57 protein-coding genes (1 of these 57 only partly in view) are annotated in these 55410 nt (G+C 66.7%); 26 read left to right on the top strand and 31 right to left on the bottom strand.

The genetic code is table 11. The annotated features are described in order from the left end of the window. The 6 genes from A5697_RS02450 to A5697_RS02420 form a co-directional block, all read left to right on the top strand. A protein-coding gene (locus A5697_RS02450) for an alpha/beta fold hydrolase (protein ID WP_231971952.1) crosses the window boundary here: on the top strand, positions 1–1602 show its 3' portion. 222 nt of this gene lie to the left of the window's left edge; the window shows 1602 of its 1824 coding nt (coding positions 223–1824); the start codon falls outside the window, past its left edge; it ends in the stop codon at positions 1600–1602. A 141-nt stretch (positions 1603–1743) separates the two neighbouring features. After that, the gene (locus A5697_RS02445; protein ID WP_068007704.1) at positions 1744–2886 is read left to right on the top strand and encodes a serine/threonine-protein kinase; all 1143 of its coding nucleotides are present in this window, start codon (positions 1744–1746) and stop codon (positions 2884–2886) included. A 457-nt stretch (positions 2887–3343) separates the two neighbouring features. Then, positions 3344–4564 (top strand): hypothetical protein, encoded by a 1221-nt coding sequence (locus A5697_RS28245; RefSeq protein ID WP_231971951.1) that lies wholly within the window; start codon positions 3344–3346, stop codon positions 4562–4564. Between the two features lie 42 nt (positions 4565–4606). After that, the gene (locus A5697_RS02430; RefSeq protein ID WP_156673082.1) at positions 4607–5011 is read left to right on the top strand and encodes a hypothetical protein; all 405 of its coding nucleotides are present in this window, start codon (positions 4607–4609) and stop codon (positions 5009–5011) included. A gap of 110 nt (positions 5012–5121) precedes the next feature. Beyond that, positions 5122–5469, top strand: coding sequence for a hypothetical protein (locus A5697_RS02425; RefSeq protein ID WP_068007701.1), 348 nt, complete (start codon positions 5122–5124; stop codon positions 5467–5469). A gap of 78 nt (positions 5470–5547) precedes the next feature. After that, positions 5548–6984, top strand: coding sequence for a serine/threonine-protein kinase (locus tag A5697_RS02420; protein ID WP_068007699.1), 1437 nt, complete (start codon positions 5548–5550; stop codon positions 6982–6984). A gap of 66 nt (positions 6985–7050) precedes the next feature. Here A5697_RS02420 and A5697_RS02415 read toward each other — a convergent pair whose 3' ends face one another. Beyond that, on the bottom strand, positions 7051–7854 hold the full coding sequence (locus A5697_RS02415) for a PD-(D/E)XK nuclease family protein (protein ID WP_068007696.1): 804 nt from the start codon (positions 7852–7854) through the stop codon (positions 7051–7053). Positions 7855–8172: 318 nt separating this feature from the next. Between A5697_RS02415 and A5697_RS02410 the strand changes: the two genes are divergently transcribed. Further along, on the top strand, positions 8173–8643 hold the full coding sequence (locus A5697_RS02410) for a hypothetical protein (protein ID WP_156673080.1): 471 nt from the start codon (positions 8173–8175) through the stop codon (positions 8641–8643). A gap of 190 nt (positions 8644–8833) precedes the next feature. On the opposite strand, the gene A5697_RS02405 is transcribed toward A5697_RS02410, so the two are convergent. Genes A5697_RS02405 through A5697_RS02395 form a run of 3 tightly spaced genes read right to left on the bottom strand, consistent with a single transcriptional unit; the run spans position 8834 to position 12243 of the window. Further along, the gene (locus tag A5697_RS02405) at positions 8834–9835 is read right to left on the bottom strand and encodes a tocopherol cyclase family protein (RefSeq protein ID WP_068007689.1); all 1002 of its coding nucleotides are present in this window, start codon (positions 9833–9835) and stop codon (positions 8834–8836) included. Then, on the bottom strand, positions 9832–10989 hold the full coding sequence (locus A5697_RS02400) for an alpha/beta hydrolase (RefSeq protein ID WP_068007688.1): 1158 nt from the start codon (positions 10987–10989) through the stop codon (positions 9832–9834). Before A5697_RS02400 ends, A5697_RS02405 begins: the two co-directional genes overlap by 4 nt. Beyond that, entirely contained in the window at positions 10990–12243 is a 1254-nt protein-coding gene (locus A5697_RS02395; protein ID WP_068007685.1) for a cytochrome P450, read from the bottom strand. 85 nt (positions 12244–12328) lie between these two features. Here A5697_RS02395 and A5697_RS02390 point away from each other — a divergent pair, with 85 nt between their 5' ends. Then, the gene (locus tag A5697_RS02390; RefSeq protein ID WP_068007682.1) at positions 12329–12781 is read left to right on the top strand and encodes a VOC family protein; all 453 of its coding nucleotides are present in this window, start codon (positions 12329–12331) and stop codon (positions 12779–12781) included. Positions 12782–12965: 184 nt separating this feature from the next. Here the strand turns inward: A5697_RS02390 and A5697_RS02385 are convergent, their stop codons facing one another. Continuing rightward, a complete protein-coding gene (locus A5697_RS02385; RefSeq protein ID WP_082953204.1) occupies positions 12966–14012 on the bottom strand; it encodes a restriction endonuclease in 1047 nt (348 codons plus the stop codon). 1236 nt (positions 14013–15248) lie between these two features. On the opposite strand from A5697_RS02385, the gene A5697_RS02380 reads away from it, so the two are divergent. Further along, entirely contained in the window at positions 15249–15680 is a 432-nt protein-coding gene (locus tag A5697_RS02380; protein ID WP_156673077.1) for a hypothetical protein, read from the top strand. A gap of 4 nt (positions 15681–15684) precedes the next feature. Here A5697_RS02380 and A5697_RS02375 read toward each other — a convergent pair whose 3' ends face one another. After that, positions 15685–18297 carry an N-6 DNA methylase gene (locus A5697_RS02375; protein WP_082953203.1) on the bottom strand — a complete coding sequence of 871 codons (2613 nt, stop codon included), beginning with the start codon at positions 18295–18297 and terminating at the stop codon, positions 15685–15687. A 248-nt stretch (positions 18298–18545) separates the two neighbouring features. Between A5697_RS02375 and A5697_RS02370 the strand changes: the two genes are divergently transcribed. Both A5697_RS02370 and A5697_RS02365 read left to right on the top strand, forming a co-directional pair. Next, complete coding sequence (locus A5697_RS02370; protein ID WP_156673075.1) at positions 18546–18824, top strand: hypothetical protein; 279 nt, start codon at positions 18546–18548, stop codon at positions 18822–18824. Between the two features lie 240 nt (positions 18825–19064). Continuing rightward, positions 19065–20024, top strand: coding sequence for an SMP-30/gluconolactonase/LRE family protein (locus A5697_RS02365; RefSeq protein WP_068007675.1), 960 nt, complete (start codon positions 19065–19067; stop codon positions 20022–20024). On the opposite strand, the gene A5697_RS02360 is transcribed toward A5697_RS02365, so the two are convergent. Continuing rightward, positions 20021–20869: an SDR family NAD(P)-dependent oxidoreductase gene (locus A5697_RS02360; RefSeq protein WP_068007672.1), complete on the bottom strand. Its 849-nt coding sequence runs from the start codon at positions 20867–20869 to the stop codon at positions 20021–20023. The two genes, A5697_RS02365 and A5697_RS02360, sit on opposite strands and share 4 nt — an antisense overlap. Positions 20870–20962: 93 nt before the next feature. Beyond that, a complete protein-coding gene (locus tag A5697_RS02355; RefSeq protein ID WP_231971950.1) occupies positions 20963–22231 on the bottom strand; it encodes a hypothetical protein in 1269 nt (422 codons plus the stop codon). Positions 22232–22445: 214 nt separating this feature from the next. Here A5697_RS02355 and A5697_RS02350 point away from each other — a divergent pair, with 214 nt between their 5' ends. Further along, positions 22446–23009, top strand: coding sequence for a TetR/AcrR family transcriptional regulator (locus A5697_RS02350; RefSeq protein WP_068007806.1), 564 nt, complete (start codon positions 22446–22448; stop codon positions 23007–23009). Here the strand turns inward: A5697_RS02350 and A5697_RS02345 are convergent. The 3 genes from A5697_RS02345 to A5697_RS02335 form a co-directional block, all read right to left on the bottom strand. Then, positions 23006–24175 carry an acyl-CoA dehydrogenase gene (locus tag A5697_RS02345; protein ID WP_068007669.1) on the bottom strand — a complete coding sequence of 390 codons (1170 nt, stop codon included), beginning with the start codon at positions 24173–24175 and terminating at the stop codon, positions 23006–23008. The two genes, A5697_RS02350 and A5697_RS02345, sit on opposite strands and share 4 nt — an antisense overlap. Before the next feature lie 60 nt (positions 24176–24235). After that, a complete protein-coding gene (locus tag A5697_RS02340; RefSeq protein WP_068007665.1) occupies positions 24236–24652 on the bottom strand; it encodes a DUF6636 domain-containing protein in 417 nt (138 codons plus the stop codon). Between the two features lie 69 nt (positions 24653–24721). After that, the gene (locus A5697_RS02335) at positions 24722–24931 is read right to left on the bottom strand and encodes a three-helix bundle dimerization domain-containing protein (protein WP_068007662.1); all 210 of its coding nucleotides are present in this window, start codon (positions 24929–24931) and stop codon (positions 24722–24724) included. Positions 24932–25048: 117 nt separating this feature from the next. Between A5697_RS02335 and A5697_RS02330 the strand changes: the two genes are divergently transcribed. Genes A5697_RS02330 through A5697_RS02320 form a run of 3 tightly spaced genes read left to right on the top strand, consistent with a single transcriptional unit; the run spans position 25049 to position 27091 of the window. Further along, positions 25049–25675, top strand: a complete 627-nt coding sequence (locus A5697_RS02330; RefSeq protein WP_068007659.1) for a TetR/AcrR family transcriptional regulator — start codon at positions 25049–25051, stop codon at positions 25673–25675. After that, complete coding sequence (locus A5697_RS02325) at positions 25672–26328, top strand: enoyl-CoA hydratase-related protein (RefSeq protein ID WP_068007657.1); 657 nt, start codon at positions 25672–25674, stop codon at positions 26326–26328. Before A5697_RS02330 ends, A5697_RS02325 begins: the two co-directional genes overlap by 4 nt. A gap of 16 nt (positions 26329–26344) precedes the next feature. Further along, complete coding sequence (locus A5697_RS02320) at positions 26345–27091, top strand: Rv3717 family N-acetylmuramoyl-L-alanine amidase (RefSeq protein ID WP_068007655.1); 747 nt, start codon at positions 26345–26347, stop codon at positions 27089–27091. A 10-nt stretch (positions 27092–27101) separates the two neighbouring features. On the opposite strand, the gene A5697_RS02315 is transcribed toward A5697_RS02320, so the two are convergent. Continuing rightward, the gene (locus A5697_RS02315; RefSeq protein WP_156673073.1) at positions 27102–27659 is read right to left on the bottom strand and encodes a nitroreductase family deazaflavin-dependent oxidoreductase; all 558 of its coding nucleotides are present in this window, start codon (positions 27657–27659) and stop codon (positions 27102–27104) included. An 86-nt stretch (positions 27660–27745) separates the two neighbouring features. Next, a complete protein-coding gene (locus A5697_RS02310) occupies positions 27746–28483 on the bottom strand; it encodes a cutinase family protein (RefSeq protein ID WP_068007650.1) in 738 nt (245 codons plus the stop codon). Positions 28484–29056: 573 nt separating this feature from the next. Between A5697_RS02310 and A5697_RS02305 the strand changes: the two genes are divergently transcribed. Then, positions 29057–30544, top strand: coding sequence for an NAD(P)/FAD-dependent oxidoreductase (locus A5697_RS02305; RefSeq protein ID WP_068007647.1), 1488 nt, complete (start codon positions 29057–29059; stop codon positions 30542–30544). 171 nt (positions 30545–30715) lie between these two features. Here the strand turns inward: A5697_RS02305 and A5697_RS02300 are convergent, their stop codons facing one another. From A5697_RS02300 to A5697_RS02270, 7 genes are all read right to left on the bottom strand, one after another. Next, positions 30716–31249: a fasciclin domain-containing protein gene (locus tag A5697_RS02300; RefSeq protein ID WP_231971956.1), complete on the bottom strand. Its 534-nt coding sequence runs from the start codon at positions 31247–31249 to the stop codon at positions 30716–30718. A 135-nt stretch (positions 31250–31384) separates the two neighbouring features. Then, positions 31385–33106 (bottom strand): cytochrome c biogenesis protein DipZ, encoded by a 1722-nt coding sequence (locus A5697_RS02295; protein ID WP_068007801.1) that lies wholly within the window; start codon positions 33104–33106, stop codon positions 31385–31387. 99 nt (positions 33107–33205) lie between these two features. Beyond that, positions 33206–33766: a fasciclin domain-containing protein gene (locus A5697_RS02290; RefSeq protein ID WP_369806039.1), complete on the bottom strand. Its 561-nt coding sequence runs from the start codon at positions 33764–33766 to the stop codon at positions 33206–33208. 204 nt (positions 33767–33970) lie between these two features. Continuing rightward, complete coding sequence (locus A5697_RS02285; protein ID WP_068007643.1) at positions 33971–34669, bottom strand: anti-sigma factor domain-containing protein; 699 nt, start codon at positions 34667–34669, stop codon at positions 33971–33973. Then, entirely contained in the window at positions 34666–35229 is a 564-nt protein-coding gene (locus tag A5697_RS02280) for a sigma-70 family RNA polymerase sigma factor (protein WP_067947343.1), read from the bottom strand. Before A5697_RS02280 ends, A5697_RS02285 begins: the two co-directional genes overlap by 4 nt. A 79-nt stretch (positions 35230–35308) precedes the next feature. Continuing rightward, the gene (locus A5697_RS02275; protein ID WP_231971949.1) at positions 35309–35611 is read right to left on the bottom strand and encodes a DUF202 domain-containing protein; all 303 of its coding nucleotides are present in this window, start codon (positions 35609–35611) and stop codon (positions 35309–35311) included. Beyond that, positions 35608–35979: a YidH family protein gene (locus A5697_RS02270; protein WP_068007640.1), complete on the bottom strand. Its 372-nt coding sequence runs from the start codon at positions 35977–35979 to the stop codon at positions 35608–35610. Before A5697_RS02270 ends, A5697_RS02275 begins: the two co-directional genes overlap by 4 nt. 6 nt (positions 35980–35985) lie before the next feature. Here A5697_RS02270 and A5697_RS02265 point away from each other — a divergent pair, with 6 nt between their 5' ends. Next, positions 35986–36684 carry a haloacid dehalogenase type II gene (locus tag A5697_RS02265; protein ID WP_068007638.1) on the top strand — a complete coding sequence of 233 codons (699 nt, stop codon included), beginning with the start codon at positions 35986–35988 and terminating at the stop codon, positions 36682–36684. On the opposite strand, the gene A5697_RS02260 is transcribed toward A5697_RS02265, so the two are convergent. The 4 genes from A5697_RS02260 to A5697_RS02245 all read right to left on the bottom strand — a co-directional run bounded on the left by A5697_RS02260 (position 36685) and on the right by A5697_RS02245 (position 39415). Continuing rightward, the gene (locus A5697_RS02260) at positions 36685–37083 is read right to left on the bottom strand and encodes a hypothetical protein (protein WP_369806038.1); all 399 of its coding nucleotides are present in this window, start codon (positions 37081–37083) and stop codon (positions 36685–36687) included. Positions 37084–37134: 51 nt separating this feature from the next. Continuing rightward, positions 37135–37674: an ester cyclase gene (locus A5697_RS02255; RefSeq protein WP_067947353.1), complete on the bottom strand. Its 540-nt coding sequence runs from the start codon at positions 37672–37674 to the stop codon at positions 37135–37137. A gap of 78 nt (positions 37675–37752) precedes the next feature. Further along, entirely contained in the window at positions 37753–39051 is a 1299-nt protein-coding gene (locus A5697_RS02250; protein WP_068007632.1) for a cytochrome P450, read from the bottom strand. A gap of 22 nt (positions 39052–39073) precedes the next feature. After that, the gene (locus A5697_RS02245) at positions 39074–39415 is read right to left on the bottom strand and encodes an MmpS family transport accessory protein (RefSeq protein WP_197500892.1); all 342 of its coding nucleotides are present in this window, start codon (positions 39413–39415) and stop codon (positions 39074–39076) included. Positions 39416–39516: 101 nt separating this feature from the next. Between A5697_RS02245 and A5697_RS02240 the strand changes: the two genes are divergently transcribed. Both A5697_RS02240 and A5697_RS02235 read left to right on the top strand, forming a co-directional pair. Further along, positions 39517–40602: a dihydrodipicolinate reductase gene (locus A5697_RS02240; protein WP_068007627.1), complete on the top strand. Its 1086-nt coding sequence runs from the start codon at positions 39517–39519 to the stop codon at positions 40600–40602. Positions 40603–40707: 105 nt separating this feature from the next. Beyond that, positions 40708–42480, top strand: coding sequence for an Hsp70 family protein (locus A5697_RS02235; RefSeq protein ID WP_068007624.1), 1773 nt, complete (start codon positions 40708–40710; stop codon positions 42478–42480). 1 nt (position 42481) lies between these two features. Here A5697_RS02235 and A5697_RS02230 read toward each other — a convergent pair whose 3' ends face one another. The 3 genes from A5697_RS02230 to A5697_RS02220 all read right to left on the bottom strand — a co-directional run bounded on the left by A5697_RS02230 (position 42482) and on the right by A5697_RS02220 (position 45027). Further along, positions 42482–42886, bottom strand: coding sequence for a hypothetical protein (locus tag A5697_RS02230; RefSeq protein WP_068007621.1), 405 nt, complete (start codon positions 42884–42886; stop codon positions 42482–42484). 73 nt (positions 42887–42959) lie between these two features. Then, positions 42960–44054, bottom strand: coding sequence for an SAM-dependent methyltransferase (locus A5697_RS02225; RefSeq protein ID WP_068007619.1), 1095 nt, complete (start codon positions 44052–44054; stop codon positions 42960–42962). Between the two features lie 16 nt (positions 44055–44070). Then, the gene (locus A5697_RS02220) at positions 44071–45027 is read right to left on the bottom strand and encodes an SDR family oxidoreductase (RefSeq protein WP_068007616.1); all 957 of its coding nucleotides are present in this window, start codon (positions 45025–45027) and stop codon (positions 44071–44073) included. Between the two features lie 86 nt (positions 45028–45113). Here A5697_RS02220 and lnt point away from each other — a divergent pair, with 86 nt between their 5' ends. Both lnt and A5697_RS02210 read left to right on the top strand, forming a co-directional pair. Beyond that, positions 45114–46559 (top strand): apolipoprotein N-acyltransferase, encoded by a 1446-nt coding sequence (gene lnt, locus A5697_RS02215; protein WP_068007796.1) that lies wholly within the window; start codon positions 45114–45116, stop codon positions 46557–46559. Beyond that, the gene (locus A5697_RS02210) at positions 46556–47128 is read left to right on the top strand and encodes a hypothetical protein (RefSeq protein WP_068007613.1); all 573 of its coding nucleotides are present in this window, start codon (positions 46556–46558) and stop codon (positions 47126–47128) included. Before lnt ends, A5697_RS02210 begins: the two co-directional genes overlap by 4 nt. A gap of 167 nt (positions 47129–47295) precedes the next feature. Here A5697_RS02210 and A5697_RS02205 read toward each other — a convergent pair whose 3' ends face one another. Continuing rightward, positions 47296–47919 (bottom strand): MBL fold metallo-hydrolase, encoded by a 624-nt coding sequence (locus A5697_RS02205; RefSeq protein WP_068007610.1) that lies wholly within the window; start codon positions 47917–47919, stop codon positions 47296–47298. Next, positions 47919–49004 carry an S-(hydroxymethyl)mycothiol dehydrogenase gene (locus A5697_RS02200; protein WP_067947373.1) on the bottom strand — a complete coding sequence of 362 codons (1086 nt, stop codon included), beginning with the start codon at positions 49002–49004 and terminating at the stop codon, positions 47919–47921. The genes A5697_RS02205 and A5697_RS02200 overlap by 1 nt, the downstream gene beginning before the upstream one ends. Positions 49005–49036: 32 nt before the next feature. On the opposite strand from A5697_RS02200, the gene A5697_RS02195 reads away from it, so the two are divergent. The 3 genes from A5697_RS02195 (at position 49037) to A5697_RS02185 (ending at position 51575) form a co-directional block, all read left to right on the top strand. Continuing rightward, on the top strand, positions 49037–50095 hold the full coding sequence (locus tag A5697_RS02195) for a class I SAM-dependent methyltransferase (protein WP_068007607.1): 1059 nt from the start codon (positions 49037–49039) through the stop codon (positions 50093–50095). Next, positions 50095–50922: a serine hydrolase gene (locus tag A5697_RS02190; protein WP_068007604.1), complete on the top strand. Its 828-nt coding sequence runs from the start codon at positions 50095–50097 to the stop codon at positions 50920–50922. The genes A5697_RS02195 and A5697_RS02190 overlap by 1 nt, the downstream gene beginning before the upstream one ends. 140 nt (positions 50923–51062) lie before the next feature. Further along, a complete protein-coding gene (locus A5697_RS02185; protein WP_055405156.1) occupies positions 51063–51575 on the top strand; it encodes a DUF3145 domain-containing protein in 513 nt (170 codons plus the stop codon). 66 nt (positions 51576–51641) lie between these two features. On the opposite strand, the gene A5697_RS02180 is transcribed toward A5697_RS02185, so the two are convergent. Both A5697_RS02180 and A5697_RS02175 read right to left on the bottom strand, forming a co-directional pair. Continuing rightward, on the bottom strand, positions 51642–52559 hold the full coding sequence (locus tag A5697_RS02180) for a diacylglycerol kinase (protein WP_068007601.1): 918 nt from the start codon (positions 52557–52559) through the stop codon (positions 51642–51644). Continuing rightward, the gene (locus A5697_RS02175; RefSeq protein WP_369806037.1) at positions 52556–54136 is read right to left on the bottom strand and encodes an FAD-binding oxidoreductase; all 1581 of its coding nucleotides are present in this window, start codon (positions 54134–54136) and stop codon (positions 52556–52558) included. The genes A5697_RS02180 and A5697_RS02175 overlap by 4 nt, the downstream gene beginning before the upstream one ends. 47 nt (positions 54137–54183) lie before the next feature. Between A5697_RS02175 and A5697_RS02170 the strand changes: the two genes are divergently transcribed. Together A5697_RS02170 and A5697_RS02165 are read left to right on the top strand one after the other, a co-directional pair. Further along, entirely contained in the window at positions 54184–54759 is a 576-nt protein-coding gene (locus A5697_RS02170; protein ID WP_068007596.1) for a TetR/AcrR family transcriptional regulator, read from the top strand. Beyond that, positions 54756–55410, top strand: a 655-nt coding sequence (locus A5697_RS02165) for an FAD-dependent oxidoreductase (RefSeq protein WP_156673070.1), incomplete at its 3' end; no start/stop codon positions are given. The genes A5697_RS02170 and A5697_RS02165, both read left to right, overlap by 4 nt.

The following is a 55410-nucleotide window of genomic DNA, read 5'->3' as shown; positions in this document are numbered from 1 at the left end:
GGCCGCACCGAAGGTGAGCCGGGTGTGTTCAGTTTCGAAGACTTCCTCGAAGACACCCGGGCGGTCACCGATTACGCGGCACGACGCACGTCTTTGCCCGTCGTCGTGCACGGCGCCAGCCAGGGCGGGGAGGTCGCATTCCACGCGCTCGACGCGTGCCCGGCCGTGGCGGCCGGAGTGTGCATGAACATTCTGTTGAACCACGAGACACCGATGAGCCTGCCGATCAGGCTCATCCGGTCGCGGGTCGCGCAATACGCGGCGGAGAAGGTCGGCGATCGGCTGCGCGTCCCGCTGCGGCGGTTCATCGACTTCAAGGCCGCTTACCAAGAAGACCCCGGACTGCTGGGCGTCAAGAAGAAGGACCCGCTGTACGTCTGGTCGTATGGGTTCAAGAGCTATCACTCGGTGTTCAACTATGTGCCGTCAAAACCGGCCGCCGCCAACACGAAACCCGTGTTGATCGCCTGCGGCGAGCACGACGAGATCGTCGGCGTCGAGCACTGCCGGGCCTGCTTCGAGCGGATCGGCGGCACCAAAGACTTTTTCGTGATGCCCGGTGGGGGCCACCAGCTGATGTTGTTCGACACCGGTGTCTACAGCCGCGTGATCGATTCGTGGATTCGGGAGCGGGTGCTCGGCAAGGCCGAAAAGTGGGAACCGCCCATCGAACCAGAAGAGCGGAGCTACTTCGAGTTCCTCGATCGGGAACGAGCCAACGACGCGGCGGGCGAACCGGAATACCACTATTCGATCATCGATCGCGTGCTGATGCGGATCAGCAACGGCACGATCGAGCGCGGCGTCCGCTACTTCTCCAACGCAGAGGTCAGCGAACAGTGGCGCTTCACCGCCGACCTTGTCGGCGAAATCGACTACGCGGCATGGGACTTCCTGAACGACTACCTTCCCACCACGGACGGCCAGCGCCCGACGATGGCCGTGGTCGGCTGCGGCGGCGGCGGGGCGATCGCGGGATTGCTCGAACGATATCCGGAGTTGGGCGACTGGGACATCGTCGGCATCGACGTCGACTACAAGTCGATCGACGCGGCCCGCAAGCGCCTCGCTGATAAGGCGACCTTCGTCGTCGGAGACGCGCGTAACCCGGAGGTGTTGGGGGCCAATCGATTCGACCTGGTCTACCTGCACGGGGTCCTCGACCACTGCACCGAGCACCGCGGCCTGATGGACAGCGTGTTCCGCGCGCTGAAGCCGGGCGGTCGGATGTTCTATGTCGCACCCGATCGCAACCTGTGCACCTGGCTGTGTTTCGTCACGATCGGGCCGCTGTTCGTGTTCGGCCTGCACAAGCCGAACCACGACTTTCGCCGATTCCCTCGCCCCGCCGAGCTGAACAGCATGCTGCAGGACGCCGGTTTCGAGCTGTTACCCAGGCGGGGCCGACCGGCCGCCCCCGCCATGGTCGGGGTCGAATACAAGACGGGGATGAATCCGTTCCCGGTCAAGAGGTCGGTGCGCGATCGCGCACTCGGCGAGGAAATCTTCGAGCACACCGAGCCCAGGTGGTGGTTGGGGAACGGCTTCGTCGGCGAATATGCGGGGGCGGTCCAAAAGCCGCCGCAGACAGCCGCTGTTTAACGCCTGTCGAGTAGGGGGTTTCGATTTCGGACTGGGTGGTTATTCGGAACCAGCAGGGAGTCAGCTTTCCGACAGGAGATCGACACGGACCTCCAAGGAACCCAGTCTCACCGCGGCCAGGGCAGTAATGGAGTGCCTCTGGTGCCGGGTGGGCTCCTTGGCGACGGTCGGTACGAACTGCGCGGCGTCCTGGGCCGCGGTGCGATGGCCGAAGTGCGTGAGGCATGGGACCGGAAGCTGAACCGGCCCGTCGCCGTCAAGCTGCTCTATCCCGGGGTGGCCGACCGGCCGGACAGCCGGTTGCGGTTCGACATGGAGGCGCGCGCGGCCGCGCGGCTGACCGGTCGGCACGTGGTGGTGGTCCACGATGTCGGCGAGCACCAGGGGTTGCCGTTCATCGTCATGGAGCGACTGCCGGGGGTGTCGCTGGCCGACCACATCGCGCGCGGGCCGCTGCCACCGGCGTTCGTGCACGTCGTTCTCGACGGTGTTCTCGACGCCCTTGCCGAGGCGCATAGCGCCGGCATCCTGCACCGCGACGTCAAGCCGGGCAATATCCTGTTCACCGCGGCCGGCGAGCCCAAGCTCGCCGATTTCGGCATTGCCAAGACGTCCGGCGCCGCCTACACCAGGGCCGGCGAAGTCGTCGGCAGCATGGCGTATCTGAGTCCGGAGCGGCTGACGTCCAAGCCGGGCACGGTGGCCGATGACCTGTACGCCGTCGGCGTGGTGGGCTACGAGGCGCTGACCGGGCGGCGGCCGTTCCCGCAGGAGGACCTGGGCGCTCTGGCACACGCGATCCTGAACACCTCGCCGCCGCCGCTGGCCGCGCTGCGCCCCGACGTGCCACCGGTCCTCGCGGCGGCGATCGAACGTGCGATGGCGCGCGACCCGGCATGGCGGTTCGACCAAGCCGGCGCGATGCGAGCCGCGCTGGCCGGCGCGGCCCCGTCAGCGATGCCCACCGGCACGCGGGTGATGGAGGCGCCTCCGCCCGCCGTGCTGACCTACACACCCGCGGCCGCGCCACTGGAGCCGGACACTCCCCGGCGCAAATGGTGGATCGCGGCCATCGCTGCCGCGTTCCTGTTGGCGCTCCTGCTGTTGGCCATCGATCCGCCGTTCTCATCGCCACCGCCGACGCCGACCACGACCACCACCACGCCGACGCCACCCCCGACGACCACCGCCACCACCACACCCAGCAGCACCCCGGAGCCGGCGCCACCGCCACCGGGTCCGCCGGGTCACGGGGGCCCTAAGCACAAAGGCCACGGCGGCTGATTTGAAAACATGCGTTGCGAAAAGAGTTGTGGAACGTTCTGACTCTTCATCCCACACCGGGCCACCCGCGACGTGTGGGTGGGTTGGTTTTCGCCGGGTGCCAAGGGCATCTGAGTGACTGGCAGGCGCGTGAGGTGCAACCTACGCTCGCATTTGTGCGGCAAACGATGCATGTGGACAGCGGTGCGGTCAGGGCTATGGCGGCCCGCTGGGGTGTATTGGTGGGCGGCCTAGACGCCACGACCGCGCCGACGGGGCTGGGTTTGTCGTGCCAGCCGAGCGCGGCTGCCGTCGACTGTGCACACGTTGAAGTCGGGGCGTTCACCGCGGGGCTGGCCGCGCAGGTGCGTGCACGCGCTATCGGCGTCGGTCAAGCCGATACGCGCTACGTCGCCAACGAAGCTGAATCTGCCACCGACTTTGCTGCGGTAGCTCCCTTGGTGACCAGCGTGTAGCCATGGCCGTTGGAGGGGCGCTTAATCTGTCGGCGCTGTTAGCCTGGCCCACCGACCATCTCATCGAGGCGGCCGCTCACTGGGAGGCCGTTAGCGAGCATAGCTATGGGGTGGTCCACCAGGTCTGGCGAGACGGCGCCTCGGTCGATTGGCGCGGCGAAGCCGCCGACACCTTACGTAGCGCGACGCATGCCGACCTACAAGCCACGAGCGCAGCAGTCGACCAGCTACAGGCGGCAACTCAGGTCGCTCGCAGCGGGGCGTCGGATCTGTATGCGGCCCGATCCCGAGTTCGCTACGCGGTAGATGACGCTCGTTCAGCGGGATTCGAAGTGGGCGAGGACCTTTCGGTCACCGACCGCATGGGTGGCGGGTCAGCCGCGGAGCGGGCCGCTCGGCACGCCGCAGCACAAGCCTTCGCCGGCGAAATCCGTCAAAGCGCCACGCAATTGGTTGGCGTGGATCAGCAAGTTGCCAGCAAAATTACCGCCGCCGTGGCCGGAATCCGCGACACGTTCCCACAACCTCGCGCCCCAATCGCCCCTCCGCCAGCCCGCAATGGCCATATCTACGCCGTCGATCGCGTGTGGAAACAAGACGGTGGCAACGGCGAACCGAATCCCGAGCCTGCCGGCAGCCCCAGCGGTGACGATATCCGTGGGGTACTCGACAGACTCCCGGTCGGGAACCAACCGTTCGTCAGAGAAGTGCGCTCAGCAGAGGACCTTCAGAATCTGTGGAAGTGGGCCAAACAGCACGGCGTGGAGATTCCGAATGGCTACGGTGACGCCAGCAAAGGAACCCGCTACCGGCTACCCGACGGCACGACGATAGGGCAACGTTGGAATGCGGAGTCCAACGGAAAACCTGCTTTAGACATCGACATACGCGATCAAGGCGGCTACACCAAAGTCCACATCAACCCGCGAGGGGGCGTACCGGAAATTCCGGCAGCTGCTGCTCCGCGGCCGGCAGGCCCGTCAGCGGTCGAGGAACCTGCTGTCACCCCGCAGACACCGGTCCGTGCGCCCGCCGAAGCGGCGCCGCCTGTTAAACCCGCCCCCGGCGCCCCGGAGGGCGCCGGAGCAATGCCCGGTTTCGGCGGGCTGCCGCCTAATTCGCCCGCTACAGGACCTCACCCCATCCATATCCCTCACACCTTGGACCACAAGTGGCCGTTGCTAGGCGAGATCCCCGAAGAATTCGAAGGCCCACGCGAATGACGGCCGAAGCCAGCGACTACCAGCTGCGACAATGGAGACAACATGACACAACCCGATGATCGCGGTCACGACGAGGCCGAGCGCAGCGCACAGGATCGTTTGCGTAGGCGGTTGTTGTTCGATGCCGTCGGAAACTGCCTACCCATGGCGCACGTCACATCGGTCATGAGACGCGAACAACTCGCCGACACTGTGGCTGCGGAGCAGGAAGTGGTGCTGCGCACGATTCGATCCCTGCTCGACGACGGTCTTATGAAGATCGGCGACATACTCGGCGCTTCCGATGAACGAGTGGTGTCCTGGGACCTCTCGATCGATGCCGCCATGGATCGTCTCCGCGATCTTTTCGTCGGCCACTACGACGAACCCGAGCTGTGGGATCTGGCGATCTGGCTCCAATTGACACCCGAAGGCGAACGATTGGCCGAGTCGCTGCCCCATGGGTAGTAGTTCGACCGTTGAGCGCAGCCTCCGCAGCCGGCGCCCCCGCGTCAGCCACCACGGCGGCTGACGTCGACATGGGATCGGTAGCCGCCCGCCCGTTGTGTGCTTGCGGCATGAACAAGAAGTGGATCGCCGGCGCGCTGCTGACCGCCGGCATCGGCGCGGGGCTGGCCGCGGGCGTCGCGCAGGCCGACCCGTACGGCCACGTCGGCGGGAACTGCCCGGCCGGGCACACCTGCGGCAAGTGGTGCCCGGGCGAGCGTGTCCCGGACAACTTCATCAGCTGGAACATGGGCGTGTGCCACCTCTATTACTACGACTACCGCGGCGTCGTCGACGCCGACACCGGCGCCGTCTACGGGTGGCCGAGTGGCCCGATCAACGCCACTCCGCGGGCGCCGGCGGGCCCGCCCAACTTCAACTGCGGCCTATTCTGGTGTCCGGTGCCGCCGCACGCGTGAGCCGCCGCACGTTAGGTCGGCGCCCAATGCGGGAACCCGAACGGCTGGACTCTTACGACCTCGCGGAAGGACTGCCCATTGACCTCGCGGCTCGGCACCCGGCTCGGTCCCTACGAGCTGCGATCGCTGATCGGCGCGGGGGCGACGGGCGAGGTCTATCGGGCGCACGACACGGTTAGGGACCGGACGGTCGCGGTCAAGCTGCTGCCTGCCGAGATGGCCGCGGAACCCGGCTTCCAGCAACGCTTTCGGCGGGAGTGCGGGATCGCGTCGCGGTTGCAGGAGCCCCACGTCATCAAGGTGCATGACTTCGGCTCGATCAACGGGGTTTCCTTCGTCGACATGCACCTGGTCGAGGGCGGCAGCCTGAAGGACCTGCTGCGCGAGCGGGGCCCGCTGGAACCGCCACGGGCCGCGTCGATCGTCGCGCAGGTGGCGCGGGCGCTGGACGCCGCGCACGCCGCCGGACTGGTGCACCTGGGTGTCCGGCCGGAACACGTGCTGCTGACCCCCGATCACTTCGCGAGCCTCGTCGACTTCGGCATCGGGCATGTTGACCCTTCGCGCGTGTACATGGCGCCCGAGCGGTTCACCACCGGCCGGGTGGGACCGCAGACCGACGTGTACTCGCTGGCCTGCCTGCTCTACGAGTGCCTCAGCGGGCATCCGCCGTTCGAGGCCACGGACCCGGCCGAGTTGGAGAGCGCGCACATGTTGTCACCGGCGCCGCGACCCAGCATCATGCGCCGCGGCGTCGGCCGGGCCTTCGACGACGTGATCGCCCGCGGCATGGCGAAACAGCGTGAGGCGCGGTTCGCTTCCGCCGGTGAACTGACCCGGGCGGCCAGCGAGGCGGTGAACGCGGCGTACGAGCCAGTCGCTGCCGGCGTTGGCGCTGGGCCCCTTGGCACCCGGCCGTTTGAGGCGGTCTATCCGAACCCGGACGACACCGGCTTCAGCCCGTATCCGCCCGTTGAGCCTTCGCCGCCGGTACAGCGTCGGCCTTTATTGGGTGGCCGGGCGCCGCTGGTAGGGATCGGGGCTGCGGTGGTCTTGGTGGTCGCCGGGCTGATCGTGGCGCTGGTATCGGCGTTGATGAGCGGTGGTTCGCCGCCGCCGCGGACCGCTCAGGCGCCATCGCCCGCTCCGTCGAGTGCCCCGCCGCCGAAGACGCCGACGCTCTCAGCCCCGGTAAAGGGCGCCGATGGGTTGGGGTTCGTCGGCGAGACGGCCCGCTGCGACCCGGGGAACCCACCCGCCGCCGTGCTGCGCACCGCCAAGTCGCTGGTCGTCGTGTGCCAAAACCTCAGCGGCAGTTACTACTACCGTGGTGAGCGCATCCGCGACGGCGCGCACATCGAACTGTCGAACGCCGAGCGGGTGGGGGATGGGTTCGACGTCACCAATCCGGTCGACGGCGTGGTCTACGAGGTGCGTCCGAACCGGCTGAGGATCATCAGCGGCAGCCACGTCGATTCGTCGGAACCCGTGCTGCAGTACGCCACCGCATCCTGATCACCACGGGCGGTCCCGGCTTTTCTAAATGTGATGTCCAACCTCAATTGATGAGATGGTTAACCGTCACCGCGCTGCTACCTTGTCTGCCCCACGGCGTTGTGGTGGGTTTGCGAGCATGCGTTGTAGCTTTTCCGCCAGGTCGATGTCGTTGATTCCTGGCCAAAGTTGCTCAGCCAGATCCAAGATGAGGTTGCAATCTTGACAGGCCGGCGCGCCATCGGGCGCATCGGTTAACTCGAAGATCTCCCTCGTCTTGGCCATCGCTTGTCGCAAAATGCTTTCGGCAAGGGGGACCTCGACAACATGGGCTCGAAAAGCCATAACGAAGCCGTCTTCCCGGCAGTTTCCGCAGTAGTTGATTGACTCACCCTTTGTAGCGGGCTCCATGTACACGAGCGCAAGGTGCGATATTGGCGCGAACCCGTGGTCTGTGGCTATCCGGGCATAGGCATTGAGTTGTACCTGGTAGCGCGGTACCAATTTCTTGCTCTGGGTGTCGGTGAAGCGTGCCGTCTTATAGTCGGCAATTACGTATGAACCGTTGGCGTGCTTGAAGATTGTGTCCGCAACGCCGGTCAGATGGATGCCGTAGTCGTGATCAACTGTGTTGAATTTGGACCAGTGCGGAGGCTCGTGGTAGGCGGCTATTGGGCCAAGCGGTGATAGCCAGCCGGGCGGTACACCATGCGCATCAAACCAACGGTGAACGATGTCCTTCGTGTAGGAATCGATCGAGCTGAAGATACCCGGGAAGATTTGGAAGGGGAGGTGATGATTGAGATGCAGCTTCAGCCAAAAGCATCGCTGGCAGAAATCGGCTGCCGCAACTTCCCCGAGCTGTCCGGCCGAGATACGGATGGTCTTCATCGTCCTACTCCTAGCGATGGCTAACCCAAGGACCGATTGCGCTGGTGCAGCTAGCCGCAATCCCCAGGGTCGGGCGCGCTCTCATCAGTCACCAGGGCACTTAGACCTCTGCACGGCAGGCCGAAGTGCCTGGATGTCGCGATGACCTACTGCCCGAAATGTGGTGTTGGTCGACGAAACGGGTCCGTCACCTGAGTTGCCGGCATAACCTCATCACGAAAAGGGGGCGCCGTGCCTACGCACACTCGATCGCGGATCAATGCCAAGTTTGTGAAGCAGTGGAGCGGTCACTACTGTCCCAGGGTCGTAGAGCGGAAGTTGCTGGGCGAAGTCCGGTTTAACGTCGCCGGGCGCGGCTACTACCGCCGCAACGAGTTTTTGCAGGCCGGTGCCTGGAAAAGTCCCCGGTCGAAGACCTACCTTGAACGCAACTCGGCCGAAGATATCGAGGAAATCACTCGCATTGCACTCGCTGCGCCGGAACGACTGGCATTTCGAATCCTTGACGTGCTCGAAGGAGTTGGTGTCCCGATGGCAAGCGCTCTCCTGACCGTGTCATATCCGCTCAGGTTCACTGTCATCGATTTTCGGTCGATCGAGACGCTATGGGAGCACGCCGAGATCGACTCCAAACGGATCGGCTACTGGGAGTATCTCGGGGTATGCCGTCGCATCGCGAGGCGGGTCCATACGGACCTTCGCACTCTCGACCAGGCGCTGTGGCAATGGAGTAAAGAGCGCGGCAGTCAGATAACGCTGGAAGCTGACAGCGACGACGATGCGAAATAACGTTTTCGGCCTGAAGGATGACGATCCATCAATCCCTTGGCCGCGTACCCTGCCTCGACAAGCGGCTGGCGTGGTGTGCGAAGACCTCAGCGGCGATTACCACAACCGCGGCGACGAATCGGCTGAGGATTATCAGCGGCAGCCACGTCGATTCGTCGGAACCCGTGCTGCAGTACGCCACGCGTCGTAATCACCCCGGCCGGGTGCCGGTCTCCAGGCCGGCCAACTCGCAGGTGCCGTCGAACACCACTCGGCCGTATTCCCGCACACTGCAATGCAATCGACCGGCGAGGTGCTCGAAGTCCGTGTCGATGTTGCGCCGCTCCGCTGGCAGCGGCACCGGTAAGACGTGCGGATCCGCGTGGGTGCCGTCGCCGTCCAGCTCGATGCGGTAGCGGGGAGTACGCGCTGACACGGTCCAGCGTCCGTCGCCGACGTGCGATCGCAAGGGCGCCGGTGGGGTGACCCGGATGACGCGGTCGCCGAGTCGCACGACCACTCCGGTGACGTCCCTGCGGATCGGGCCGAGCGCAAGAAGGCCACCCGAGAACGCCACCGAGACATCGGCGTCGCCGAAATCGTGTGCCTGACCCCACCACCAGCGCTCGGGGAAACCCGCGCCCCAGTTGCGTTCCGTGTAGAGCCGGGCATCACTGAACGACCACATGTCGCCGTCGAATTCGACCGTGCCGGTGGCTGTTCCGCCGAGCCGGTAGGGGTGCCAGTACTGGTTGAGAAACGGGACCGACGAGAAGACGCCGCCTCCGCCAAAGGCCTTGGGCCAGTTGAACGGATCGGCGAAATGCAGGTCGAGGTGGATGCCGTCGAGGTCGATCTGGAGCCGATCGAGGCTCGCCGCCAGACGGCAGTCGGGTGCGGTCCCGGCGTGCACCGAGAACGTGAACGATTCGGCGTGGGCACCGTCCATGGCCGCGGAGCACACGACGCCGCCGGGGTGCAGCGCGACCGCCACCGTCGCCCAGTCCCCGTCGGGATTCCGGTTCACGCTGCACAGCGCGACGACGACGCGACCCGAGGCGGCATCGGTGAGGCGCCAGAACCAGCCCTCCATTTCGGTCCCGTGCGACGGCACCGGGTCGCCGAAGGGCACGTCGGCGCCGGTGCGCCGGTAGGCATGGACCAGTGGCCTGGCGACGCTCGCCGCTATCCACCGCAGGTAGGCGCCGGTCATCGCTTGTCGGCCAGGCCCGATTGCACGATCGCGTCGTCGATGAAGCGCTGCACCGGCCGCGAGCGGAAGAATCCGGTGTGACCGCCTGGGTACCACTGGATTTCGGGTTTGCCCCAGTGCTCCCAGAGTCGGGTGACCTGGTCGCGCGGGTGCACCAGCCGGTCGGCGATGCCGGCGTAGATGAAGCGACCCTCTTTCGGCACGCGCGGGGTCAGGGCCAGCGGCGAGACCATCCGGCCGAGGGGCTTGGCCGAGTCCATCGTGCGGCGCAGTGCGGCGTGGCCGCTGAGGCCGGCGTGGCGGCCGACCAGGTCCACCAGGTCGACGGCCGGCACGCCCAGGATCGCGCACGTGAGGCCGTCGTCGAGGCTGGCGACCAGCGACGAGATCAGACCGCCGAGCGAGATGCCGTTGACCCCGATCGCGGCGTCGGGCTGTTGCGCGCGGATCCAGGCGATGAGGCGCCGGATGTCCCAGACGGCCTGGGCGGCGCCGTGGACGTCGTCGAGCACGTCCTCACTGGGGAACTTTCGGCCGCTTGCCCGGGGGCCGTGCATGGGGAGTACTGGCAGCACGATGTTGAGGTCGATATCGCGGTACAGGTGCCAGGCGTGAAACAGCATGGGGTCGAGCGCGGCCCGTCCCATCTCGGCGCCGTGGATGCAGATCAGCCAGGGCCGCGGCCGGCGGTGCCGGAACATCAGGGCGTATTCGCGGTTGTTGCGTGGGTAGCTGAGCCACCGTTCCCGGCCGGGTTCGCCGTCATGGGGCTCGTAGTCGCTGTCGAAGGACAGCCGCTCGTAGTTGCGTCCCATACTGCTCACGCGCTTGACCGTCACGTCGGTGGGCGGAGGGGGCGCGGCGAAGAAACCCTCGGGATTGTCAAGCCAGCCGTTGTCTTTATAGAACTCTTGTGCCGCAACGACTTCTGTGTCGATTCGTTCCAGTGTTTCAGCGTCGGGGGCTCGGCGCAGCAGACTGAAGCCGCTCAGCAGGATTTCGTCGCGGAATGCCTGCGCCGCGAGCGCGATGGTGGGCCGGGCCACCGGTGGCTCGTCGGGCTGACGATCCAGGTAGGTGCCCCAGGAGCGGGCGTAGAAGCCGCCGGTGCGGGTGAACGGCCCGAGTAGTTGCGTGATCGGGTTGGCGGGCATCTAGCTTCGCTTGGTTCCGGGGGTGAAGGTGACCGGCAGCCTGCCCAGCCCGGTCATGCTCGGGTTGCCGAGGTATTGGTGGACGTTGCCGACGTCGACTTGGTAGTCGGGGATGCGGTCGAGGACGGCCCTGACCATGGTTTCGGACATGAGGCGCGCGAGGTGGGAGCCGATGCAGCGGTGCGGACCGAGCCCGAAGGCGACGTGACGGTTGGGCGCGCGGTCCAGGATGATCTCGTCGGGATTTGGGAATTCCTTTTCGTCATGGTTGGCCGAGAGCCAGCTGATGACGACCTTATCGTTCTTTCTCAGGTGTTGCCCGTTGAGTTCGACGTCGTGAGTGACTGTGCGGCTAAGGGTTTGGTTGACCGAGAAGTAGCGCAGGAATTCGTCGGTGGCGGTGCGGTACAGCTCGGGGCGGTCGATGAGTTGTTGTCTGAGGGCCGGGTGGGTGCCCAGGTGTCGCAGCGTGAGCGCGGTTTGGGAGGTGGTGGTGTCGACGCCGCCGCCGATGAGGTTCCACAGGATGTTGAGCAGCTGTTCGTCGGTGAGGCGGTGGCCGTCGAATTCGAACTGGATGAGGAAGCTGGTGAGGTCGTCTTCGGGTTTGGTTCGTCTGCTGGCGGCGTACTCGAGGACTTCCTCCATCATCTTGGGGACTTTCCCGATGGCGTCGAGGTACTCCGGGCTGTCTTGCGGGACGGCCATGACCGAGTGGAAGAGGTTGGCGTAGAGGTGCCAGTTGTCGAGGGGCAGGCCCATCAGCTTCATGGTGAGGATGGCCGGGACCGGGCTGGCGTAGTCGAGGACGAGGTCCATCTGTCCGTCTTCGATCTTCTGGTCGAGGAACTCGTGGGCCTTTTGTTCCATGAACGGCTTGAGTTTTTGGACGGCGCCGGGGGAGAAGAACGGGGCCAGGGCGTGCCGTAGGGCCTGGTGGTAGGGGCCGTCGACCTCGCCGACGCCCAGGGCCGGCTGGCCTTCGGGGCGTGGCACGCCCATCTCACCTTGGTAGTCGACGCCGTCGTCGGCGTTCGGGTCGTACTTGTGGGCGAACGTGTAGCCGTCTCTGGCCGTGCGGCTCACCGCGTCGTAACTGCTGAGGAACCAGAAGCCGCCGTAGTTCTCGTTCCAGGCGACCGGGCATTTCTGTCTGAGCTCGGCGTTGATGGCGAGCTCGTTGAGGTTGAACGCGTCGGAGTGGTGGTCGAAGTCGACGATGGCGTCTTCGGCGACGTCGGGACGAGTTGTCATCTTGGAGGTCCTCCACCACGGCCGAGGTGCTTTTTGCACTATCTTTGCATTATTACGCCCGTGGGTTGCGTCGAGAAAGGCCGCGATGAGTAGTCACCGGACGACCTTCAACCATGTCGGACTGTGTGTCTCGGATCGCGAGCGGTCGCGGCGGTTCTACGAGAACGTGCTCGGGTTTCAGTTCTGGTGGGAGCTCGATCCGCCCGACGGGCCGACGTCCAAGCTGGTGCAGCTTCCCGAGCCGCTCGGGGTGCATGCGACCTATTTGGTGCGCGACGGGTTCGTGCTCGAGTTAATGGATTACTCGAAGCGCCAGGTGCACACCGGGTCGGAACGCGTGATGGATCAGATTGGGCTGACGCACATTTCGTTTTCGGTGTCCGATCTTGCTGGCGCGTTGGCTCGAGTGGCGGAGTTCGGGGGTGCGGTGGTTGACGCGACGGTGACGGAGGCGATGGCGATGATCCGCGATCCGGATGGGCAGTTGCTGGAGTTGCTTTCGGAGGGGTGGCTGGCGGTGTTGCCAGCGCGGCCGTAAAGCACGCTTCGAAGGCGTTCGCGCCAGGAAGCCTGCAAGTGCCTGGTTGCCAGCTCACCGCCCTGGTCTGTGAGTCGAGGCGCCAAATTGCTCTACCGCTTGGTCAAAGCTGGAGTTGCGGGCCCCACCAAAAAGCGCCCTCGGCGAGGTGACCATCGTTCGTCGACAGTGCTGCCGCAGAGCGTCAGCCCAACAGAATTCTCGCTGGTAAATGGCAGTCACCCGTCTCGTTCACATGCCGCTTCTTGGCGCGGAGAAGGTAGTCGAGTCTTACGCGGCCATCAAGAACCAGGTAGATGTCGTCGCCCGTGAATACTACGAAGGGGCTTCTGGTGGCGTACTCGTCAAGGGCGCCTGCGGTGAAGCCCGCAACGCTCACGAATATGCCCAACGCGTTGCGGCCCTTTCGCTCGACTTTGCCTTTGAAGATTTCGAGGTCGCCAGGCTCCGCTCGGGTTTTTCTCCAACGTGCTTCAACGATGTAGTCGTCGGTGTCGAAGCTCAGTGATCCGTCGATCTGCTCGTGCGCAAGGCTGTAACCCAGGCGTGGTTCCATATCGAACAACAGGAACAGGTCTGTCAGCAGTACCTCGAACTTCTTGCCCCGTCCGTGGGGGTCGTCGGAGGAGGTGTGCAGCGTCATATACCGGTCGTGCAGGGCGCGGAGGTCATCCGAGAACTGCTTGAGTTCAGCCTGATTCGCGGCATTAGATGCTTTCATTGCAGCTGACTTTGTCTTGGCCTCTGCCGATTCACGGTACGGGGCCGTGAGGGTTCGGAGCCGGCCAACCGCGTCGTGAGCTTGTTCCAGTCGCAGTTTACGATCGCTTGGCTCTTTGATGCGTTCGACGTCTGGGAATTGCGTCATAGCGGCAACGTCCAGCATGAGTTCAAGTGTCGTCGCGAAGTAGGTAGCGTCCTTCTCGACGAGGCGGTTAATCAAGGTATCTGCGGTCTCACGCTTTGTCGCGCCATTGAAGTCTAGACCCGCCAGCAGTTCGGGATGGCGATGCAGAGCGTCGCGCAGAAATGACTCGAAGGCGCGCTTATGCCAAGTGATCGTCGGCAGCGCGTCCCGGAGCGCTTGGTAAGCCAGTGGCGAGATTCGCTTCACGCCGACAATCGTCGCACCGAGGCCGATATTAACCCCGGATCTCCCGTTGGCGGTGTGCCGCAAGGTCGAGCCGTTCTGCCCGAACAGCAACGTCAGCTGAACGGAATGTTGGTTCACTAAGCGAGGGGCGTACTGCGGGCCAACAGTCCCAGCCGCGCACAGTCGTTAGGTCGGAAATTCCGCTCGCGGCCGCCACATGTAGGCGGGCCTCTGAGTGACGGCGGGGCCACCGGCCTTCGACATAAAGCCGGATCTTGGCGCACGCGAACAGGGCCACGATGATGTCCGAACTACCGCACCTGTTGAGAACGATCACGCTGATGTGATGGCCGTGCTCGGCACGATGAGTGCGCCAAGCAAGCCAGGGGCGCGATCCAGGTGCTCGTGAATACGGTGTGAGGGCATGAGCAGACCTTGCTGAGGACCTTAAACAATCCGTCCGAACGCACGCGTTTCATCTTCGGAGGTCCGAACGATTTACAGGGGCTCTATCGCCAGCTCTCACCGAGCGCTAGTTACGCACTTGCGGTTAAATGTGTTCTCAGAGATCAACCACTATCTTCACGACCCTGAACGTGCGAGCCGCGGGTGCGATATTCTAATGCTTGCAGGTTCGATTCGAGGTAATTTCGTGCCAATGGCGACAAGTTTTCGGTTTTCAACAACCTACGGAATATAACGGCAGCATCTCTTGCAACGGTAGGAGCAGTTGGCAAGTCGCCGTCTGTGAGGGCTCTGGCGAAACGCACATAATTCCAGACGAATCTGGACGTTCGGACGCCGAGTTCGGCAGCGATTTGGTTTGCCGTGAGGCCGCGTTCCTTAGCTCTGACTACCTCACCAAGCCGTGACGAATCGCGGTGAAGATAACAAAGGAGTTCATCCCGAACTTGGCGGGTAGGCCTCGCTGGCTTGATGTTGGCCGTGCAATCACTACCATCTTGCGTGGCGTCGTTGCTCATCCGCTTCCTTCAGCGCAATGTCTATGTGCCCCGGTCAACGTATCAGCAGCCGGCAGTGCATCATCGAGGTTTTAGGCTTGACACCCTATGCAATCGCACACCCCGTGTAGGCCGCGACCATCTCAGTACTGCTGGTTCTCGTGGGTAGAGGTCCGATATTTCCTGCGCGCCTCGATTCTTTCAGTCGGGTCGGCTGCCATGCGACACCAAAACCTGGCAAGCTACCGCTGTGTCGTCTGTTGAGGAACTTGACCATGAGATCCGCAGGGTGAGGAGCGGGTTGGGCGACGTGGGAGTTCCGCTTCCGCTCCTCAACGGCATTCGGACCAGAGCGCAGCTGTCAGGTCGGCGTCAGACGGGGGAGTTCGCGAGCAATCGCAACCGGCGTTGGATGCTCAACCCTGCCGACCCTCAGTACGGCACTGAAGAAGATTGCAAGGTGATTCACCTACGCCTCCTCGGCATGATGTGCGAGTTCGTGAGCGCTCCTGTACCGGACGAGGAAACGCGCAACATTCTGGCGAAGTATATTGGCCATCGACCGGTCCCCGGAACCTACCGCGACGCTCTCACTCTAGAAAAGCTTGACTATGAGGCGTTCGCGACAGAGGCGTTGACACCTCAGCATGGGCAATCCGACTTCCATATCGGGCATGAGGACCCGACAGCCAGTCCGAAGCACGTTCCTGGAAATGTGAGCTGGCGCGGAAAGCGCAGCAACCTCATTCAGGGCGACATGACGTTGCGAGAGGCGCGGACCAAGCTCGTCGAGTTGATCGGTCGTTATTTCGATCTTGGCGAAGTGACCATACACCCAGAATGACGACCTACTCCGCTTCTTCCATCGACTCAAGATCGCCATACGCCGCGTCCCCCTCGATCTCAAGCGTTAGACGACGTGTTTCTTCGCGGAGTCGCGATCGCAATTGCACAGTACGCTCGGTCTCCCGCGCGATCCGTTCACGGAGCTCCGCGTCCCGAGGTATTGGCACTCGGATCTCGGACAGACGATTACCAAGTGTGTCGATTATGTCCTGAGTGAACCGTTTCGATCTGATCTGCCGTTTTGCAATAGGCGAGTTCAAAGCAGCGAATAGAAGCCAAGGGTCGATGGCCCCCGCATCGCTAACTCTGATCTTGAATAGGTGTGATTGGTAGAGAATCTTGGTGTCGAGATCACTAACTACGGCGCTTGTCCCTACTAGGTAGGTACCGTCCTTCACGACGAAGATGTCGCCAGCTCGAACATCGAATTTATGCGGATATTGCGCCTTCAGTGCCGCGTACAGCTCCTCGCTTACCCCGTGCTTTGGGTCAGCCTTGAGCTCCCAGTTGCTTATGTCGCTCGTCCTAATGAACGGAATAGGCCCAGTCCCATAGGCCATTTTCCCTACCTCGACGCCGGTCTGAATGTTGAGGACATCTGCGTCCATGAACTCTGCGAGCGCGGGGAGATCGTGCGTAGCTTCGAGTCGCATGATCTGCGCTGCAAGCTCGGGGTCGTAGTACTTCGGTATCAGGATTGTCCCGGCGAGTCGATCCGGCGGCAACGTGAACCCAAGATGGTCGTTCACCAGCTCACCATCATCGCGCCAAGCGCGGTATCGCTTGGCGATCGTCGGCACATCGTCGAGTAGCGTCCGTGTACCGTCCGCTGCAACCCGAACAGTTTCATTGCCGCGGGAGTCGTGGCCGCACCACTTGGCATCGGCCATGAAGATCGGCTCCGGGGGTGATTTGAGCGGCAACTTTTGAAGGACGACGGTAACGACCTTAGTGTGTGTGCCAACCTTGCCACTTGTCTTGAACAAAGGCTCAGGCATCGACGCGATCGCCAACACCCGCGCCTTCCCTTGAAGCCACTCAACGATATGCGAGTAGGACGAGCTTCCGAACAAACTTTCCGGCAAAACAATCCCTAGCCGTCCTCCCGGCTTCAGCAGCTGTAGACAACGCTCGACGAATAGAAGCTGCGGGGGCTGATCTTTTTGGAGATCCTTGCTCAGCACCTTCTTGCCAGTCGACACATCAGTTGTCCACCTGTAGCCCATCTCGTACTGAGACAGCGTCGATTCACCCGTGATGCGAATCTTCTTGCCGTACGGGGGATTTGTAAGGACGACGTCGAACTTGCCAAGCGGCACCTTGTCACGTACCTGGGTCGGCCACTCGTCTGGCTTCTGCAAGCTGCTGTCCACGCGGAAGACGCCACCACGACCATCTCCGATAATCGCCATATAAGCCTTAGTGCACTTCGCCAGGAAAGAGTCCTTGTCGAGCCCGCGGAAGGTACGAGTGGCAACGTCGCGCTTACGTCGTTCGAGCATCGCGGGACTCCAAGCCTTCGTGGCCCCCTCCTGCTCCAGCGCGGCCCAGACGTGCTCTAGCGCGACCGTCAGGAACCCGCCAGAACCGCAGGCCGGATCGATGATCATTTCGCCCGGCTGCGGATTCACCATGGCAACAACCGTGCGAACTACATTCCGCGGTGTGAAGAACTGGCCTTCCGCGCCCCGAAGCGCGGGACCTATGAAGACCTCGAAGGCGTCTCCGACAGCGTCGCGGTCAGCTTCCGAAAGGCCGTACGCCTGAAGCTCGCCAACGACGTAGGCGAGGCTTTTCGCGTCGAGGGTCAGTTTGTCATCCTCATCGAATACGTCTGGATATTCGTCTCGCACCTTCTCGAAGAGGCGAATCACACGCGCCCGCACCTCGCTCGGGTCCTCTAAATGGCCGAAGCGAAATTCCACGATGTCGTCCGGTGCAGTGTTGACTTCATCGAAGATCTTGCAGAACAACAGGTTGATTACCTGCTGCGCCAGTGCCTCGTCCCGCGTGATACCAGATGCGTTCCCGGCAAGATGATTCCGAATATCGCGAAACACCGATCGAAGATTGCTCGGCTTGGTGAGGTCGGCGCGTCTATAGAGGCCAATGTCCTCTATGCGCTGCCCAAAGCGGGGAATACTCGGAAGCTCTTGAAACGTACGTGTGCCGTCGGTGTTCAACAATTTACGCAAGTAGAGGTGATCCTCGCCGTTAAACCAGACGCCGATCTCCGCTTGGCACATGTCCAGGTACAACTTGAGCTGCTGTACGCCTTCCTTGCGATTCTGACGCTTACATTCGATAACCATGAAGAGTTCGTCGTCATGGTGTTGAGGGGTTTTGAAGACCGCGATGTCAATCGGGTAGCTGCGGCCACTCCCAGATGGGGTATGCCTCACCCTCCATTGAGGGCGGGTTCGCAAGTTTGCGACTGGGTAGTCGAAGTCCTCGACGAGCCGCCGGGCGAAGACCTGGACCGACTCGACCTCTTCGGGCGTCGCCCGGACAGGAGTCCGAGAAACGAAGTCGAGCAGGGTTCCTTTGGGGACCATCTCCACCCGAGGCACGTCGTCGTCGCCGTCCTCGGTCTCAACTTCATTGCGCTCGCTCATCACGCCCGACGGTAGTACCGCGTCCCGACAATCTTTGAGCGGCAGGCCGAGGGGAAGCGATTCAACAAGCCCCAGGATCGTAGGTTTGGTAGGCACGAGGCCGTCGCGGGTCTGGAATTACACGGTCGAGCCCCCTCGGCCCTCCCCGATTCCGATTGCCCCGGTCGTTTGGTCGGCACCCAGTACCCGCGGATGAGGAAGTCGCCCTGACCCGGAGCCGTCAGGTCCTCGTCGACGACGATCCCGATGTGCAGGCCTTTGCTGACCAGTTCCTGCTTGTCGCGGGACAGTCTCTCGACGATTCCCTGCAGGGGTTGCAGCGGCGGGCGGCCGCCCAGCTCGGTGATCACTGTGCGTTGTTCCCCGCCGGTGAAGATTACGGCCCCCCGCAGTCCTGCGACACCCCGTCGGACACTATGAAGGCGGGGCAGGTGCACGCCGACGAGACCGGAGGTGAGCACGGCGTATTGGCCTGTCCTCGGCTGGCGGCCGCCGGGGGCGATCCCATTGGCAATGCAAGTGATTAGCGTGGCGCCTCAACCATCGAATGCACGGGTCGAGCACATCCATGGCCTGGTCTGTGTGAACGCGATCGGAATTGCACGGCCGCCGAATCGCCCGCAAGCTGGTCGCGCACGTGCGTTGCCGCCTCCATCGCGGACTCCTGCGTCGCAAGTGTGCGGTCCCCATTCCAATGCGCACCGTTCCATGATGCGCCACCTCGGCTAGCCTGACACTGGTCTGCTGCAAACCCACGAGGGACATCGATGAGCGGAACGGGCGAAACCCCCATCGACGTAACCGGGTTGCACGCCGTCGGGCGCGGCGTCGATCGCCCGGAACACGTCGTGGTGACCGGCGGCGGTCGAGTGTTCGCCTCCGACAAGGCTTCAGCTGTCGCAGAACTGATCGACGAATACACGATTCGACACATCGGCCAGGCGGGCGGCGAGCCGAACGGGATCGCGCTCGACCGCAACGGCAACTTTCTAATCGCCAATTGGGGCCTGGGTATGTTGCAGGATCTCGACCCGGAAACAGGCGAGATCACCACGGTACTAAGCGGACAACTCGACGGATGCCCGCTGCGATGGTTGAACTTCGTTCTGGTGGATTCCGTTGGTGCTTTGTGGTGTTCGGTGAGCACGACGGGGGACGATCTGATGGACACCATCGCGCGAGGCACCGCTGATGGGTTCATCTTTCGGGTCGCACCGGACCGTCAAGCGGCGCGAGTGGCCGCCGACGGGGTGAGCTTCCCGAACTGCATGGCGCTGGATCGCAACGAGGACTACCTCTACGTGGTCCGCACGCTCACCGCCGACGTGGTGCGGTTTCCGATAGAAGGCGAGACGCTCGGCCCCCAGGAACAATTTGGTCCGCCGCTGGGCGGCCGACGCCCCGACGAGTACGGCCCCGACGCCGGCCGGTTTCTAGCCGACCCGGAGGTCAGTCGCCGGTGGGGGATGGCCGACGGATGCGCATTCGACGCCGAGGGAAACCTCTGGGTCACATTGGTTTTGGCCAACAAGATCGTCGCAATCAGCCCGGCCAGCGCGGCGACAACCGTGATCGAAGACCCGGACGGCGCGCTACTCCAAAGCCCGACCAGCATCGCCTGGGGCGGCCACGACATGCGCGATATCTACATCGGCTCGATCACGACCCCGTACGTGCTCAAAGGCAGAAGCTCGGTGCCGGGCTTGCCGCTCATCCATCAGCGCTAGCCGGCCGACGGCCCGGGTCTCATGAAGTCCGGCAGCGCTTCCTCGGGGTCGGCCGGGATCATCGACTCGCCCAGCCCCCACAGCTGCCGAATGGTGGCACCACCGTCGACTACGAGGGTCTGGCCGGTGATGCGGGCGGCCAGCTCGGAGGACAGGAACAACGCGGCGTTGGCGATGTCATGCGCGCGCGGCGCCGCCAGCGGGTTGATGCCGTTGACGTTGTACTCACCAGGCGGTTGGTCCTCGTTGCCGGACCCCACATTGCCCGGCGCGACCGCGTTGGCGCGAATGCCGTACCGGCCCAGCTCATCCGCGAAGGTCTTGACCAGCGAGATGACGCCGGCCTTGGCGGCGCCGTAGGCGGCATGGTAGGTCGCCGCCGCGATGCCGTCGACCGAGGCGACTGCGACCAACGATCCACCGCTGCCCTGGGCGATCATGTACCTCGCCACGGCTTGGAAGAGGTAGAAGACCTGATTCAAGTTGTAGTGTATTGCCGCATCCCACAACTGGGATGTGAAGCCCTCGACCTTCGACCAGGTCGCACCGCCGATGATGTCCACGCACACGTCGACACCGCCCAGCGCCGCGACGGCGTCATCGATCGCCCGACCGACCTGCACGGGATCGGTCATGTCGGCGACGATCGGGACGGCATGGCCGCCCCGGCTAACGATCTCGGCGGCAACTTGCTCCGCGCGCTGCTCGTCGATGTCGATGCAGGCCACCGAGGCGCCCGCCTCGGCCAGGGCCAACGACGTGAACCACCCGTGGCCCGCGCGCTCGGGGATGTAGCCGGCACCCGACACCACGGCGTGCTTGCCCGAGAGCCCTAAATCGATCACGCCGACCTCCTTCGCGGGCCAAGCGCCGGCGAGCGCCGACGGCCGTACTGGTGGAGTATCGAGGCGGCCTCGACCGCAGTCAACGACGGCTGCTCAGCACGCTCGCTGGTGTTCCTCGAGATCCGAGCTGCCGGCCTCAGAGCCGTCATCACCACGCCCCCGGAAAGGCCCGACGACCTGCCCGCCCAGGTAGACGACTCCGCGGCCGACGGCCACGAACACCCGGCCGGTCACGCCTCCGACAGCCCCGAGCGTGGCCAAGGCGGCATCCAAAACGCTCGGAATGTGGAAGTCCTCCCAGGTCTCCACCTGGTGCTGACGGGCCGCGGCGAAGCGGTCGAGCTCGTCGCGCAGGGCGCCGCGCTGCTTGGCCAGCTCGCGCACCGCCCAGAATCGGAAGCCATCGATGGCCGCGGTCTTGCCGAACCGGTCGAGGACTTCCTTCGCGCTCCGGTAGACGTCGAGGTCTTCACGCAGATGATGGTCGACGAGCTCGCGCGCCTCGTCGATCGCGCGCAGCAGCTGCTCGGGCTCCTTCGCCTCGATGCGCGCGAGGTTCAGCCGCTGCCACTGGTGCAGCGCTTCCTCGGCGATTACCAGCAGGCTCAGGGTGTCGCCAAGCCGGTTCTCGCTGATGGCATTTCGCAGCTTCCCGGCCCGCTGCTGAACACCCAGGGTGTGATCGAAGGACGCCAGGATGCGGCTGACGTGGTTGCGCAGCTGCTCGACGGTGACGTTGAGCGCCGGCCCCAGCGCGGCCACCGACTCCCAGTACGCGTCGGGCAGCGACCCGTACTTGTCCAACGAGTCGACCATCCGCGAGATCGTCAGGCTGGTGCCGAGCACGTCGCCGGCGCGCTGTGCGCGGGCGACTTCGAGCACCGATTCGACCTTGTCCTCGACCCGCCGGACGGCGTCTTCGACCTCGGCGACCGCGGACTTCAACGCCATCTGCACCGCGATCATCTGCGCCGAGAGCATCACCTCGGGGCCGAGCAGCTCAGGCCGCCACTGCAGCTGCGCGAGGAACTCGCCGGCGTCGACGCCCGTCGTCAGCCGGAAGACGCCGTCGCTGAGGGGAACGAGGTTGCCTTCCCTCAACGCCTCCACGGTGTCGCGGTGCAGCTGCACGTACTTGCCGGAGTCGGCCAGGAAGGAAGCCAGCCCGGCGATCGCCGCGTTCGCGAGCGAGGCGCTGTCGATGCCGGCGACGCGCATGGCGTGGCCGGCGGTCGCGCGCAGCCGCGTCAGATAGGACTCGACCGCGGCGGGGTCACCGCCCAGCAGCAGGGACTCGTCCTGGAACGACACCACGACATCGTCGTTATCGGTCGTCGCCGACAGATCGGACACCTCGGTCACGGCACCCCCTGGTCCTTCGGCCGGCCAACGGCGGGCCAAGAGTTAACAGGAATTTGTCGGCTAGCAAACCCGGACATTACACCCGCGTCGTAGCCGAACCTCCCGGTTAGCCGCGTGTTCGGGAGGAATTCACCGAGGACGAGGAGCGGTCGGCGCCGCGCGTACGGGCGCACCTCGCCCACCTGGGCCGCGTCCACCCGTAACCTTGCACGATGTGGCCGCACGCAAGCCCTCGCCCCCTCGCCTGACAGTCGAGGACTGGCTGCAGGCCGGCTACACGCTGCTCGCCGAGCAGGGGGTGCGCGCGCTGAAGATCGAGCGCCTCTGCCAGCAGGCGGGCGTCACCCGCGGCAGCTTCTACTGGCACTTCCAGGACATGGACAGCTACCGGGCCGCCCTGGTCGACTCGTGGAACACCTTCCTGGAAAAGGACCGGCAGTCGCTGGCCGAACTCGACGCCCTCCCCCCGCGAGAACGCCTGTCCGCCATGATGACCGCCCTGACCAGCCCGGGGCATTGGACGCTGGAACGCGCGATGCGCGAATGGGCCCGCACCGACCCGGCCGCCGCCGCCAACATCCGCACCGCCGACCGGCGCCTGCTGCGCTCCGTCACCAAGGCGTACAGCGACTACGGCTTCGGTCCCGAGGACGCCAAGCTGCGCGCCGAGCTGACGTTCGCCGCCGGCATCGGGCTGCTGCACCTGGCGGGATCGGCCCAGCAGGCGCAGCGGATCACCCAGCGGGAACGGTTCCTCGAGCTGATGCTCGCGGACTAGACCATCGCGATCGGGGAGATCTTGGCGCCAATCGCCAACGCCCCGGCCAACTCTCGGCTCACGTCGTAATCGAACACGACATGCCCGGCCGCGATGTCTACGTCGCGCTTGAAGCGCTGCAGCGGGTTGGACAGGAACTGCGCGCTCGCCCCGGAGGCGTCCAGCAAATCGGCAATCACAGCCCGGCTCTCGCGCACCGTGTGGGCCGCCGCCAGCCGCGCCTCGGCCCGCACCGCCCGATGCACCCGCTCACCGGCGGCCACCATGCGGTCGATGCCGCCGGCGGTCTCGTCGACGAGCGCCCGTAAAGCTCGCAACCGAACCCGCGCGCTCGCCAGCCGGATCTGGGCGGCCGGCTGATCCTTCTGCGCCACACCGCTGTACGCCAGGACGCGCTCGCCCAGCCGCTCGGCGAACAGCTCGGTCACCCGCTCGGCGGCGCCGAGCACCGGCATCGACGCCACCAGGGCGAGCGCGGGGACCATCGGCCATCGATACGTCGGCACTCCATGCGCCTTCGCCCCGGGCGCCGTTCCGCCGTAGATGTCGGCCACGGCGACCATGCGATTTTCCGGTACAAAGATGTCGGTGACGACGACGTCGTGGGAACCGGTGCCCCGCATCCCGGCGGTGTGCCAGGTGTCGACAACCTCGACCTGGTCGCCGGGCACCACCACCAGCGCCGGATCGATCCGGTCCGGCCGCTCGATGAGCGCCCCGACCATCACCCAGTCCGCGTCCATCGCGCCCGTGGCCCACGACCAGCGCCCCGTCAAGCGCACACCACCCTCGGCCGGGGTGCCGCGACCGGTGGGGGCCAGGGGAGCGGGCGCGAGCACCGGCCCCGAGGCGAACACCTCTTCCTGGACCCGCACGTCGAACAGCGACAGCATCCAGTTGTGCAGGGCATAAAAGCCGAGTGTCCAGGCGCTGGACGCGCACCCGTGCGCCATCCGTCGAATCGGTTCCAGCAGTTCGGGAAACGACGCCTGAATGCCACCGAACCGGGCCGGGAGCAACAGCCGGAACAGCTCTGTTTCCCGGAACTCGCTGACCGTCGCCGCGGGCAGCCGGCGCAGCCGCTCGGCCTCGTCGGCGCGCTCGGCGAGCCGGGCGATGAAGTCGTCGGTGATCCCGTACGTCGGGCGAGTGTCGACCGCGGACATGGCGCCGACCGTACCATACTATTTTGTACGGTCACGTAAGCGGTTCGAGCAGAACGGCACTCAGCCCAGATCGTAGGAATCCCGCGACACCCGGAAGTAATGCCCGGTGCTGGTGTCGGTGCATCTCATGCCCGACGGCTCGCTGTCGCAGGTGAGCGTCCCGGCTGACCTGGACTGGCCATAGTCGAGTGTCGGCTCGCCGGCGACGCGCAGGGTGTCGCCGTGACAGTGGATCGCCGCCGGTTGACCCGCGTTGAGGACGAAGCGATTGCCCCAGGCGAGGTGTTTGCCGCACTCCGGGGGTGGCGGTGGCTGGTAGTCGAAGTCGCTGATGTCGCACGCGACACCGGGACTGTCCAGGACGCAGTAGATGTTCCCGGACGGGGATTGAAAGTTCAGGGTGTCGGCACGTGCGATCGCGGGCGCGGCGGTGGCCGCCGCGACCATCGCGCCGAGGACGAGTGCCTGCCTGATCATTTGCTGAGCGTAGGCGCAGACCCGCCCGTTTGGGGCGGAAAGCCGAGAATCCTGCCGGTAGAGGCTTCCTTAGTTGGACCGCGCGCGCAGTTGCTCTCGCGTGTGCTTCTCCACGAACAACGGAACGAATTCGCGGACGCGGCTGTGCGTGAACCGGGCACGCTCTTCGCGGATGACGGCGTCGACGACCTCCGATGGGATCTGCGGGAACTCGTCGATCAGTTGCCGCTCGATGTCCGCGAACAGCATCTCTTCGTTGACCTGAGTGACCTTACCCATGGGCAGGGGGTTCCCGACCGGGCCTCGCCGTCAAACCGGTTCGCGTTAAGAGGTTGCTGCGATCGCGTGAACTGGCCGCGGCCAGTAACAGAGCGACTGCTCTGTTACTATGCCGGAATGCCGCGCCCCAGGGTTCACGACCAGGACCAGATCCTGGACGCCGTCGAGCGGTTGGCGGTGCGGTCCGGCCCGGCGTCGGTCACGATAAGAGCGGTCAGCGACGCGATCGGCGTCTCCAACGGCGCCCTGTACCACGCGTTCGGTTCGCGGGCGGGACTCGTCGGGCGCGCCTGGCTGCGGGCCGGACACCGATTCCTCAGCGCGCAAGGCGAATTGATCGACGCCACCCCCGAGGGGGATGGTGTTGCCGCCGTGGTGGCGGCGGCCGAAGCGCCGGCGGTGTTCGCCGAAAGCTACCCGGAGTCGTCGCAGCTGCTGCTCACGGTGCGCCGTGACGAGCTGCTGGGCCCGGAGACGCCGCCTGACATCGCGACGCAGCTGCGCGACCTGGACCGGCTGCTGGTGGAGTCGATGATCCGGCTGGCCCGGCGCCTGTGGGACCGCAAGGACACCGCGGCCGTCGACGTCATCACCACCTGCATCGTCGATCTGCCGACTGCGATCCTGTTGCGCCGCAACAGGATCAAAGACCCCGTGGCCCGGGAGCGGCTGCGCGCCGCGGTTCGCGCCGTGCTCGACGTCGGGGAGCCCCGGCGCAAATCCAGGGAAAGGGACACGACATGACACCGACATTCAGCTGGGACGACAAGATCGCGGTACTGCACCTCGGCGAGGACGAGAATCGGTTCTCCCCGGAGTTTCTCGACGCGATCAACGAGCGGCTCGACGAAATCCAGCAGGCCGGCGCCCAGGGACTGGTCACCACCGCCGGCGGCAAGTTCTACACCAACGGGCTGGATCTGGACTGGCTGGGTGCCCATGCCGAGCAGACGCAGGCGTACGTGGGGCGGGTGCAGGCCCTGCTGGCCCGCGTCCTCACCTTCCCGATGCCGACCGCCGCCGCGGTGACCGGACACGCCTTCGGCGCCGGCGCCATGCTCGCCATGGCCCACGACGTGCGGGTGATGCGCGCCGACCGAGGGTTCTTCTGCTTCCCCGAGGTCGACATCCGGATTCCGTTCACCGACGGCATGGCCGCGCTGATCCAGGCCAAGCTCACGCCGCGCGCCGCGGTGGCTTCGATGACGACGGGGCGGCGGTTCGGTGGGGAAGAGGCCGCCGAATTCGGCATCGTCGATGCGACCGCCGCCGACGGCGAGGTGACCGCGGCTGCGACCGACCTGCTGCGCCCGCTGGGCGGCAAGGACCCCGGCACGCTCGGCGCGATCAAGCAGACCATGTTCCGCGCCGCGGCCCGGGCGTTGACCGACGTGTGATTGTTACCATCGCGCGGTGAGTCTGGGATCCGTTTCGCGGCGCGACGTGCTGAGATCCGCGCCGGTGCTGCTCGGCGCCGGGCTGGTCACCGCCCCGCGCGCCGCCGCCGGTGTCTCCGGATCGGCCGTCTTCCTCGACCCCGGCCACAACGCCGTGAACGACGCGTCGATCAACCAGCAGGTGCCGAACGGCCGCGGCGGAACCAAGGCGTGCCAAACGTCCGGCGCCGCCACCAACGACGGCTATCCCGAGCACGCGTTCACCTGGGCGGTCGTGGCGCTGATCAACGAGTCGCTCAACGGAATGGGCGTCCGCACCCAACTGTCGCGCGGCGACGACAGTTCGGTCGGGCCCTGCGTGGACCAGCGCGCGGCGGCGGCCAACGCGATGCGCCCCGACGCGATCGTGAGCATCCACGCGGACGGCGGACCCGCTTCCGGCAGCGGATTCCACGTGAACTACTCGAGCCCGCCCTTGAACGAGGTGCAGGCCGGTCCCGCCGTCCAGCTGGCCAACACGATGCGGGACGCCTTGGTGCAGGCCGGTTTTCAGCCGGCCAACTACATCGGCTCGGGCGGACTGTACGGCCGGGACGACCTTGCGGGGCTCAACCTCGCCCAGTACCCGGCGATTCTCGTCGAACTCGGCAACATGAAGAACGCCGACGACGCCGCACGGATGCAAAGCCCCGACGGCCGGGCGAGATACGCCGCCGCCGTCACGCAGGGGATCGTCGCGTACCTGAACGCCAAACCGACCTAGGGGTCCGCCCTCAGTTGGCCGCGTGGTCCACCTGAGAAGCCAGGGGAGCGGACTCCGCTCGCTGCTCGCGGCTTAGGTGCAGCCACACGAAGTCGTGGATCCCGGCCAGTTGCAGCAGGATTCGGGACCTCGTCGGCCAGGCGCGCATCACGTCGGGGCAGGAGACGAGCTCTGGGCGCTCGAGCGAAAAAGATTGGCCCTTCCAAGCCAGCGTGCATGCTCCCGCGGCCATCAGGTTGCGGTACCAGTCGGTGTGCGGGCCGTACCCCAACGGCAAAAGAAAGCCGTCGCGATACGGGATCGCGCCGAGCGACGTCTGATAGGCGCGCCCGCTGCGGCGCCCAACGTGGGTCAGCAGTGCCCATGACGACCGCTTCGTTCCCGAGATCTTGCGGGTCATGTCGTTGTACCTCGTCAGAAATCCCCGGAACGGGCCGACCTTGAGCATGAGGTCGCGGTGTCGTCGGAAGACTCTGGGCACCAATACCAGCCAGGTCAGCGCCAGCAGTATTACGACTACGAGCCCGCGACCCAGCGTGCGTCCTGCCGGGCGGTTATCAAGCGTCATGCGCCAAGCTGACACCCGACGGGCCGTCACACACCAGAGACGAAAGTCATTCCTGTCCTGCGTGTGTTCGCTAGCCGAGCGGTCGCTCAGCCGCCGAAGGGCCTGACCGCTGGCGCGTTCGCCGGCCCACTCGCGTCGAGGTGGCTGGAGGCGAAGGCGACGCCCTTGTCGATCATGGCGCCGTCGTCGGCGTAGGTGTTGTGGGCGGCGAAGTTCATGCCGTCGGAGCAGACCGGGTCTTCGGTGGCGCAGACCTTGATGGTCTTGTCCTGATACGCCGGGCCGATGACGACGGGGGGTTCGCCGAGGAAGTTCATCGCGCGCACGTTGGGCATGCCGAAGAGCACGACCGAGGACACGTGGCTGGCCACCGCGGGGTCCAGGGGCTTGGGCACGGTGTTGGGGTCGACGCCGTCGGGGACCGAGGGTGAGGTGACGAAGCCCATCACGGCCGCGCCCTGGGAGTAGCCGCCGAGCACCATCTTGGTGTTGGGGCAGTCGTGGGCCATCGAATTGACATGGGCCGCGGCGTCTCTGATGCCGTCGACGCCGGTGTCCCATTGGTCGCTGGCGGGGTAGTTGACCGGGTAGACATCGAAGGACTTGGCGCCGACGCGCGAGTGCAGGGAGTCGACGAAGGCCTGTCCGGTGGGACCGACCCCGGGGGCTTCACCGGTGCCGCGGGCAAACACCACTTGCACGTCCGGACACTGGGCGGCCGCGGAGGGGACGACAGAACCAGCGAGCGCCGACGCGCCGAGGCCCGACGCCGCAACTACTGCGGGAGCAAGGGAACGGATGATCATGCCGCGACTGATGCCCATACGGGTGCCTCCCCAACTGCCAATCTGGTCAAAACTCCGCCATCGTTTCCTGTATACCGAGGTGCGTCGACAAGCGTCGGATGAGGCCCGCGTGTCGACGCACCGAAATGGCATCCATCCGAACGGCCGAGAGCCACATAGCGAAAAGCCTGAGCCGTCGTTCGGTGCCGATTGTCAAGAATAGCCGGGCTTGAACCGCAACGCCGCCGACACAGGAAGGTGACGACGTGGTTACCGGTGAAACCGGTTTCGGGGACGTGACTTTCGGCGGGCCAGCCGCCCGATGAGGGACGCCCGTCGCAGGTTCGGCTCTGCGGCAGCGGCTTTGGCGTAAAAAATGTCCGTTAGCTCCGTCGCCGTCGTCGCCCGACCGGTGCGCGCGGACGCCCGGTGCGACCAGCACCGAGGCTCCGACACCGGAGCAACGGGTGGTTTGCCGAGCTTCCCGCGTTGATGTCAGTAAGGTCACACCGCTCGACACGGAGTGCGTCTTGCACACAGGTTTATTAGAATTCCGTAAGGTTAGTGAGAGTTCTTTATGTACGTAAGCCGCGATTAGCCACGGAGCAGGTTGTGAACACGGATCGTTTCGACGCCGTCATCGTAGGCGCGGGCTTCGGCGGCATCGGGGCCGCGATCCAGCTCAAGCGCCTCGGGTATGAAAACTTCGTCATCCTCGACCGCGAGGACGACCTGGGCGGCACCTGGCACGTCAACCACTACCCGGGCATCGCCGTCGACATCCCGTCGACCACGTACTCGTACTGGTTCGAGCCCAAGCCGAACTGGTCGCGGCTGTTCGCGCCGGGCCGCGAGGTGAAGCAGTACGCCGCGGACGTCGCCGACAAGTACGACGTGCGTCGCCACATGCGGTTCAACTCGACGGTGGAAGGCGCCCAGTGGGACGAGGACGCCGAAGTGTGGCGGGTGGCGCTGGCTGGCGGCGAAACGTTGGCGACCCGCTTCCTGATCACCGCGACGGGCTTCCTGTCGCAGCCGCGCATGCCGGACATCCCGGGGATTGCGAGCTTCGAGGGCAAGGTGGTCCACACGACCGCGTGGGACCACGACTTCCGGTACCGGGGGCGCCGGATCGCGGTCATCGGGACCGGGGCGTCCGCGGTGCAGGTCATCCCGGAGTTGGCCGAACGCGCCGCGGAACTGACCGTCTACCAGCGCACCGCGACCCATGTGCTGCCCAAGTTCGACTTCGGGTTCCCCCCCGCGGTGCGGCGCCTGTTTGCCCGGGTGCCGGCGGCGCAGCGCGGGCTGCGGTGGGTGACCGACATCCTCCTCGAGATCATCATGATCGTCTGCGCGCTGCACGTGCGGGAGTTCCGCGGGCGGGGGAACATTTCGGCGGCTGACCTGGCCAAGATCAACCGATTCCGGTGGATCCGGGACAAGGAGCTGCGCGCCAGGTTGACGCCCGACTACGACCTCGGCTGCAAGCGGCCCACCTTTTCCAACGAGTTCTACCGGGCGTTCACCAAGCCCAACGTGCACCTGGAGACCAACTCGATCGCGCGGATCGAGGCGGACGGCATCGTCACCGTCGACGGGCGCAAGACCGTCATCGACACCCTGGTGCTGGCGACCGGCTTTGACCTGTGGGAGGCCAACTTCCCGGCCATCGAGGTGGTCGGGCGCAAGGGGCGCAACCTGGGCAAGTGGTGGCGGGAGACCCGGTTCCAGGCTTACCAGGGCGTCACCATGCCGTACTTCCCCAATTACCTGAGCCTGGCCAGCCCGTTCGCCTTCTCCGGACTGTCCTTCTTCCACACCATCGAATACCAGATGCGGCACATGGATCGCCTGCTCGGCGAGGTCAAGCGCCGCGGTGCGACCACCTTCGAGGTGACCGAAGAGGCCATGGAACATTTCATGGAGCGGATGACCAAACGGCTGGACACTTCGGTCTTCTACGCCGGTAACTGCGCCACCTCGCGCTCGTACTACTTCAGCCCCAGTGGTGAGGCGTCGCTGCTGCGGCCCACCTCGACATTGAACTCAGTGCGGGAAGCCGCGACGTTCCCCCTCAGCGACTACGCGATCGCCTAGCGTCACAATCGCCACACCAGCCCCGGCACGGGAAGCGGTTGGCTGTTTGCCCGCCTCTGAGCGACAACTTGGGTGCGCCGCCGGATTGTCGCTGTGAGGCGGGCAAAGAGCGCGTCACTGCTCGAAGAGGCTGGTGTAGCGAATGTGACTGTCGGGTGGGCCATTCCGCCGTTACGCCGGCGGCATCAGCACCGTGTCGATCATGTACACCGTTGCATTGGCGGTGGGCACGCCGCCGCAGACCAGACCCGCGTTGTTGACCTTGAGGCCGTTGCCCTGCCCGGTGACGGTCACGTTCGCGCCCTGAACCGTCTTGTGGGAGCCGGCGACCCTGGCCGGGCTCAGCTGCCCCGGCACCACGTGATAGGTCAGGATGCTGGTCAGCAGATTGGAATCCGTCTTCAGCTGGTCGATCGTCTGTGCCGGCAGCTTGCCGAATGCGGCGTCGGTCGGCGCGAAGACCGTGTACTGGCCGTTGTTCAGCGTGTCAACCAGGTTGACGTTCGGGTTCAGCTTGCCCGACAGCGCCGAGGTCAGGGTGCTCAGCGCCGGATTGTTGGACGCCGCTACCGCGACAGGAACCTGCGACATTCCCTCCACCGATGCCGGGCCGTTGGGGTGCGCGGCCGCGTAGTCGGAGCACCCGGGACCCACGAGATCGGCCGCCGCCGCGCTCGGCGCGGTCACCACACCCAGACCCACCATCGCCGCGACCGCGAATCCCTTCGCCGCCACCGACGTCCGTTGTGCTTTCATCGCGTTTGACTCCTTCGATTGGTCCGACATTTGATGAGTGATTCGGAGCCCGAACACCTTCGGATGGGTGCCGGGAGAAAAGTTTCAGCCGTACGTGAACGAATACACCTGCAGCCCTTGGTCGGGGTGGACCTCGAGCGTCCCCGACTGCGGCTGCTCGCCGGAGACGATCTGGTGCGACGTAGGCGGCCCGGAGATCGGGATCGCGACGGACCGTCCGTCGCGGGTCACCGTGAGGGACCCGGCGCCGCCGACGACGATGTAGACATTCTTGGCGTGGTAATTCAGCCTGATGCTGCACTGGGTGCCCGCGGCGGTGGCGCCCTGGTAGTCCAGCGACCAGGGGCCTTTCAGGGCGAAGCTGTCAGCGGCCAGGGCGGGCGGATAGTCGAAAGTGGTTGTGCCTTCGTCGTATAGCCCGCCGCCGCCATAGTTGACCACCTTGCCGACGCCGAAGTAGGTCTCGGGCGTGGTCTTGTCTGGCAGCGTCGAGCGGCTTACATCCGCTGGCGGTGGCAGCTTTTCCCCGGGGTGCGCGGCCACGATCAGCTGTCTGATCAGATCTTCGGTGACGTTGTAGTCGCCCTCGCCGAATTTGATGTGACGCACCTGGCCGGTGGCGTCGATCAGATACTCCGCCGGCCAGTAGCGGTTGCGGTAGTTCGTCCACGAGGAGTAGCCGTTGTCCAAGGCGATCGGGTACGTGATGCTCAGGTCGGCGGCGCCTTTGGCGACATTCCCGGGCACCTGTTCGAACGCGTACTCCGGGGTGTGGACCCCGATGACCTCGAAGCCGTCGCCCTGGTAGGCGTGGTACCAGCTGACGACGTGCTGGATGGCGCGTTGGCAGTTGATGCAGGAGTACGCCCAAAAGTCGATCAGCACCACCTTGCCGCGCAGGGACGCGAGCGGGATCGGTTGGTTGCCCGGCGTATTCAGCCAGCCGGCGATGCCCTTGAGATCGGGTGCCTGGCCGCAGCTTTCGAGCTCCCGGCCACCGTCGCTGCAATTCGACAGCTGCGCGTTCTGGTCGTTGACGATGCCGCCGAGGTTGAGCTTCTCCCGGACGGCGCGATCGGTGGCCAACCGTTGTTGCAGCCCGCTGGTGTAGTCGGGAACCGCCCGTTGCAGAACCGCGGGAACGTTGAACACCAAACCCACCGCGAGCACGATCATCACGATCCCGGCCGCGACCCGGATCTGCCGCTGCCGCTGCCGGAACGCTCCGACCCGCTGTGCCACCCGATGGCCCGCCAACGCGAAGACCAACAACGGCAGTGCGGCACCCAGCGCGAAGGTGCCAGTCAGCACCACGGTGCGCAGGCCGAGCGGAGCGGTGGCGCCGGCCACCACGATGGCGGCGAGAATGGGCCCGGCGCACGGGACATACAACACGCCCAGCGCCAGGCCGAGACCGAATCCGCCGCTACCAAAGCCCAACTGCTTCTGGGGGATACGCGCAAACGGGCGCTCCAGCAATTGCTCGACCCGCGGGAAGATCAGGCCGAGACCGATGGCAACCAACGCGGCCAGAGCGAACCAGCGGATGGCGTCCTGCGGCAGGTGTACCAGCGACAGCAGTGTCGAGCCCGCCAACGTGACCGCCGTGAAGCTGAGCACCAGACCGCCGATGACCAGGTAGGGGCGCGCACTGCGCTGCGGCCTTACCGCGACGTCCACGCCCGCAGGGTTATTAGCACCGCCCTGCGCCCCGGCGAAGAAGATGACCGGCAGCACCGGCAGGATGCACGGCGATACGCCGGTGATGAGGCCTCCGACGAAGCCGATCAGCGCAAGGGTGAACATGAAAGTCATTCGCTGCCAAGGGCGCCGCGGATTGGTGCTGCCGCAAAGAAAACAGCCCGGCCGAAGCCGGGCTGTTCATCCCCTGATCGGCAGGCGAGCTCACTGGCCCGGCGGCATCAGCACCATGTCGATCATGTACACCGTCGCGTTGGCGGTGTGCACCCCGCCGCACACCAACCCGGCGTTGTTGACCTTGAGGTCGTTGCCCTGACCGCTCACGTTCAGCTTGGCGCCCTGCAGGGTGACGTGGTCACCATCGACCTTGGCCGGGCTCTCCTGCCCCTGCACCACGTGATAGGTCAAGATGCTCTTGAGTAGCTGCGAGTCGGTCTTGAGCTTGTCGATGGTGGCCGCCGGCAGCTTGTCGAACGCGGCGTTGGTGGGCGCGAAGACCGTGTACTGGCCGTTGTTCAACGTATCGACCAGGTTGACATTCGGGTTCAGCTTGCCCGACAGTGCCGAGGTCAGGGTGGTCAGCATCGGGTTGTTGGACGCGGCCGTGGCGACCGGGTCCTGCGCCATCCCGGCGACCGACCCGGGGCCGCTAGGGTTCTGCTTGGCGTAGTCGCCGCAGCCCGCACCGATGAGGTCGGCCGCCGGATCGGCCGCGGCCGGCGCCGCCATGCTGCTGGTGACCGTGGCCGAGCTGCTGCTGGTCATCGGTTCGGACGCCGACTTGTTGTTCGAACACGCCGAGAAACCAACTACCGCAATCGTCGCCAGCCCTGCCGCGGCGATTGTCCTGCCCCGAACGTTGATCATCGCGTTTGCACTCCTTCTCCATGGGCGGCCCGTAGCACCGCCTTTCGACCGGACGGGAGTGATTCGGAGACGACGCGGCCGCGGACGGGTCAGAGTCGAGATTCAGCCGAGGGGCAACGCGGCCAGGATCGTTCCGGTCGGCTGCGGCGACCCGCTACCGGGTTCGACGGTGAACGCCAGGGTGGTGGACGATCCGAGGTTGGTGAGCGTCGCGGTGGTCGACGGCGCCACGGCCGCCGGGCCCATCGTCCCGGCCGACGTCGGGCCTTTGTCGCTGAGCAACCACATCTGGTAGACGGTCCCGGGTTTCGGCGGTGGGACGTTGTTCATCACCAGCACACCGGCGTTGCGGTCGTGGGAAAAGACGACGGTGGCAGTGCCATTACCGAGCGGGCCGGAAACGGTGCGCACGTCCCGGGCCGCGAATACCTGCTCGGCGATGGTCGACGGCGGGTTCGGACGCATCAGGATCCCGACGCCGAATGCGGCGGCGCCGACCACCACCGCCGCCGCCGCGGCCGCCAAAACGGCGGTGCGCCAACGGTATCTGCGCTCATCGCTCGCAGGTATCGCCGCCAGCGTCGCGGCCCGTAGGCGCTCCGGCGGTTCGACGGCCGTCGTCGCCGCGACGACCGCCATCGTCTCGCGGACGGCACGGACTTCGTCGTCGAAGGCCGCCGCCACCGATCGTGGCGCGGCCGCCAGCCGCCGCTCGATTTCGGCGCGTTCCTCGCCCGACACGGCATCCAACGCGTATGGCGTTGCGAGCTCCAGCAATTCGAATTCGTTCGGTTCGGTCATGACACTTCCAGGCAGTTACGCAAGGCGCGCAGCGCGTCGCGCATGCGTGACTTGATCGTCGACAGATTCGCGGCCAGCCGGTCCGACACTTGGCTGTAGGTGAGTCCGTCGTAGTAAGCCAACTGGATACACTCCCGCTGCGTGTCGGTCAACGCGCCCAGGCATTCGGCCACGCGGCGGCGCTCGTCACCGGCGATCGCCGAATCGGCGACCACGTCACTGGCGGGGTCGGCGCTGGCCGCGGCGTAGCGGGAATCCCGCCTGCCGGACGCTTCCTCGGTCCGCACCCGGTCGACGGCCCGCCGGTGCGCGATGGTCATCAGCCAGGACAGGGCCGAGCCCCTGCCGGCGTCGTAGCCCGATGCCGTCCGCCAGACCTCGCAGTAGACCTCTTGGGTGGTCTCCTCGCTGTAGCCGGGATCGCGCAGCACCCGCATCACCATTCCGTACACGCGACTCTTGGTGAGGTCGTAAACCGCGGCGAACGCGTCGCGGTCCCCGCGCGCGACCTTGTGCAGCAGCGCGTCCAGGTCCTTGCTGGGCGTGGGCGGTCCCGTCATCGATCGGTAGCCTAGCGCCAGGCAGCTGTCCACTCCCGTAATTCGTAGCCCAAGACGGGGCGGACGATTCGAGCCCCGGCTAGATGAGTTGGGCGAGCGTGGTGACGGCGATGAGGGCCAGCACGGCCGTTCCGATGATGTGAACCTGGCGCCGGGGCGTGAGCCGCGTCGGCAGTGGCCGCCGCTGCAGCGTGTGTTGCCGCCGGACGGCGATCACGAACGTTGCGAGGGCTACGGCGCCGGCCAGGGCGGCCGGGATGAATGCGGCCGGCCCGACGGAACCGTGCAGGTTCTTGGTCATCAGCAGGGCGCCGTTCGCCAGGAACGCGAAGGACGTTCGCGTCCAGGCCAGCGTCGTCCGTTCGGCCTGGCTGCCGTTCAACCGATGACCGCCTTGGCGATCACCAATCCGAGCGCGATGAGCCCCACCATGGTCAGACCCACGGCGAGGTAGGTCGGTGAGGGCTGGCGGGGCAAGGGGGCGCCGCGGCGCATGGCGCCATCCGCCTGCCGCCAGCGCAGCAGCCCCATCCCGCTGGTGAGAATGGCCAGCAGCGCGAGCCCCACGCCGAGCGCGCGGCGCGCGCCGGGGACGCCGAGCTCCGGGACCAGTTGCACGACGGCGACCGCCGCGGCGAGCAGCCCCAGCGCGGTGCGCTGCCAGGCCAAAAACGTCCGCTCGTTGGCGAAGGTGAGCCGGTAGTCGGGCTCGTGCTCGTCGGCGCTGTCGGTGTCGGCCACGGGGCACATCGTTGCATGATTGCGCGTGTGGTCAAGGCGCTGTTGTTCGACGTGCAAGGCACGGCGACGGACTTTCACTCGACCGTCTGCGACGAGGCGCGGCGGATCAGCGCCGGCCGCCACCCGGAGGTTCATTGGCCCGACGTGGTGCGGCGTTGGCGCGCAGGCTACTTCACCGCGCTGGAGGACGCCCGAAGCCGGCAGACCGGATGGGTGTCGGTGCACTCGGTGTACCGCCGGGCGCTGGACGGTTGCGGCGTCCCGCTTTCGGAGGCCGAACGCGACGAACTCACCCTGGCCTGGCGGCGGCTGAAGCCGTGGCCGGACGCGATCCCGGGGCTGACCCGGCTACGAACCGCCTACACGCTGGCCACGCTGTCCAACGCCGACGTGTCGACGGTCATCGAGATCTCCAAGCGCGCGGGCCTGCCCTGGGACGCCGTCTTCGCTGCGGAGATGGCCGGGGTGTTCAAGCCCGACCCGGCGATCTACCGGATGGCCGCCACCTACTTGGGCCTGGAACCCGGCGAGATCATGATGGTGGCCAGCCACAAGTACGACATCCGCGCCGCGGGCCGGCTCGGGTTCCGGACCGCCTTCGTCGCGCGGCCGCTGGAGTTCGGCGTCGACGGCGAGGCCGACGTCGAATATTCCGCCGAGTTCGACGTCAACGCGTCCGACTTCCTTGACCTCGCAGGGCAACTCGGCTGCTGATCAGCGGTGCGCGGACCCGGTCAGGGGTTGGCCGTTGGCCGACTGCAGTAGGCAGATGACCGTGCTGGGCGTGGGATTGGCGCCGGTGCGATCCTGATTCGAGTCGATCAGGTAGGTGATCGAAAACGGGCTGCCGGCAACGGGTCGGCCCGTATAAGGGGCGAATCCTTCGTTGCAGTCCTTGTTGGCGACGATGGCGACGGCTTTGTCCACGGCCATCGGGGCACGCAGATATACCTCGGCCAAATGCGCTGTGGCACAGTCGACGACGGTGACCGTCACGCGGCTCAGGTCGATCGGCGGTAGGTCGGCCACGCACTCGCCGGTCTGCAGGTCGATCCACTTCTCGCTGTGCGAGATGGTGGGGGCGGCGTTGGCGGTGGCGCAGGCACCCAACATCGCCGCGGCGGTCAGGCCGCATACCGCATGAATGCCACGCATGCAGTGAGTTTAGGCACCCGTCAGCGCCGGGTCGGGCTTTTCCGAGGACATCGACAGGAATCCGCGCGCGCAGCGCGCGGCCAGCAGCCAGTTCGCCGGCTTCTTCATGTCCAGGCCGCCGAGGAGCTGTTTGATCATGGTCAGCGTGTCGAAGTAAATGCGTTCGCAGACAAGCGTTTCGGCCTCGTCGAAGACGAAGTACGCCGTCATGCGGACCCGGAACCGGCTGCCGGTGGGCGGAACCTTGCCCAGGTAACCCAGATGCGTGCCCATCAACCAGAACTCGACGATCACCGCGTCGGCGCTGTGCCGCAGCGCGATGATCTCGTGGTCCTGGTCGGGAAACGCGGTCCGCGTGTAGGCGTAGTAGTCGCGCACCGCTTTGTCGCCGTCGTGCACGATCATCTGCGGGATCAGCTCGTAACGCGGATGCGGGAAGGTCGACAGCACGTCGTCCCAGTCCTGGCGGACCTCGTCGTGAAAGTGGTCGAGCACCAGCTTCTCGCGGGCGGCCAGCACCTCCGGCGGGGGAAACGCGGGGATCGTCATGACGACTAGGTTAGGCCCGGATTTGATGTCGCATGCGCTATCAAATTTGAAAGTGCGCACATGCTTCCGGGCTGCGCGCTAGCCCCGCGGCGGGGTCCAGGCGACCGGCAGGGCCTTGATGCCGTGGATGAATTGCGACAGCAGCCGCGCGGGTTCCTCGACAGCGACGATGTCGGGTATCTCGCGGCGCAACTCGTCTAAGACCACCCGGATCTCGCGGCGGGCAAGGTTGGCGCCCAGGCAGAAATGGGCGCCGCCGCCGCCGAAGCCGAAATGCGGGTTGGGGGTGCGCGCCACGTCGAACAGCCAGGGGTTGGCGAACGTCGACTCGTCGCGGTTGGCCGAGTTGTACCACAGCACGGCCTTGTCGCCCTCGGCCAACTTGGTGCCGCTCAGCTTGAAGTCGCGGGTCAGGGTCCGCCGCATGTAGACCACCGGCGAGGCCCATCGCACGATCTCCTCGACGGCCGTGGGTGCCAGCCGGTCGAAGTTGGCCCACCACTTGTCGCGCTCGTCGGGGAAGCGGGACAGGGCCAGCACGCCGTGGCTGATCGCGTTGCGCGTCGTCTCGTTGCCGGCCACCACCAGCAGGATGAAGAACGACGCGATCTCGGCCGACGACAGCCGTTCGCCGTCCACCTCGGCTTCGACCAGGCTGGTGGTCAGGTCGTCGTGGTGATTGACGCGGCGGTCCTCGGCGAGCGCGGTGGCGTACGCCCCGATGTCCATCGAGATCTTGAGGAATTCGTCGAAGTCGGTGGTCAGGTCGGGGTCGCCGAACCCGAGAATCACGTTGGTCCAGTGGAAGATTCGCTGATGGTCTTCCTCCGGAATCCCCATCATGTCGCAGATGATCTGCAGCGGCAGCGGCCCGGCGAGCTCGGTGACCAGGTCGGCTTCCCCGTTGGGGTGGTTGGTGATCAGCGCCGAGACCAGCCGGCGGGCCCGCTCGCGCACCGACGCCTCGATGCGCGCCACCACCTTTGGGGTGAACGCCCGGCTGACGATCGAGCGCAGCCGTTGGTGCCGCGGGTCGTCGAGCACGATCATCGAGCCGAAGTATTCGGCGATCTCCGGCGCGTTGTCGTTGACCGTGATGTTCGGGGTGCTGCTGAAGATCTCCGGATGACGGCTGGCGAAGTGCACGTCGTCGTGCTTGGTGAGCGACCAATACCCGTCGCCCGCCACGAATCCCTCCATCTCGATCGCGGGCCAGAACGACAGGGGGGCCTCGCGGCGCAAGGTCGCGAAGGCGCCGTCGCGGAAGTCGTCGTCGAGACCCCAGAAGTCCAGCGAGTCGAGGTGGATCTCGGACAGCGGCACCTCCGGTGGTGGCGCCCCGTTGGTTCGCGTCGCAATACCCGTCTTGAGGCTCACCGATTACCTCCTAGGAAACCCGTTAGTGCGTACACACGGTCCTGCCGCCGGCCGATTGCGCGTCGGCGACAACGTTGCCGTCGAGCAGGATGCGGCAGCGGATGGGGCCCACCCCCTGCGCGCTGATCAGGAACACCTGACCCCCGAAGGAGGTGAATTCCGTCGACCAGGGCAGCGGCGCGTTGACCTGGTGCAGTTGACCGGTGTCGGTTTGATACACGAGGTACTGCGCGACCCCGGCACCGGTCACCTCGTAACGGGCGTGGGGCATCTCGGGGATCGCATGGGCCACGCCAGGAATCGTCTCCGCGCAACCGACGCCCACGGCGAACAGAAGCGAAAGCCCGCGCACATGCTTCGTCATGATTTGCATCGTGTCACCACGCGCGGTGCTATGGAAGCTTTCCGCCCTAACGAAAGCCGTTCTAGTGTGAGTCCCACGGGGGCGGCTACGGAAAGGTGAGTATGTCGGAACACGGGTCAAAGCGTGTGGTGGTCTGGGGCACGGGCTTCGTCGGCAAGATGGTGATCGCCGAAATCCTCAAGCATCCGCTGTTCGAGTTGGTGGGGGTCGGCGTCAGCAACCCCGACAAGGTCGGGCGCGACGTCGGCGAGATCTGCGGGCTGCCCGAGCCGACGGGCATCATCGCTACCGACGACATCGACGCGTTGATCGCGCTGAAGCCCGACGCGCTGGTGCACTACGGCCCGACCGCGATGCACGCCAAGGACAACATCGCGCTGATCACCCGCTTCCTGCGGGCGGGCATCGACGTGTGCTCGACGGCGATGACCCCGTGGGTGTGGCCGACCATGCACCTCAACCCGCCGAACTGGATCGCGCCGATCACCGAAGCCTGCGAGCTGGGGGAGTCGTCCTGCTTCACCACCGGCATCGACCCCGGATTCGCCAACGACCTGTTCCCCATGACGCTGATGGGCCTGTGCTCGGAGGTGCGCCGGGTGCGGGCCTCCGAACTGCTGGACTACACCAACTACGAGGGCGATTACGAAGTCGAGATGGGCATCGGCCGCGAGCCCGAATACAGCCCATTGCTCGAGGACTCCAACATGCTGATCTTCGCGTGGGGCGCCACCGTCCCGATGATCGCCCACGCGGCCGGCATCATGCTCGACGAGATCACCACCACGTGGGACAAATGGGTGACGCCCACCGAGCGCAACACCGTCAAGGGCGTGATCAAACCCGGGCATGTGGCGGCCGTTCGGTTCACCATCAACGGAATTTACAAGGGCGAGACCAGGATTCAGCTCGAACACGTCAACCGGATCGGCCTCGACGCCGCCCCCGACTGGCCCTCCGGCCACGACAACGACGTCTACCGGGTGGAGATCGAGGGCACGCCGAGCATCTTCCAGGAAACCGCGTTCCGGTTCACCGATGGCTCGGGCCGCGACGCGGCCACGGCCGGCTGCCTGGCGACCGGGATGCGGGCCCTCAACGCGGTGCCCGCGGTCAACGAGTTGCGGCCGGGCTGGGTCACGCCGCTCGACCTGCCCCTGATCGCCGGGGCGGGCAACATTCGATGACCGGCGCACAGCCTGCACATAGGTACCGCAGAGACTCGGTACAGGTTTGCCCGACACAATGACGGCTAGCCTGGTTGCGAATTGCTGAAGTTTAGGTTGGGACAGATGGCCGATGGAGCAGGGACCGCGCTGGGCTTGTCGATCGGCACCACCAACCTGGCGGCGGTCGCCGCGGGCCAGGCCATCACCCGCAAGCCCGTCCTGACGCTCTATCCGGAGCGCGCGCCCGAGGTCGGCATCCCCGCAGAAAACCCGCGGCTCAACCAGCCGGGCCTGGTGATCACCGGGTTCGTCAACCGCATCTCCGATCCCCGCGGCGTGGTGGCGGCCGACGGCTCGGTGCACCGCAGCGAGGAATTGATCGCCGACGCGATGCGGGCGCTGGCCTACGCCGTGACCGGCGGGCGCACCCTGCCCGAGAGCGTCGGCGTCACCTATCCCGCCCACTGGCCGTCCCCGGCGGTCGACGCGGTGGGCGCCGCGCTGAGTTCGGTGGCCGAATGGTCCAACCGGGCGCGGCCGCTGATGCTGATTCCCGACGCCGCGGCGACGCTGCTGGCCGTGCGAACCACCCCCGGCATACCGGCCCGCGGGACGGTGGCGGTGTGCGACTTCGGCGGCAGCGGCACCAGCATCACGTTCATGCGCGCGGACGGCGATTATCAGGCGCTGGCCCCGACCGTTCGCCTGCACGATTTCTCCGGCGACCTGATCGACCAGGCGCTGCTGAGCGCCGTCATCTCCGACATGCCGAGCACCGCCGGCTTCGACCCCGCGGGCACCGTGGCGATCGGGTCGCTGAGCCGGCTGCGCACGGCATGCCGAAGCGCCAAAGAGGAGCTGTCGTCGACCACGGCGACCACGCTGACCGACGGGCTGACCGGCGAAGTGCGGGTCACCCGCGACGAGCTCGACGAGGCGATCCGCACCCCGCTGGACAGGTTCGTGGCCGTGTTGGAAAACACGTTGGCGCGCAACGGAATTCAGGACCTGGTCGCCGTGGTGTCCGCCGGCGGCGGAGCGAACATCCCCGCGATCACCACCACGCTGTCGCAGTACTTCCGCGTCCCGGTCATCACCACGCCGCGCCCGCAACTGACGGCGGCCACCGGCGCCGCGCTCCGGGCGGCGCACGGCCCCGGCGAGAGCGCCGCGACGGCGTCGGCGCCGGCCGCGTCCGCCACGGCGACGGCAAGGGCCGTCCCGGGCAGCAGGCCCCCCGAGGCGACCGCGACGGCGCAGGCGGCGCCCGCCTGGCCCACCGCGGGTGCCGCGGCCGTGCAGGCGTGGTCGCAGACCGGCAAGCAAGCGCAGGTGGCATCCGATTCGCAGGCGACCGCCTCCCAGGCGGCGTCCCCCGCCGACGAGCCCGCCGCCGATTCCGCTGGCGAGAAGCGCAAGCGCCGCCTGTTCCGGCTGCCGGTGATGGCGGGTATCGTCGGCGCCGCCGCGGCGCTGGCGCTGGTCGGCACCGCGGTCACGATCGGACTGACCTCGGCGAACAAATCCGCGACAACCCCGGCGCCGGGCGTGACCAGCAGCCAGGTGCCCGCGCCGCCGGCCAACACCGCGACCGCTCAGGCGCCCCCGCCGAGCGAAGAGGCGCCGGCGCCCTCGACGACCGACACCAACCCGCCCGCGCAGACCGAGACGCCGTCGACCAGCGTCCCGTCAGCGAAACCTCAACATGCACCGCCGCTCGCTGCCGCGCCCGTGCGTCCGGCGATCCCGCAGGTGCCGCCCATCCCGGCGGTGCCCGGCCTGAACGAACCCATCCCGGGGCTGGACCGGATCAATCAGATCATCCAGGGGATCGGGGGCGACTTGGGCATCAGCGGGATCCCCCAATTGGGCCCTCAGCTGGGAACGACCCGGTAGGTCAGTCCTTTTCGCCCTTGTTCTCCGCTTTGGCGGCCTCTTTGAGCTTCTCGTTGAGGGCCTTGTCCTTCTCGATCTGCTCCTTCAGCGCTTCCTCGTCGCGGCCCTCATCGCCTTTGGCTTGCTCATCGGAACCGGCATCGGAACCGGCATTGTCCGGGACTTCGTGCCTGGGATTGCCGTCCTCGTCCAGCCAGTCGTTGACGGCGGTACCCGAAACGCTGCCACCAGTACCGGGCAGCACGATGGTGGCCTTTTCCTTGTAGGCCTCCATCATCTCGGCGGCCTTCTTTTTGTCGTCCTCGTCCGGCTCTGGCTTTTCCGTCAGCTTTTGATCGGTGTCCTGATCGGGTTCCTGATCCTGATCGGTGTGCTGGTCGGCCGACTTATCGTCCTGCACGCTCATGCATCTACCCCCTCGCAATCGCAGGTCGCGATTTGCACGGGTTACCCGCTGTGGCGTTGTGTCGAAACTCTCATCAGCCGAATCGTTCGCGCTTGACCAGCTCGACCAGCGCAAGCGGAATCCGCATCGGCTCGGGTGCGCTTGACAGTTGCGCCGCGACCGCGCCCTGAAGTTGCTCGACGAATTCGCCGGCCCGAGCGTCGCGCACCCCGTCATCCAGCCCGCGCACCAGCGCGGGGAACAGCGCCGCGCGGGCGAAGGCCGCCCACTGCGCGCCGAACGTCTCGGCGTCGCGGTCGGCCTGGAACCGAACCCAGAATCGGTCCTCGGCGTTGAACGTCTCGAGATGGTCGATGGTCAGGCCCTCGAAGCGCCCGGTGGGCGCGAACGGGGCGCGAAAGTCCTTCTCGCTGCGGGCAAATGTGGGAATGGTCATCCGCCGCAGCTCTTCCTGGCGCAGCAGGCCGTCGCGGACCTGTTGACCCAGCGCCGTAAGCATCGCGTCGAGCAGCGTCGGGAACCCCGATGTGCCGTCCTCGTCGAGGGCGATCGTCATCACCACCAGCCGCCCGTCGGGGGCCAGTTCGCGGCCGCGAAAGGCCACGAAGTTGTGCCAGTCCAGGGCCGCCCGGTCGGCGTATGCCGCGCGCGCCGCGTCGTCGTGGCTGTAGGAGATGTGCAGGTGATCGTGCACCTCGGCGGGCATCGTGCTCAGCCACTGCGCCGCCCACGACGACCAGCCCAGGTTGACCGTCTTGGACGGCACGATCTGGTCGTAGAACGAACGGCCGATCGACGACGCGAACGTCGCCGCGTCCAGGTGCAGGTAGCTCTCCGGGTCGTCGGACAGGGTGTGAAACAGCGCCGAGAAGTCGTTGTCCGGAATGTCGGTGTGCGCCACCAGGATTGCGTGGTCATGCCGGGTGCGCCGACGCAGGATCGCGATCGCCGCCGACATCGGCTTGAGCGAATTGTGCCCGTTGGCGGCGCCGTAGTCGGCGATGACGATGGGCTGCGGGGGCTTGGGCAGCGGCACCTGCTCGGCCGCCCGCTCGAACAACGCGATGGCCGGGCCCAACCCGGCGGCCTGCAGCCGCGACGACTGGGTGTAAACGGGCTCCGGCCGAACCACAATGCTCGATTCGGGCATCCGAGGCTCTGGCCGCATGGCCCAACGATAGTCGTCAGGTCGGCTTCGGGTAGCTGACGCCGGTGAGCTGCTCGGAAAGCTCCCAAAGTCGTTGGCAGTCAGCCTCGTTGCGGGCCCGCTCGGGCACCTTGGCCAGCCGGACCCCGCCGCCGGCGGCCTCGTAGAAGCCGCGGGGGCCGTAGAACGCGCCGCCCTGGGCGTGCGGCGCCGCGGCGGCGTAGAGCGCCGGGAGGATGCCCTCGTCGATCTCCTGCCACAAAAACGGTGTGAAGCGCCAGGACGCCTTGTACAGCCGCTCCATCAGCGCGGGCTTTTCCCGCCCGTGCGAGGGTCCGGCGATCTGCAGGTTGGTCTTGGTCAGGCCGGGGTGCGCGGCGTTGGACATGATGCCCCAGCCGGTCGCCCGGCTGCGCCGATCCAGCTCGAGGGCGAACATCAGCACCGCCAGCTTCGACTGGCCGTAGGCCGACATGGCCGCGTAGGACTTCTCAAACTGCGGGTCGTCGAAGTGGATCTTGCCGCTTTGGCGGGCGGCCAGGCTGCTCAGCGAGACGACGCGCGCCTCGCCCGCCGCGCGCAGCAGCGGCAGCACGTGCCCGGTCAGGGCGAAGTGCCCGAGATGGTTGCTGCCGAACTGCAATTCGAAACCGTCGGCGGTGGTGTCGCGTTCGGGCGGCGTCATGACGCCGGCGTTGTTGATCAGGATGTCGATCGGGCGGCCCTCGGCGTTGAGTTGTTCGCCCAGCGCGGCGACCGAGGCCAGCGACGACAGGTCCAGCGACTTGATGGTGACCTTGGCGTCGGGGACCGTGTCGCGGATTTGCGCGATCGCCTTTTCCCCTTTGCCGCGGTTGCGGATCGCCATCACGACGTCGGCGCCGGCGGCCGCGAGCCGCCGGGCCAGGCCGAACCCGAGGCCGCTGTTGGCGCCGGTGACGATTGCCAGCTTGCCCGACAGGTCGGGCACCGTGGCGACAAGATCGTTGGCCATGCGTATCGCTCCCTTCGTGTGCGCCCCGTCATAGTGTGCTCTTTGTGTCGGCTCGTCGGCAGCGCATCCGTGGCTGGGCGGCCGCGTTGGCCGTCGGCGCGCTGCCCGCGCTCTCCTTTCCCGCACCGTCGTGGTGGTGGCTGGCCTGGTTCGGCCTGGTGCCGCTGCTGCTGTTGGTGCGGGCCGCACCTTCCGGATGGGATGCGTGCGTGCGGGCCTGGTTCGGCGTCGCCGGATTCGTGCTGGCCACCGAGTACTGGCTGGTGACGTTCGCCGGCCCGTTGCTCGCGGTGATGGCCGCCGGCTTCGGATTGCTCTGGCTGCCGTGGGGGTGGTTGGCGCACCGGTTGCTGTCCGGGCCGGTCAGCCCGCGGCGCACGGCCGCCGCCATGGTGGTGTTGCCCAGCGCGTGGGTGGCGGGCGAGGCCGTGCGGTCCTGGCCACCGTTCGGTGGGTCATGGGCGTCACTGGGCGCGTCGCAATCCGCTCAGCCCGGCACGCTGGCGTCGGCGTCGCTGGGCGGGGTGTGGTTGACGAGTTTCCTTGTCGTGGCGGCTAATACGGCTCTGGTCGGTGCGTTGGTGCACCGTGACGTGTCGGGCCGGCTGGTCGCGCTGGGGTGCGCGGCGGCCTGTGCGGCTATCGGCCCGGCCTGGTACCTGCTGGGCCTGTCGCCCGCCGGCGGCGCCACGGTGCGGGTGGCGCTGGTCCAGCCCGGCGACATCGCCGACTCCGGCGCGCGCCAGGCCGCGAGCGAGGAGCTCACCGCGTCGGTCGCGGGTCAGCGGCCGGACCTCGTGGTATGGGGGGAAAGCAGCGTGGGCTCCGATCTTGCCGGTCACCCGGAGGTCTTGGCGCGGCTCGCCGAGCTGTCGCGGCGGGTGGGGGCGGACCTCTTGGTCAACGTCGATGCGCCCGCGCCCGGCGGCGGGATCTACAAGTCGGCGGTGCTGATCGGGCCGGGCGGACCGTTGGGCACGTACCGGAAGACCCGGCTGGTGCCGTTCGGCGAATACGTCCCGCTGCGACCGGTTTTCGGCTGGATCACCCGTCACAGCAGGGCCGCGGCCGAGGATCGGCAACGCGGGACAGGGCCCGTCGTGTTGCACGCCGGCGCCCTGGGGATCGGCCCGTTGGTCAGCTACGAGACCCTGTTCTCCGACCTGGCCCGCCGGGAGGCGCAACTCGGTGCGGAGCTGCTGGTGTATCAGAGCTCCACGTCGTCATACCAGGGGACTTGGGCGCAGCCGCAGCTGGCCGCCCAGGTGGCGGTGCGCGCCGTCGAGGCGGGCCGCCCGGCCGTACACGCCGGATTGTCCGGCGACAGCTCGGCCTTCGACGCGCGCGGCCACCGGCTGGCGTGGTGCCCGTCGGGCTTTCGGGGGGTGACCGTGGTGAGCGTGCCGCTGGGATCGCGCGTCACGCCCTACCAGCGGCTGGGGGACTGGGTGCCGATGCTGGCCTTCGTCGTCCTCGGCTTTGCGCTGGTGCGCTGGCAGCGCCCCGTCCGCGGTGCCACACTGCTCGGATGAACAGCATGCGGCTCGCCAAGATATCGCTGGCCGGCGCAGTCGCGCTGATGGTCGTGTCGGTCGGCGGCTTCATCGTCGCCCTGGTGCTCAACGCGTTCTTTCTGGACAAGTACAACGCCTACGGGGAGGTGCCCGTCCCCGGCTCGGGCACCCTCTACCTGCCCGCCGGTGACGTCACCGTCAGCCTGCACACCGTCGTCATCAGCAGCCCCGACCGCGGACTGCCGGTGCCTCCGCTGGGGGTCACCCTCGCGCCGCCCGACGGCGTCACGCAGCCCGTGTTGACCGAAAGCATCGGGACCACGACGACGGTCAACAACGATGCGCACGTGCGGGTGTGGGTCGCTCGGATCGCGGCCAGCGGCACCTACAACATCACCACCGACGGCCAGGTGAACGGCTATATCGACCCGCGATTGGCCTTCGGGCACAAGACTTCCGCCGGCTTCGCGGTGTGGTTGTTCGTCGGGCTGTTCGTGGTGGGGCTGGCCGGTTCGGCGCTGTCCGGGGTGTGGCTGGCGCGCACCCGCCGCCAGGCGGTGGTGGCGGCCAATCTGCCGCGGCCGTGACGGGCGCGGGTCTCGAACGAATCGGTGACTCTCGTTTTTGATATCACCCGCGATATCAAAAACGGCGACCGCATGGTGGTCCGGGACTGGTGCCGGTGTGGCGGATGTGGCGGCACGGGCCGGGCGTGGCCCCGCGGGCCGGGCGGGCCGCGCGGGCCGGGCGTGGCTCAGTGGCCGCGGGCCACCCACTCCTCGTAGTGGACGATCTCGTCGCCGATGGTGGTGCTGTCGCCGTGGCCGGTGTGCACCACCGTCTCGCCGGGCAGCTTGCCCAGCCGCTCGGAGATGGACTGCAGGATCGTCGGAAAGTCCGAATACGAACGGCCGGTCGCGCCCGGGCCGCCGGCGAACAGCGTGTCGCCGCTGAACACGACGCCCAGGTCATGCGAATACCAACACACAGAACCCGGGGAGTGGCCCGGGGTGTGCAGCGCCCGTAGCTCGGTCCCTCCTACGCTCAGCGTTTCGCCATCGGCCAGCGAACGAAAGTCGTTGTCCGGATGGGTCATTCGCCACAGCACTTCGTCGGCGGGATGCAGGAGAACCGGCGCGTCGAGGGTCTTGCCGAGTTCCGGCGCGACCGTCACGTGGTCGTTGTGGCCGTGGGTGCAGACGATCGCGACCACGTGCCTGCCGTCCACGGCCTCGACGATCGGTGCCGCGTCGTGGGCGGCGTCGAAGACCACCACATTCGAGTTGTCGCCGATCAGCCAGATGTTGTTGTCGACTTCCCAACTGCCGCCGTCGAGTTCGAAGGTGCCGTGGGTGACCACCTTCTGAATCTGGACCATCAGAGCATCACCACCGAACGCAACACCTTGCCGCCGTGCATCTTGTGAAAAGCCTCCTCGACGTCGTCTAGCCCGATTCGCTCGGAGACAAACTTCTCCAGGGGCAGCCGGCCCTGCAGGTAGAGGTCGATCAGGGTGGGAAAGTCGCGTTCGGGCAGGCAATCGCCGTACCACGACGACTTCAGCGACCCGCCGTGCGAGAAGAAGTCGATCAGCGGCATGTCGAGCTTCATGTCGGGCGTCGGAACACCCACCAGCACAACGGTTCCCGCGAGGTCGCGGGCGTAGAAGGCCTGCTTCCAGGTTTCGGGCCGGCCGACGGCGTCGATCGCGACGTTGACACCGAACCCGTCGGTGAGGTCCTGGATCGCCTCCACGACGTCGGCCTGGCGGGCGTTGATGGTGTGGGTGGCGCCGAACTTGCGGGCCCAGTCCAGCTTGGTGTCGTCGGTGTCGACGGCGATGATGCGCCGGGCGCCGACCAGCGCGGCACCGGCGATCGCGGCATCGCCGACGCCGCCGCAGCCGATCACCGCGACCGTATCGTCGCGGGTGACGCCGCCGGTGTTGATCGCCGCGCCGATGCCGGCCATCACCCCGCAGCCGAGCAGGCCCGCGACGGCGGGGTCGGCGGCGGGATCGACCTTGGTGCACTGGCCGGCGTGCACCAGCGTCTTGTCGGCGAATGCCCCGATGCCCAGTGCGGGCGTCAGCTCCGTGCCGTCGGTCAGCGTCATCTTCTGCGCGGCGTTGAAGGTGTCGAAGCACAGGTGCGGGCGGCCGCGCTTGCAGGCGCGGCACTGACCGCAGACCGCGCGCCAGTTCAGGATGACGAAGTCACCGGGCTCGACCGCGGTCACGCCGGGACCGACCGCCTCGACCCGGCCGGCGGCCTCGTGGCCGAGCAGGAAGGGGTATTCGTCGTTGATGCCGCCCTCGCGGTAAGTCAGGTCGGTGTGGCACACCCCGCAGGCGATGATGTCCACCAGGGCCTCGCCCGGTCCGGGGTCCGGGACGACGATGTCCACCAGCTCGACGGGCTCGCCCTTTTTTCGTGAAATCACGCCGCGCACTGTCTGACTCATGGCCACCAACCTACGGTGTACCGTCGCTGAGCATGACGGCAGCCGAGACAGGTGAGGAATTCGCCGGACGAATCGCCGCGGCCATCGACGGCGCCAGCCTGACGCTGTTGCTGAGCATCGGGCACCAGACCGGGCTGCTTGACACGATGGCGGGGCTGGCCGCAGCAACCAGCGCGCAGATCGCCGAAGCGGCCGGTCTCAACGAGCGCTACGTGCGCGAGTGGCTGGCGGGCATGACGACCGGGCGCGTCGTCGACTACGACCCCGACTCCGCCACCTACTCGCTGCCCGCGCACCGCGCCGGCGTGCTGACCCGTGCCGCCGGGCCGGACAACCTGGCCCTGGTGGCCCTGTTCGTCCCGCAGCTCGCCGAAGTCGAACAGAAGATCATCGATTGCTTCCGCGAGGGCGGCGGCCTGCACTACAGCGAGTTCCCCCGGTTCCACGCGCTGATGGCCGAGCAGAGCGGCGTGGTCTACGACAACGCGTTGGTCGATGTGGTGCTGCCGCTGGTCGACGGCCTCGTCGAGCGCCTGCGCTCGGGCGCCGACGTGGCGGACTTCGGCTGCGGCAGCGGGCATGCGGTCAACGTGATGGCGCGGGCGTTCCCGGCCAGCCGCTTCACCGGCATCGACTTCTCCGACGAGGCGATCGCCGTCGGCGCCCGCGAGGCGACTGACCTCGGCTTGGCGAACGCGACCTTCGAGAGCCACAACCTGGCGGAGCTGGACAGGCGGGACGCCTACGACGTCATCACGGTGTTCGACGCCATCCACGACCAGGCCCACCCGGCGCGGGTGCTGGAGAACATCCACCGCGCCCTGCGGCCCGGCGGCGTGCTGCTGATGGCCGACATCAAGGCGTCGAGCCGGCTCGAGGACAACGTCGGCATCCCGATGAGCACCTACCTGTACACCACGTCGCTGATGCACTGCATGACTGTGTCGCTGGCGCTGGACGGCGCGGGGCTGGGCACCGCCTGGGGGACACAGCTGGCCACCGCGATGCTCGGCGAGGCCGGGTTCGACGACGTCCGGGTGGCCGAGATCGAGTCGGACCCGATCAACAACTACTACATCGCTCGGAAGTGATGCGCGGCCACGACGCCCTTGAGGCCGTAGCCGATTGGCCGGTCGAGGCCGCCGCCGCGGCGGTGATCGGACCCGATGGGGTGCTGGCCGCCCACGGGGATACCGAGCGGGTGTTCGAGCTGGCCTCGGTGACCAAGCCGCTGGTGGCCCGCGCCGTGCACGTGGCCGTCGAAGAGGGTGTCGTCGACCTGGACACCGCCGCCGGCCCGCCGGGCGCCACGATCCGCCACCTGCTGGCGCACGCGTCAGGCCTGGCCCTGCACAACGATCACGTGCTGGCCGCCCCGGGAGCGCGGCGCATCTACTCCAACCACGGCTTCACCGTGCTGGCCCAGGTCGTCGAGCGCGAATCCGGCATCGAGTTCGGCCGCTACCTGGCCGAAGCGGTCTGCGAACCGCTGGGCATGGCCGCCACCCGGCTGGACGGCGGCGCGCCGGCCGCGGGATTCGGGGCCACGTCGACGGTGGCGGACCTGGCGGCTTTCGCCGTCGACCTGCTGCGCCCGTCCACCGTGTCGGCCGAACTGCACGCCGAGGCGACCACGGTGCAATTTCCCGGTCTGGACGGTGTGTTGCCCGGCTACGGCGTGCAGCGGCCCAACGACTGGGGGCTGGGTTTCGAGATCAGGGACGCCAAATCGCCGCACTGGACCGGCGCCCGCAACTCGCCGCGAACGTACGGCCATTTCGGCCAGTCGGGCGGTTTCATCTGGGCAGATCCCGAACGTGACCTGGCGCTGGTGGCCCTTACCAACCGCGATTTCGGGGAGTGGGCGCTGCGGCCCTGGCCGGCGATTTCCGATGCCGTGATAGCCGAATTCGGCTGATGGAAAATGCACACTAGCGCAACACGGGTATCACAAGGCACAATAGACACGCACGACACACAAAATAGTTAGCAGATCCTGCTTGTAGGTCCGCCAGGTCGTTGGGGAAGACGTCCCTCGCGGAACCGAAGGAGCAGGATATGCGTGCGTCGAATCAATTCGCCGACGTCACCACGGGCGTGGTGTACGTGCACGCCTCGCCGGCAGCGGTATGCCCGCATGTCGAGTGGGCGTTGTCGTCGACCCTTGGGGCGAAGGCGAACCTCACGTGGACGCCGCAGCCGGCCATGCCCGGACAACTGCGCGCAGTCACCAACTGGGTCGGACCGGTCGGCACCGGCGCCAGGCTGGCCAATGCCCTGCGCTCCTGGTCCGTGCTGCGGTTCGAGGTCACCGAGGACCCCAGCCCCGGAGTGGACGGCCAGCGGTTCAGCCACACCCCGCAGCTCGGCCTGTGGAGCGGGGCGATGAGCGCCAACGGCGACGTCATGGTCGGGGAGATGCGGCTGCGGGCGCTGATGGCGCAGGGCGCCGACACCCTGGCCGCCGAGCTGGACACGGTCCTGGGAACGGCTTGGGACGACGCCCTCGAGGCGTACCGCGACGGCGGCGAGGTCGGCGAGGTGACCTGGCTCAGCCGGGGAGTCGGCTAGCTCTCCGGAGACCATTGAGCGACCGCCGAATTTGATATCGCGGGCGATATCAAATTCCGCGAGCTGCTATTGGTCGTCGGCTCGGCGTAAAACCTGTAGCGCGCCCGGAACCGCGCTGATCTCCGCGGGCAGCGGGCAGGCGAAGTCGCCGTCGGCGTAGACGTTGATGCCCGGGCACTCGATGTGCACGGACTTGGCCCGCGTCGTGCTCACCTCCGAGAGATTGACGTGGGTGCCTTTCATCACGGTGGGGAACAGGCGGACCAGCTTCGTCCGCGACGCGGAGTGCACCATGGTGATGTCGAGCAGGCCGTCGGTGTGATCGGCGTGGGGACAGATCAGCATGCCCCCGCCATAGCTGCGGGTGTTGCCGAAGGCGGCCAGCGTCATGTCGGCGTCGATCTCTCGCGTCCCGTCCAGCACCATGCGAAACGGCAACAGCCGCAACTGCGATAGCTCGGCGAGCATCGCGAGGTAGTACCGCAACCGCCCGTCCGGCCAGGTCATCCGGTTGGCCCGGTCGGTCACCAGGGAGTCGAATCCGGTGGCCGCCACGGTGCCGAACCACTTGTCGACGCCGCTTTCGCCGCGGATCCGGCCCAGGTCGATGGTTTCCGTGCAGCCGTCGACGATGATGTCCGCGGCTGCTTCCGGATCCTTTGTGGGGAGCCCGAATTCGCGAGCGTGGTCGTTACCCGTTCCCGCCGCCACGATGCCGATAGGGATGTCGGTGCCCGCGAGCACTTGCAGCGCGTTGGAGACGACGCCGTCGCCGCCGGTCACCATCACCGCGTCGGCGCCCTTTTCCAGTGCCGCGCTCACCAGGTAGCGCGCGTCTTGCGCGTCGTCGCCGATGATCTCGACGACCTCGACGCCGTGGTGGTGCAGCCGCGCGATCGCCCGCTCCGCCGCCCGGATCGCGGCGCCGTGCCCCGAGACGGGATTGGTCAGCGCGATCACTTTCGCGACCTCGCGCCGGTTCATGGAATCAGCTTGCCGGGGTTGAGGATTCCGGCCGGGTCCAGGGTCGCCTTGACCGCGCGTAAGACTTGCACCCCCAGCTCGCCAACCTCGTCGGCCATCCAGGGCCGGTGGTCGGCGCCGACCGCGTGGTGGTGGGTGATCGTGCCGCCGGTGGCCATGATCGCGTCGCACGCCGCCCTTTTCGCGGCCTTCCATTGTTCGATCGGGTTGCCGCGCTGGCCGGCGACGACGGTGAAGTACAACGAAGCACCGGTGGGGTAGACGTGCGAGATGTGGCACATCACCAGCGCCGGTGTGCCGGTCTCGGCCAGCGCCTCGGTGAGGGCTTGCGTTACAGCGGCTTTGAGCGCGGAAATATTGGACCAGTCGGTGGCGGTCTCCAGCGTCTCGCAGAGCGCGCCCGCCGAGAGCAGCGAATCGCGCAGATACGGCGCGCCGTACCGGCCGTGTTCCCACGCCCGCGCCGGCGCTGCGCCCAGCGACGTTGCGCCGTGCGCCGCCAGCAGGGCGCTGGTTTCGGCGTGCCGGCTCTCGACGTGCTCCTCGGTGCCCTCGAACACCGTGATCGCCAGGCAGCCGCCGGTGATCTGACTTTCGCCGATCGACTCGGTGGTGGCCAGGTTGACTCCCGTCTCGGCCTCGTCGGAAAGCCGGATGACGGTGGGGCCGGTGGCAGTCTGGGTGACGGCGCGCACGGCGGCGGCCCCGGTCTCGAAATCGGGGAACGACCACGCTTCGTGGCGAACGGCCTCCGGGGCGCGGTGCACGCGCAGCCGCACCTGGGTGATGACGCCGAAGGCGCCCTCGGAGCCGATCATCAGCTGGCGCAGGTCGGGGCCGGCGGCGGACTCGGGGGCGCGGCCCAGGTCCATGGTGCCCACCGGGGTCACGACGCGCAGGCCGCGCACCATGTCGTTGAACCGGCCGTAGCCCGCCGAGTCCTGCCCGGACGAGCGGGTCGCGGCGAAACCGCCGATGGTCGCGTATTCGAAGCTCTGCGGAAAATGCCCGAGCGAAAAGCCTTGGGCGCCAAGCAAACGCTCCGCGTCCGGACCGGTGACGCCGGCTTCGAAAACGGCCTGGCCGGACACTTCGTCGAGGGAGATCAGCCGATCGAGGCGGCGCAGGTCGAGGGACACCACGGCTGGGAACTCACCGCGAATGGGATCCAAACCGCCGACCACGCTGGTGCCGCCGCCGAAAGGAACGACGGCGATGCGGTGGTGGGAGCAGTAGCGCAGGATCGTGGCGACGGCATCCTCGTCACCCGGCAGCAGGATGGCGTCGGGCGCGTCCTGCACGCCCGCGTCCTTGCGGCGCAGCAGGTCGATCGTGGACTTGCCGCCGGCGTGCAGCAGCCGATCCCGGTCGTCGGTACGGCAATATGCGGCTCCGACGAGCTCGGCCAGCGCGTCGCGATGCGCCTGCGACAACGCCGACGGGCGCACGCGCACCTGATCGAGTTCGAGTTCGGCAGCGGCGGAATCCTGCACGCCCACAGCCTGTTTCAGCAGCGCCCTGATCCCCTCGGAGAGCGGCTTGGCCGCCGCGGGATCTCCCCACGCGTTCCATTTCATCGGGGGCAGGAGGCGCTCGGGTTGCGTCATGCGTTACAGTATTACACATGCTGTCAATCAGTAACGCTCAAGCGCCGGTGGACACGGGAGAGCGCATCCTCGCGGCGGCGGCCAGCTGTGTGGTCGATTTCGGGGTAGACCGTGTGACCCTGGCCGAGATCGCCCGGCGGGCGGGCGTCAGCAGGCCGACCGTGTACCGGCGTTGGCCGGACACCCAATCGATCGTGGCGGCGCTGTTGACCCGGCACGTCACGGAGGTGATGCGGGACGCGCCCCTGCTCGGTGACGACCGGGAATCGCTTGTGCGACAGATCGTTACGGTGGCCAACCTGTTGCGCCAGGACCGGCTCGTGATGTCCGTGCTGCATTCCGAGCTCGCGCCGATCTACATCACCGAGCGCCTCGGGACCAGTCAGCACATGCTGATCGACGCCCTCGCCGCCCGGCTGCGAGTCGCCCAGCGCAACGGCAGCGTGCGCGCCGGTGACCCGGTCCAAATGGCGACCATGGTGTTGCTGATCGCCCAGTCGACCATTCAGTCGGCGCAGATCGTCGAACCGCTCCTGGACGCCGAAACGCTGGCCGGCGAACTCGCCTACTCGCTGAACGGGTACCTGTCGTGATACCCGACCCCACCGCGCTCAACGCCGCCCGCCGCACGGCCGACCTGACGGCACTGGCCGACGGCGAACCGCTGGACGTCATCGTGATCGGCGGCGGCATCACCGGCGCCGGCATCGCTTTGGACGCCGCGTCGCGCGGATTGCGGGTGGCGCTGGTGGAAAAGCACGACCTGGCCTTCGGCACCAGCCGCTGGAGTTCCAAGCTGGTGCACGGCGGCCTGCGGTACCTGGCGACCGGCAACGTGGGGATCGCCCGGCGCAGCGCCATCGAACGCGGAATCCTGATGAGCCGCAATGCCCCTCATCTCGTTCATGCGATGCCGCAACTGGTTCCGCTGCTGCCGTCCATGGGCCGGGGCAAGCGCGCGTTGGTGCGTGCGGGGTTCGTGGCCGGCGACGCGTTGCGGATGCTCGCGGGCACGTCGTCGTCGACGCTGCCCCGGTCGCGCCGAATCGGGCCCGACCGCGTCGTGCAGATGGCGCCCACCGTTCGGCGTGACGGCCTGGACGGCGGCCTGCTGGCCTACGACGGTCAGTTGATCGACGACGCCCGGCTGGTCACCGCGGTCGCGCGGACCGCGGCGCAGCACGGCGCGCGGATCCTGACCTACGTGGCGGCCTCGAGGGCCACCGGCACCTCGGTGCGGCTGA

This window comes from Mycobacterium sp. E3251 (assembly GCF_001666835.1).
Classification (GTDB): Bacteria; Actinomycetota; Actinomycetes; order Mycobacteriales; family Mycobacteriaceae; genus Mycobacterium.
This window is presented reverse-complemented; position numbering and strand designations above follow the sequence as displayed.

Bases quoted from the DNA above. Each gene is read 5' to 3' on its own strand.
- A5697_RS02210 (WP_068007613.1), top strand. From the start codon at position 46,556: ATGAACAGCATGCGGCTCGCCAAGATATCGCTGGCCGGCGCAGTCGCG.
- A5697_RS02265 (WP_068007638.1), top strand. From the start codon at position 35,986: ATGATTGCGCGTGTGGTCAAGGCGCTGTTGTTCGACGTGCAAGGCACG.
- A5697_RS02330 (WP_068007659.1), top strand. From the start codon at position 25,049: ATGCCGCGCCCCAGGGTTCACGACCAGGACCAGATCCTGGACGCCGTC.
- A5697_RS02430 (WP_156673082.1), top strand. From the start codon at position 4,607: ATGACACAACCCGATGATCGCGGTCACGACGAGGCCGAGCGCAGCGCA.
- A5697_RS02280 (WP_067947343.1), bottom strand. From the start codon at position 35,229: ATGACGGGACCGCCCACGCCCAGCAAGGACCTGGACGCGCTGCTGCAC.
- A5697_RS02255 (WP_067947353.1), bottom strand. From the start codon at position 37,674: ATGACGATCCCCGCGTTTCCCCCGCCGGAGGTGCTGGCCGCCCGCGAG.
- A5697_RS02285 (WP_068007643.1), bottom strand. From the start codon at position 34,669: ATGACCGAACCGAACGAATTCGAATTGCTGGAGCTCGCAACGCCATAC.
- A5697_RS02175 (WP_369806037.1), bottom strand. From the start codon at position 54,136: ATGAAATGGAACGCGTGGGGAGATCCCGCGGCGGCCAAGCCGCTCTCC.
- A5697_RS02300 (WP_231971956.1), bottom strand. From the start codon at position 31,249: ATGGTGGGTCTGGGTGTGGTGACCGCGCCGAGCGCGGCGGCGGCCGAT.
- A5697_RS02340 (WP_068007665.1), bottom strand. From the start codon at position 24,652: ATGATCAGGCAGGCACTCGTCCTCGGCGCGATGGTCGCGGCGGCCACC.
- A5697_RS02380 (WP_156673077.1), top strand. From the start codon at position 15,249: ATGCTCAACCCTGCCGACCCTCAGTACGGCACTGAAGAAGATTGCAAG.
- A5697_RS02185 (WP_055405156.1), top strand. From the start codon at position 51,063: ATGCGTGCGTCGAATCAATTCGCCGACGTCACCACGGGCGTGGTGTAC.
- A5697_RS02230 (WP_068007621.1), bottom strand. From the start codon at position 42,886: ATGAGCGTGCAGGACGATAAGTCGGCCGACCAGCACACCGATCAGGAT.
- A5697_RS02365 (WP_068007675.1), top strand. From the start codon at position 19,065: ATGAGCGGAACGGGCGAAACCCCCATCGACGTAACCGGGTTGCACGCC.
- A5697_RS02405 (WP_068007689.1), bottom strand. From the start codon at position 9,835: ATGACCGGCGCCTACCTGCGGTGGATAGCGGCGAGCGTCGCCAGGCCA.
- A5697_RS02425 (WP_068007701.1), top strand. From the start codon at position 5,122: ATGAACAAGAAGTGGATCGCCGGCGCGCTGCTGACCGCCGGCATCGGC.
- A5697_RS02415 (WP_068007696.1), bottom strand. From the start codon at position 7,854: ATGAAGACCATCCGTATCTCGGCCGGACAGCTCGGGGAAGTTGCGGCA.
- A5697_RS02260 (WP_369806038.1), bottom strand. From the start codon at position 37,083: ATGTTGGGTGCCTGCGCCACCGCCAACGCCGCCCCCACCATCTCGCAC.
- A5697_RS02325 (WP_068007657.1), top strand. From the start codon at position 25,672: ATGACACCGACATTCAGCTGGGACGACAAGATCGCGGTACTGCACCTC.
- A5697_RS02200 (WP_067947373.1), bottom strand. From the start codon at position 49,004: ATGAGTCAGACAGTGCGCGGCGTGATTTCACGAAAAAAGGGCGAGCCC.
- A5697_RS28245 (WP_231971951.1), top strand. From the start codon at position 3,344: ATGGCCGTTGGAGGGGCGCTTAATCTGTCGGCGCTGTTAGCCTGGCCC.
- A5697_RS02345 (WP_068007669.1), bottom strand. From the start codon at position 24,175: ATGTCCGCGGTCGACACTCGCCCGACGTACGGGATCACCGACGACTTC.
- A5697_RS02390 (WP_068007682.1), top strand. From the start codon at position 12,329: ATGAGTAGTCACCGGACGACCTTCAACCATGTCGGACTGTGTGTCTCG.
- A5697_RS02220 (WP_068007616.1), bottom strand. From the start codon at position 45,027: ATGGCCAACGATCTTGTCGCCACGGTGCCCGACCTGTCGGGCAAGCTG.
- A5697_RS02225 (WP_068007619.1), bottom strand. From the start codon at position 44,054: ATGCGGCCAGAGCCTCGGATGCCCGAATCGAGCATTGTGGTTCGGCCG.
- A5697_RS02295 (WP_068007801.1), bottom strand. From the start codon at position 33,106: ATGTTCACCCTTGCGCTGATCGGCTTCGTCGGAGGCCTCATCACCGGC.
- A5697_RS02395 (WP_068007685.1), bottom strand. From the start codon at position 12,243: ATGACAACTCGTCCCGACGTCGCCGAAGACGCCATCGTCGACTTCGAC.
- A5697_RS02290 (WP_369806039.1), bottom strand. From the start codon at position 33,766: ATGACCAGCAGCAGCTCGGCCACGGTCACCAGCAGCATGGCGGCGCCG.
- A5697_RS02335 (WP_068007662.1), bottom strand. From the start codon at position 24,931: ATGGGTAAGGTCACTCAGGTCAACGAAGAGATGCTGTTCGCGGACATC.
- A5697_RS02375 (WP_082953203.1), bottom strand. From the start codon at position 18,297: ATGAGCGAGCGCAATGAAGTTGAGACCGAGGACGGCGACGACGACGTG.
- A5697_RS02245 (WP_197500892.1), bottom strand. From the start codon at position 39,415: ATGACGAAGCATGTGCGCGGGCTTTCGCTTCTGTTCGCCGTGGGCGTC.
- A5697_RS02195 (WP_068007607.1), top strand. From the start codon at position 49,037: ATGACGGCAGCCGAGACAGGTGAGGAATTCGCCGGACGAATCGCCGCG.
- A5697_RS02270 (WP_068007640.1), bottom strand. From the start codon at position 35,979: ATGTGCCCCGTGGCCGACACCGACAGCGCCGACGAGCACGAGCCCGAC.
- A5697_RS02310 (WP_068007650.1), bottom strand. From the start codon at position 28,483: ATGGGCATCAGTCGCGGCATGATCATCCGTTCCCTTGCTCCCGCAGTA.
- A5697_RS02315 (WP_156673073.1), bottom strand. From the start codon at position 27,659: ATGACGCTTGATAACCGCCCGGCAGGACGCACGCTGGGTCGCGGGCTC.
- A5697_RS02170 (WP_068007596.1), top strand. From the start codon at position 54,184: ATGCTGTCAATCAGTAACGCTCAAGCGCCGGTGGACACGGGAGAGCGC.
- A5697_RS02190 (WP_068007604.1), top strand. From the start codon at position 50,095: ATGCGCGGCCACGACGCCCTTGAGGCCGTAGCCGATTGGCCGGTCGAG.
- A5697_RS02180 (WP_068007601.1), bottom strand. From the start codon at position 52,559: ATGAACCGGCGCGAGGTCGCGAAAGTGATCGCGCTGACCAATCCCGTC.
- A5697_RS02240 (WP_068007627.1), top strand. From the start codon at position 39,517: ATGTCGGAACACGGGTCAAAGCGTGTGGTGGTCTGGGGCACGGGCTTC.
- A5697_RS02400 (WP_068007688.1), bottom strand. From the start codon at position 10,989: ATGCCCGCCAACCCGATCACGCAACTACTCGGGCCGTTCACCCGCACC.
- A5697_RS02235 (WP_068007624.1), top strand. From the start codon at position 40,708: ATGGCCGATGGAGCAGGGACCGCGCTGGGCTTGTCGATCGGCACCACC.
- A5697_RS02205 (WP_068007610.1), bottom strand. From the start codon at position 47,919: ATGGTCCAGATTCAGAAGGTGGTCACCCACGGCACCTTCGAACTCGAC.